The organism is Microcoleus sp. Pol17C6 (assembly GCF_036701145.1).
Lineage (GTDB): Bacteria > Cyanobacteriota > Cyanobacteriia > Cyanobacteriales > Microcoleaceae > Microcoleus.
In genome coordinates this window covers 99806-157476 of record NZ_JAUBQH010000004.1, presented here as the reverse complement: position 1 = coordinate 157476, position 57671 = coordinate 99806, and the positions used below count along the sequence as shown (strand labels likewise).

The 57671-nt window shown below is 47.2% G+C and carries 49 protein-coding genes (1 of these 49 cut by a window edge); 28 read left to right on the top strand and 21 right to left on the bottom strand.

All coding sequences use genetic code 11. From position 1 onward, the window contains the following. On the bottom strand, nt 1-244 hold the 5' portion of the coding sequence (gor, locus tag QUA25_RS03820) for a glutathione-disulfide reductase (RefSeq protein ID WP_333035706.1). Its footprint begins 1100 nt before the window's first position; only the first 244 of its 1344 coding nucleotides appear in the window; the start codon lies at nt 242-244; the stop codon falls past the left edge of the window. Nucleotides 245-766: 522 nt separating this feature from the next. On the opposite strand from gor, the gene QUA25_RS03815 reads away from it, so the two are divergent. Further along, nucleotides 767-4378 carry a HEAT repeat domain-containing protein gene (locus QUA25_RS03815; RefSeq protein WP_333035705.1) on the top strand — a complete coding sequence of 1204 codons (3612 nt, stop codon included), beginning with the start codon at nt 767-769 and terminating at the stop codon, nt 4376-4378. 386 nt (nt 4379-4764) lie between these two features. Further along, on the top strand, nt 4765-5529 hold the full coding sequence (locus QUA25_RS03810; protein WP_333035704.1) for an ABC transporter ATP-binding protein: 765 nt from the start codon (nt 4765-4767) through the stop codon (nt 5527-5529). 181 nt (nt 5530-5710) lie between these two features. Here QUA25_RS03810 and QUA25_RS03805 read toward each other — a convergent pair whose 3' ends face one another. From QUA25_RS03805 to tadA, 3 genes are all read right to left on the bottom strand, one after another. Beyond that, the gene (locus QUA25_RS03805; protein WP_333035703.1) at nt 5711-6079 is read right to left on the bottom strand and encodes a hypothetical protein; all 369 of its coding nucleotides are present in this window, start codon (nt 6077-6079) and stop codon (nt 5711-5713) included. A 163-nt stretch (nt 6080-6242) separates the two neighbouring features. Continuing rightward, a complete protein-coding gene (locus tag QUA25_RS03800) occupies nt 6243-6971 on the bottom strand; it encodes a lysophospholipid acyltransferase family protein (protein WP_333035702.1) in 729 nt (242 codons plus the stop codon). A gap of 283 nt (nt 6972-7254) precedes the next feature. Continuing rightward, nucleotides 7255-7755 (bottom strand): tRNA adenosine(34) deaminase TadA, encoded by a 501-nt coding sequence (gene tadA / locus QUA25_RS03795; RefSeq protein ID WP_333035701.1) that lies wholly within the window; start codon nt 7753-7755, stop codon nt 7255-7257. Nucleotides 7756-7830: 75 nt separating this feature from the next. On the opposite strand from tadA, the gene QUA25_RS03790 reads away from it, so the two are divergent. Further along, a complete protein-coding gene (locus QUA25_RS03790; protein ID WP_333035698.1) occupies nt 7831-8427 on the top strand; it encodes a TerB family tellurite resistance protein in 597 nt (198 codons plus the stop codon). Nucleotides 8428-8735: 308 nt separating this feature from the next. Next, nucleotides 8736-9569: a 1,4-dihydroxy-2-naphthoyl-CoA synthase gene (gene menB / locus QUA25_RS03785; RefSeq protein ID WP_333035757.1), complete on the top strand. Its 834-nt coding sequence runs from the start codon at nt 8736-8738 to the stop codon at nt 9567-9569. Between the two features lie 215 nt (nt 9570-9784). On the opposite strand, the gene QUA25_RS03780 is transcribed toward menB, so the two are convergent. Further along, complete coding sequence (locus tag QUA25_RS03780) at nt 9785-10087, bottom strand: hypothetical protein (RefSeq protein ID WP_333035696.1); 303 nt, start codon at nt 10085-10087, stop codon at nt 9785-9787. 512 nt (nt 10088-10599) lie between these two features. Here QUA25_RS03780 and QUA25_RS03775 point away from each other — a divergent pair. Both QUA25_RS03775 and QUA25_RS03770 read left to right on the top strand, forming a co-directional pair. Beyond that, a complete protein-coding gene (locus QUA25_RS03775) occupies nt 10600-11850 on the top strand; it encodes an SPOR domain-containing protein (RefSeq protein ID WP_333035695.1) in 1251 nt (416 codons plus the stop codon). Nucleotides 11851-12118: 268 nt separating this feature from the next. After that, entirely contained in the window at nt 12119-12823 is a 705-nt protein-coding gene (locus QUA25_RS03770; RefSeq protein ID WP_333035694.1) for a PspA/IM30 family protein, read from the top strand. Between the two features lie 54 nt (nt 12824-12877). Here QUA25_RS03770 and QUA25_RS03765 read toward each other — a convergent pair whose 3' ends face one another. After that, nucleotides 12878-13054: a hypothetical protein gene (locus tag QUA25_RS03765; protein ID WP_333035693.1), complete on the bottom strand. Its 177-nt coding sequence runs from the start codon at nt 13052-13054 to the stop codon at nt 12878-12880. Between the two features lie 70 nt (nt 13055-13124). Between QUA25_RS03765 and QUA25_RS03760 the strand changes: the two genes are divergently transcribed. Then, a complete protein-coding gene (locus tag QUA25_RS03760; RefSeq protein WP_006635936.1) occupies nt 13125-13910 on the top strand; it encodes a PspA/IM30 family protein in 786 nt (261 codons plus the stop codon). A gap of 385 nt (nt 13911-14295) precedes the next feature. Beyond that, complete coding sequence (locus QUA25_RS03755) at nt 14296-14706, top strand: hypothetical protein (RefSeq protein ID WP_333035692.1); 411 nt, start codon at nt 14296-14298, stop codon at nt 14704-14706. Nucleotides 14707-14755: 49 nt separating this feature from the next. Here QUA25_RS03755 and QUA25_RS03750 read toward each other — a convergent pair whose 3' ends face one another. After that, the gene (locus QUA25_RS03750; protein ID WP_333035690.1) at nt 14756-15190 is read right to left on the bottom strand and encodes a hypothetical protein; all 435 of its coding nucleotides are present in this window, start codon (nt 15188-15190) and stop codon (nt 14756-14758) included. Between the two features lie 193 nt (nt 15191-15383). Here QUA25_RS03750 and QUA25_RS03745 point away from each other — a divergent pair, with 193 nt between their 5' ends. After that, nucleotides 15384-15545 (top strand): hypothetical protein, encoded by a 162-nt coding sequence (locus QUA25_RS03745; RefSeq protein WP_333035688.1) that lies wholly within the window; start codon nt 15384-15386, stop codon nt 15543-15545. Between the two features lie 643 nt (nt 15546-16188). On the opposite strand, the gene QUA25_RS03740 is transcribed toward QUA25_RS03745, so the two are convergent. From QUA25_RS03740 to QUA25_RS03725, 4 genes are all read right to left on the bottom strand, one after another. Further along, nucleotides 16189-19002: a chloride channel protein gene (locus QUA25_RS03740; protein WP_333035686.1), complete on the bottom strand. Its 2814-nt coding sequence runs from the start codon at nt 19000-19002 to the stop codon at nt 16189-16191. Between the two features lie 368 nt (nt 19003-19370). Beyond that, nucleotides 19371-20327 carry a GDSL-type esterase/lipase family protein gene (locus QUA25_RS03735; RefSeq protein ID WP_333035684.1) on the bottom strand — a complete coding sequence of 319 codons (957 nt, stop codon included), beginning with the start codon at nt 20325-20327 and terminating at the stop codon, nt 19371-19373. 100 nt (nt 20328-20427) lie between these two features. Further along, the gene (locus QUA25_RS03730; RefSeq protein ID WP_333035683.1) at nt 20428-21723 is read right to left on the bottom strand and encodes a TldD/PmbA family protein; all 1296 of its coding nucleotides are present in this window, start codon (nt 21721-21723) and stop codon (nt 20428-20430) included. A 455-nt stretch (nt 21724-22178) separates the two neighbouring features. Next, nucleotides 22179-23039 carry a Tab2/Atab2 family RNA-binding protein gene (locus QUA25_RS03725; RefSeq protein ID WP_333035682.1) on the bottom strand — a complete coding sequence of 287 codons (861 nt, stop codon included), beginning with the start codon at nt 23037-23039 and terminating at the stop codon, nt 22179-22181. Nucleotides 23040-23310: 271 nt separating this feature from the next. On the opposite strand from QUA25_RS03725, the gene QUA25_RS03720 reads away from it, so the two are divergent. From QUA25_RS03720 to QUA25_RS03710, 3 genes are all read left to right on the top strand, one after another. Beyond that, nucleotides 23311-24096, top strand: a complete 786-nt coding sequence (locus QUA25_RS03720) for a nucleotidyltransferase domain-containing protein (RefSeq protein ID WP_333035681.1) — start codon at nt 23311-23313, stop codon at nt 24094-24096. Between the two features lie 62 nt (nt 24097-24158). Further along, complete coding sequence (locus QUA25_RS03715) at nt 24159-24881, top strand: pyridoxine 5'-phosphate synthase (protein WP_333035680.1); 723 nt, start codon at nt 24159-24161, stop codon at nt 24879-24881. A gap of 575 nt (nt 24882-25456) precedes the next feature. Next, on the top strand, nt 25457-26203 hold the full coding sequence (locus tag QUA25_RS03710; RefSeq protein ID WP_333035678.1) for a hypothetical protein: 747 nt from the start codon (nt 25457-25459) through the stop codon (nt 26201-26203). 89 nt (nt 26204-26292) lie between these two features. On the opposite strand, the gene QUA25_RS03705 is transcribed toward QUA25_RS03710, so the two are convergent. Next, the gene (locus QUA25_RS03705; RefSeq protein ID WP_333035676.1) at nt 26293-27315 is read right to left on the bottom strand and encodes a tetratricopeptide repeat protein; all 1023 of its coding nucleotides are present in this window, start codon (nt 27313-27315) and stop codon (nt 26293-26295) included. A gap of 351 nt (nt 27316-27666) precedes the next feature. Further along, a complete protein-coding gene (locus tag QUA25_RS03700; protein WP_333035674.1) occupies nt 27667-28029 on the bottom strand; it encodes a hypothetical protein in 363 nt (120 codons plus the stop codon). A 421-nt stretch (nt 28030-28450) separates the two neighbouring features. Between QUA25_RS03700 and deoC the strand changes: the two genes are divergently transcribed. The 6 genes from deoC to QUA25_RS03670 all read left to right on the top strand — a co-directional run bounded on the left by deoC (nt 28451) and on the right by QUA25_RS03670 (nt 34856). Next, complete coding sequence (gene deoC, locus QUA25_RS03695; RefSeq protein WP_333035673.1) at nt 28451-29131, top strand: deoxyribose-phosphate aldolase; 681 nt, start codon at nt 28451-28453, stop codon at nt 29129-29131. A gap of 245 nt (nt 29132-29376) precedes the next feature. Further along, nucleotides 29377-30252 carry a DNA repair protein RecO gene (recO, locus tag QUA25_RS03690; RefSeq protein ID WP_333035672.1) on the top strand — a complete coding sequence of 292 codons (876 nt, stop codon included), beginning with the start codon at nt 29377-29379 and terminating at the stop codon, nt 30250-30252. A 231-nt stretch (nt 30253-30483) separates the two neighbouring features. Then, a complete protein-coding gene (locus tag QUA25_RS03685) occupies nt 30484-32055 on the top strand; it encodes an MFS transporter (protein WP_333035670.1) in 1572 nt (523 codons plus the stop codon). Between the two features lie 26 nt (nt 32056-32081). Beyond that, a complete protein-coding gene (locus QUA25_RS03680) occupies nt 32082-33308 on the top strand; it encodes a glycosyltransferase family 4 protein (protein ID WP_333035669.1) in 1227 nt (408 codons plus the stop codon). A gap of 90 nt (nt 33309-33398) precedes the next feature. After that, on the top strand, nt 33399-33827 hold the full coding sequence (locus tag QUA25_RS03675; protein WP_333035667.1) for an NUDIX hydrolase: 429 nt from the start codon (nt 33399-33401) through the stop codon (nt 33825-33827). 111 nt (nt 33828-33938) lie between these two features. Beyond that, nucleotides 33939-34856 (top strand): NAD(P)H-dependent glycerol-3-phosphate dehydrogenase, encoded by a 918-nt coding sequence (locus tag QUA25_RS03670; protein WP_333035665.1) that lies wholly within the window; start codon nt 33939-33941, stop codon nt 34854-34856. Between the two features lie 271 nt (nt 34857-35127). Here QUA25_RS03670 and QUA25_RS03665 read toward each other — a convergent pair whose 3' ends face one another. From QUA25_RS03665 to QUA25_RS03650, 4 genes are all read right to left on the bottom strand, one after another. Then, the gene (locus QUA25_RS03665) at nt 35128-35358 is read right to left on the bottom strand and encodes a hypothetical protein (RefSeq protein ID WP_333035664.1); all 231 of its coding nucleotides are present in this window, start codon (nt 35356-35358) and stop codon (nt 35128-35130) included. A gap of 82 nt (nt 35359-35440) precedes the next feature. Next, the gene (locus QUA25_RS03660; protein WP_333035663.1) at nt 35441-35746 is read right to left on the bottom strand and encodes a small RNA NsiR4-regulated ssr1528 family protein; all 306 of its coding nucleotides are present in this window, start codon (nt 35744-35746) and stop codon (nt 35441-35443) included. A 300-nt stretch (nt 35747-36046) separates the two neighbouring features. Next, the gene (locus QUA25_RS03655) at nt 36047-37033 is read right to left on the bottom strand and encodes a threo-3-hydroxy-L-aspartate ammonia-lyase (protein ID WP_333035662.1); all 987 of its coding nucleotides are present in this window, start codon (nt 37031-37033) and stop codon (nt 36047-36049) included. 535 nt (nt 37034-37568) lie between these two features. Then, the gene (locus QUA25_RS03650) at nt 37569-43610 is read right to left on the bottom strand and encodes a cadherin-like domain-containing protein (RefSeq protein ID WP_333035661.1); all 6042 of its coding nucleotides are present in this window, start codon (nt 43608-43610) and stop codon (nt 37569-37571) included. Between the two features lie 1422 nt (nt 43611-45032). Between QUA25_RS03650 and QUA25_RS03645 the strand changes: the two genes are divergently transcribed. The 4 genes from QUA25_RS03645 (at nt 45033) to QUA25_RS03630 (ending at nt 49467) form a co-directional block, all read left to right on the top strand. After that, nucleotides 45033-45287 carry a hypothetical protein gene (locus QUA25_RS03645; RefSeq protein WP_333035660.1) on the top strand — a complete coding sequence of 85 codons (255 nt, stop codon included), beginning with the start codon at nt 45033-45035 and terminating at the stop codon, nt 45285-45287. A gap of 4 nt (nt 45288-45291) precedes the next feature. Beyond that, on the top strand, nt 45292-46992 hold the full coding sequence (locus QUA25_RS03640; protein ID WP_333035658.1) for a CHAT domain-containing protein: 1701 nt from the start codon (nt 45292-45294) through the stop codon (nt 46990-46992). Nucleotides 46993-48499: 1507 nt separating this feature from the next. Next, nucleotides 48500-48910, top strand: a complete 411-nt coding sequence (locus QUA25_RS03635; protein ID WP_172184952.1) for an AbrB family transcriptional regulator — start codon at nt 48500-48502, stop codon at nt 48908-48910. A gap of 89 nt (nt 48911-48999) precedes the next feature. Continuing rightward, the gene (locus QUA25_RS03630; RefSeq protein WP_006634375.1) at nt 49000-49467 is read left to right on the top strand and encodes a regulatory protein RecX; all 468 of its coding nucleotides are present in this window, start codon (nt 49000-49002) and stop codon (nt 49465-49467) included. A 101-nt stretch (nt 49468-49568) separates the two neighbouring features. On the opposite strand, the gene QUA25_RS03625 is transcribed toward QUA25_RS03630, so the two are convergent. Both QUA25_RS03625 and QUA25_RS03620 read right to left on the bottom strand, forming a co-directional pair. Continuing rightward, nucleotides 49569-50084 (bottom strand): DUF4385 domain-containing protein, encoded by a 516-nt coding sequence (locus QUA25_RS03625; RefSeq protein WP_333035653.1) that lies wholly within the window; start codon nt 50082-50084, stop codon nt 49569-49571. Further along, entirely contained in the window at nt 50081-50506 is a 426-nt protein-coding gene (locus tag QUA25_RS03620; protein ID WP_015177615.1) for a DoxX family protein, read from the bottom strand. Before QUA25_RS03620 ends, QUA25_RS03625 begins: the two co-directional genes overlap by 4 nt. An 870-nt stretch (nt 50507-51376) precedes the next feature. Here QUA25_RS03620 and QUA25_RS03615 point away from each other — a divergent pair. The 4 genes from QUA25_RS03615 to ureG all read left to right on the top strand — a co-directional run bounded on the left by QUA25_RS03615 (nt 51377) and on the right by ureG (nt 54179). Next, nucleotides 51377-51868, top strand: a complete 492-nt coding sequence (locus tag QUA25_RS03615) for a DUF4168 domain-containing protein (RefSeq protein ID WP_333035651.1) — start codon at nt 51377-51379, stop codon at nt 51866-51868. Between the two features lie 430 nt (nt 51869-52298). Beyond that, nucleotides 52299-52736, top strand: coding sequence for an urease accessory protein UreE (gene ureE / locus QUA25_RS03610; protein WP_333035650.1), 438 nt, complete (start codon nt 52299-52301; stop codon nt 52734-52736). Between the two features lie 95 nt (nt 52737-52831). Then, the gene (locus tag QUA25_RS03605; protein ID WP_333035648.1) at nt 52832-53545 is read left to right on the top strand and encodes an urease accessory protein UreF; all 714 of its coding nucleotides are present in this window, start codon (nt 52832-52834) and stop codon (nt 53543-53545) included. Nucleotides 53546-53582: 37 nt separating this feature from the next. After that, entirely contained in the window at nt 53583-54179 is a 597-nt protein-coding gene (gene ureG, locus QUA25_RS03600; protein WP_333035646.1) for an urease accessory protein UreG, read from the top strand. Nucleotides 54180-54239: 60 nt separating this feature from the next. On the opposite strand, the gene murG is transcribed toward ureG, so the two are convergent. Continuing rightward, nucleotides 54240-55340, bottom strand: coding sequence for an undecaprenyldiphospho-muramoylpentapeptide beta-N-acetylglucosaminyltransferase (murG, locus tag QUA25_RS03595; RefSeq protein WP_445304843.1), 1101 nt, complete (start codon nt 55338-55340; stop codon nt 54240-54242). Between the two features lie 206 nt (nt 55341-55546). Here murG and QUA25_RS03590 point away from each other — a divergent pair, with 206 nt between their 5' ends. Then, nucleotides 55547-56431: a nuclear transport factor 2 family protein gene (locus tag QUA25_RS03590; protein WP_333035645.1), complete on the top strand. Its 885-nt coding sequence runs from the start codon at nt 55547-55549 to the stop codon at nt 56429-56431. A gap of 184 nt (nt 56432-56615) precedes the next feature. Continuing rightward, nucleotides 56616-57404: an SDR family oxidoreductase gene (locus QUA25_RS03585; protein ID WP_333035643.1), complete on the top strand. Its 789-nt coding sequence runs from the start codon at nt 56616-56618 to the stop codon at nt 57402-57404. A 72-nt stretch (nt 57405-57476) separates the two neighbouring features. Here QUA25_RS03585 and QUA25_RS03580 read toward each other — a convergent pair. Next, nucleotides 57477-57671 (bottom strand): hypothetical protein (locus QUA25_RS03580; RefSeq protein WP_333035641.1); only part of this gene is annotated, 195 nt, incomplete at its 5' end.

Genomic DNA, 57671 nt, shown 5'->3' with positions numbered 1-57671 from the left:
TTTCCCAATCAAAGCTGCTTTCTACTGGACTCCAACCGTAGCCCACCGCATCTTCATAAAGGTGCGAAAATGTTGAGGCGTACACCATGAGTTTTTTGGGGACACAGCCGCGAATTACGCAGGTTCCGCCTACTAAGTCATTTTCGGCGATCGCCACTTTTGCGCCGTAGGATGCTGCTCGCTTGGAGCTCGCCAATCCGCCGGAACCCGCACCTATCACAAACAAGTCGTAGTCGTATGTCATAATTGTCTGTACCTTTTTATCGCCAACTTACCAATTTTACGCTTTACTTTTCTTAATGATATCTCAAAAATTTTTTGTTTTTTTTGGGGTCAACTACTTTACTTTTTGCCCTTAACCAGGTATTATTAAATAATAGAAATCTGTGCGTTAATATAAAATTGCTTACACTCCCATTATTAGACTATAACACAAGCGAACGACAAGAAACATATAAAAATGTAACTATTTTGCAACCGCCACCAACAAGGAAAGAGCTAATTGTCGATCGCTCGTTATAGCCGAGTCGAACTCCGGTAAATCCCTGTAAAAAAGCGAAACTTTGATGATATTCCCGATTTTTAAGGGGTAGTAGGGGGCAACAATCAGGCGGGCTCAGGGCTAATCGCAGCGCAGCGACAGAAAACTGATACTACCCTAACCTATCGGAGCAATCACGGGAGATTACTCTACTGTTTTTGATAATTTCATAAATCCTTGATAATTGCTATATTATAAACATAAATTTATTCTAGGGCTAGCTGTATGATTGATTGGCTGGTACTCTGGGGAGTGACGCAAGGAGTCGGCATTCTCGTCAAACCCATCTTAGAAGAGTTGGCAGTAGATGGCGCGAAGGAGTTTGCTAAAGATGTTTTTTATTCCGTGAAAAACGTCATATTTAGCGAAAAAGACCCGCGAAAAGTCGCAGCGGGCAAAGCGATCAAAAAGTTTTTGGATTTGGTGGAACAGCAGTTGAAAATTGGCGGACTTTCCCCAGAGAAAAGAAAGCTGTATATTAAAGATGTTAAACAGTTTATCAATAACAAGTCTGTTAAGGAAATTTTGGGCAAGGCTTTTGAGAGCGCTCGCAAATCTCTCGATGCAAAACTTCTCGAACAAACTTGGACTCAACTAAATTTAACTTCTTTGCCGCCAAGATTTAAATGGCAAACCATCGCTAATCAGTATCTCGCAGAAGTTCAAGAAATTCTCTTTGACTCAAAAGAGTTGCGCGATATCTTGAATGCTCAAAATCTCGATAGCATTCAGAAACATACTCAAGAAACGGCGGGGATTATTCCCGATTTTGACTTGAGGCAATATCAAGAAGCTTTGTGCGAGCGTTACAGCAATCTCAATTTAAGCAGCGTCGAGCCCAATACCTACTATTATCGGGAAAAGCTGAAGGTTTGGGAAATCTTTATTTTCCAAGATGTGCGCTCGATTTACGAATCCTTTGTGCCGCAAGCTTACGAAATTCCTAAAGAACATCAACGGCGGCTGCAAGACAGCAATCAATTAGACGCGCTCGATATAGAAAATTTAGAGAAATATCGGCGCGGTTATTTTTCTCAGCCGATCGTATCCGTGTTAGATGTTATCAATAACAAGCAAAAGTATCCCTACATTGTTATTTTAGGCGATCCGGGTTCTGGCAAGTCTACTCTATTACAATATTTAGCCTTAAACTGGGCGATCTCGCCCTTAAATAGCGTGACATCTCTGCCGATTCCGCTGCTAATAGAATTGCGGACTTACATTCGCAGCGGGGAATCAGGACATTGCAAGAATTTCCTGGAATTTTTTCATCAAAGTCCGGGCTCAATTTGTCACTTGAATCAGCATCAATTGCAGGAACAGCTTAAAGCAGGCGACGCTGTGGTGATGTTCGACGGGTTAGATGAAATTTTCGAGACCGGGAAACGAGATGATGTAATTACGGCGATTCATCGGTTTACCAATGAGTATCCCCGCGTGCGAGCGATTGTCACGTCTCGGATTATTGGTTACAAACCTCAACGGTTGCAAGATGCAGGGTTTCATCACTTTATTCTCCAAGATTTGAACGCGGAACAAATTCAGGATTTTCTTCGCCGCTGGCACGAATTAACTTTTACTGATGCTGTGGAAAAAGCGCGAATTCGCGATCGCATGGAAAGAGCATTAGCGTATTCATCAACGATTCGAGATTTAGCGGGTAATCCGTTATTGTTGACGATTATGGTGATTTTAAATCGCGCACAAGAATTGCCTAGAGACAGGGCGGAACTTTACAATCAAGCTTCGCGGGTATTGCTTTATCAATGGGATGTGGAAAGGTCGTTAGTAGAGGATAGCAGGCTCGATCCGAAAACCATTCATGCTAAAGATAAGCAAGAAATGCTGCGGCGAGTCGCTTACAAAATGCAAGCAGCACCTGAAGGGTTGGCTGGCAATATTATTAGTGCGGAAGATTTGGAGGAGATCCTGACAGCATATCTGAAGAATAAAGATTTCGATCGACCGAAAGAGCGGGCAAAGTTGATAATTAACCAACTGCGAACTCGCAACTTTATTTTATGTTATTTGGGTGCGGATAGTTACGGATTTGTCCATCGAAGTTTTTTGGAATATTTCTGTGCGTCGGAGGTTGTCTATCGATTTGAAAAAAAGCGCAAACTTTCTTTAGAAGAGTTAAAAATAGAAATTTTTGGCAAGCACTGGGATGATGAATCTTGGCAGGAAGTTTTATGCTTGATTGCGGGATTGATAGATGGACAGTTTACAGGGAAATTGATTGAGTTTCTGATGCTGCAGGATGGGGAAGCCCAAAAGTTCCGCAATCTGTTTTTGGCGGCGAAGTGTTTGGATGAGGTGAAGGATAGAAAGGTGATTGCTGCGGTTGAGAGTCAATTGCTGGAACGCTTAAAAAAGTTAACAAAGTATGACCTCAATCACTATCGTTTTCGTTATACAAAAAATATCAATCTAGTTAGAAAAATTCGCACTCAAGCAGTAGCAGCAGTAACAGCAACTTGGAAAGATGACCCGGAAACCTTACCTTGGCTCAAACAACGCGCTCAATCAGACCATAATTGCGATGTGCGACGTGCAGCAGTCCAAGAAATAGCACGGGGGTGGAAAGATGACCCCGAAACCTTACCTCTACTCAAACAATTCGCTCAATCACATGATGATTCAGATGTGCGCTCTTCAGTAGTCCAAGAATTAGCACGGGGGTGGAAAGATAACCCCGAAACCTTACCTATCCTCAAACAATGCGCTCAATGTGACGATAATTCGGATGTGCGCTATTCAGCAGTCCAAGAATTAGTACGGGGGTGGAAAGATGATCCCGAAACCTTACCTTGGCTCAAACAACGCGCTCAATCAGACGATAATTGGGATGTGCGACGTGCAGCAGTCGAAGAAATAGCACGGGGGTGGAAAGATGATCCCGAAATCTTACCTTGGCTCAAACAACGCGCTCAATCAGACGATAATTGGCATGTGCGATATGCAGCAGTCCAAGAATTAGCACGGGGGTGGAAAGATGACCCCGAAACCTTACTTATCCTCAAACAACGCGCTCAATCAGACGATAATCGGCCTGTGCGATATGCAGCAGTCCAAGAATTAGTACGAGGGTGGAAAGATGACCCCGAAACCTTACCTCTCCTCAAACAACGCGCTCAATCAGACGATAATCCGCCTGTGCGATATGTAGCAGTCCAAGAATTAGTGCGGGGGTGGAAAGATGACCCCGAAACCTTACTTATCCTCAAACAACGTGCTCAATCTGACGATAATTCAAATGTGCGACGTGCAGCAGTCCAAGAATTAGCACGGGGGTGGAAAGATGACCCCGAAACCTTACCTCTACTTAAACAATTCGCTCAATCAGATGATGATTCAGATGTGCGCTCTTCAGTAGTCCAAGAATTAGCACGGGGGTGGAAAGATAACCCCGAAACCTTACCTATCCTCAAACAATGCGCTCAATCTGACGATAATTCAAATGTGCGACGTGCAGTAGTCCAAGAATTAGCACGGGGGTGGAAAGATGACCCCGAAACCTTACCTATCCTCAAACAATGCGCTCAATCTGACGAGGATTCGGATGTGCGACGTGCAGCATTCCAAGAATTGGCACGGGGGTGGAAAGATGAACCAGAGATATTTGAATGGTTGTGCGATATAGCTATCAATCATCCTTTTGAACGCAAGTCCAAATTCCAAAATAATCCCAGACAAACAGCACTTAAAATTCTGCTCAAGCAATACCCCGAGCGCTCAAAAACTTTAGAAATACTTCGCGATCGATTTGCCAACGCTCCAGATGGACAACTCTCCCTGTTTCCCAAGGAAAAGTTGAGCGAATTAGATAAGCTGTGAGAGAAACACAAAAAGCAGAAAGAAAATATGACTGTAGCTACTAATATCCCCAAAGCTTATGCAGAAATAATTAATTTTTTTTCGACGGCCACACTTCCCACAGCATTATCAACTTTCAACTCTCGGAGGAAGCAAAAGAGCATATCCTCGACCTAATTTATGCCCACAATAATCAAGGCTTGACCCGCGCTGGAAAAAGCAAATTAGATAACTATCTAGTGCTAGAACATCAGATGACTCTCATCAAACAACTCACAAACACGTCCTTAAAGATTTAGTTTTTTTATATCTCGTCAATTAGCGTCCAAACGATCGCCCTCCCACCCGCCAAAACCGATAAGAAGTGTTAAGTTAGTAGTTAGTTGTGTCGATCGCACAGAAAAAAAATGCCTGAACTACAAACCGATACATACCAAGACCTCGACCCGCAAGTCCTCTCAAAGCCCGTTGTTGTCGGTCTGGAAGAGGTAACGAAAGTTTACGGGATTGGCGACCTGGAAGTTCGCGCCTTAAACGGCGTCAGCTTGACGGTAAGACAAGGAGAATATTGCTCGATTATGGGCGCGTCGGGTTCCGGCAAATCTACAGCTATGAATATTATCGGCTGTCTCGATCGACCTACGAGCGGCAGTTACTACTTAGACGGCGTAGATGTCGCCCAAATGCCCGAATCAGAATTAGCCGGAATTCGCAATTTAAAATTAGGTTTTGTCTTCCAACAATTTCACCTATTGCCTCAACTGACAGCATTAGAAAATGTCATGTTACCGATGGTTTATGCCGGCATTCCCGCAGCAGAAAGACGCGAACGGGGAGTAGAGGCTTTAACAAAAGTAGGCCTGGAAAGTCGCCTGCAAAACAGACCGAATCAACTATCAGGAGGACAGCAGCAGCGGGTAGCTATCGCCAGGGCTATTGTCAACCGTCCCGTGTTGTTGCTGGCTGACGAACCTACAGGTGCATTGGATACAAAAACTACTCAAGAAGTAATGGATATTTTTACAGAATTCAATGAAAATGGCATGACTGTTGTTATGGTAACGCACGAACCCGAAGTGGCGCGCCAAACTCGCCGCGTTGTCTGGTTCCGCGACGGTAAAGTTATTCACAACAATCTCAACCCCGAAGAGCTTTCACACGCTGTATTTTAGTATAAGAGTCCGCGAAAAGCGAAAAGAAAATTGGGCGATTGAAATCGCTTCTAGACAAACGAAGTCCGCCTACGCGGACTGAAGAATTAAGAGAGTATCAGTCCTATGCAAGAGGACTTTAGCTATTAGACAGGGGTTTTCAACCCCTGGCGGACTAATAGACAAAACACCCGATATCTGCTTAATGAAAAGCACTCGGAAAAGCTTCCCAAACTCGATCGACAAAATCTCTAAGTTGCCGAGATGCGATCGCACCATCCTTTTTCTCAGCATCCAGAGAGTGCAACTCCGTCAATAGTGAAATTACCTCAGTATCTAAAGCCGCCCGAAACAAGCTCAGCGGCCAAAGCAAATCAGCACCATCTCGCAAATCGGATAAAGTGTATTCTGTCGGTGAATCCTTCCCCGACACCGATACAACTAACATCAAAGGGCGCACCCAACAAACTTGACGTGCCTCAACCACTTGAATTACCTCGGAATGCAGGCACGCATCTCCACATTCTAAACTGACAATTTGACCAGGCTTAAAGTTCAAAGCACAACCCATTAATGCTCACACTTAATACAGACATAACCAAGCAAAATAAGTGGTGCAGCTCTCGACAGCACCATAAAACATTATATCATAATTCCTTCTTCCTTCTTCCGACTGCCCTCGGACTGACATCCGTTACATCCGTTACATAATCCTTTGCCGAACTTCCTTCTTCTCAACTTTCATCAAGCTTTTTAAGATCCATTTCGAGCTGGGCACTCAACAATCGTGCTTCTTTTTTACCACCGCCACCATTGGCATAATCCGCCACGGAAATCGGAGAACCGATCGCAATTTTTACCTGAGCACCCCATTGAGGAATGCGCGGGCGATAGCGGATACTCATCGGTACAATTTTCACCCCCAAACCCGGTTTGCTCAACTCTGCTTGCATTGCCAAACGCGCCAATCCCGGCTTAATCGGATGAACTTCGCCATCCTGAAAAATGCCGCCTTCGGGAAAAATCACCAACATTTCCTTGTCGAGGAGTAGTTCCACCCCATAACGGAGACTGCCAATTGCCGGATGCTTGAGATCTACAGCAAACCCCCCCAAATGTCTGATGAACCAACCTTGCACTCCTTTGACCTCATCAGCAGTAACCATAAACCGCAAATCGCGTCCAGTCACCTTCTGTCCCGTTGAATAGGGCATCATCAGGGCATCCCACCGCGAGCGGTGCGTAGGGGCTAAGATGACAGGCCCGTCTTTCGGCAAGTGCTCCTGTCCGGTTATCTCAATCTTGCCAAAATGAAACGGTAGGACAACATAGTGACCTAGCGGATAGAGCAAGGAGGTTAACCAAGGAGAAACGCGAGAGGTATTAGATGCTACCTTGGCAGGCATTGGCTTCACTAGAGATGATTTACTGGACTCAACGGCGATCGTGGCGGTGTGGGGCATAGCAATTAAGCTGCTCTCTCGAGATCTCAAGTCTAAAGTAAGTGATTGGACAAATCTTTAGTTTTTGGGTCGGGACAGTTTTGCTATTGGCCTTGTACCGATCGAGCGATCGCGCCCGCAAGAGATAATCTCTAACAGATAAAACCTCAGCCAACCGGACAGCACCAATACAAAGTAGTCGGCCGCCTGGAAAGCTCGATCGGGCAATTACGGATCTATTATTCCAGCTAAAGGGTCAAGTTCGATTAAACATCGCCCAGAATAGAGTAAAAAATTTTACCTGTTAATTTTTCCGGCGCGCTTCAAACCAAGAAAGCAACTGATCGCGGCAAACAGACTCCATAATACCGCCGAGTACCTCTAAGCGGTGACACGAATGCGCGCTGTCTGGAATATTAGCCGCAGTCCGAATCGTGCCAGTTTTCGGGTCATCTGCTCCGTATATCAGCAGACCAATCCGAGCTTGGACGATCGCACCCGCGCACATCGGGCAAGGTTCCAGCGTTACGTAGAGCGTGCATTGGTTAAGATGCCAGTCTTGCAAAACTTGGCCGGCCGCCCGCAAAGCTAAGATTTCAGCGTGAGCAGTCGGATCGCAGTCTCGCTCTCGCCGATTTTGCGCTTCGGCAATCAATTTGCCAGTACCGTCAACAATGGCAGCACCCACAGGTACTTCACCTGCATCACCGGCTGCTTGTGCGAGTTCCACAGCTCTAGTCATCCAGCGTTTGTGAATAAAATAAGTAGTATCACTAATAGACAACGGCTCAGCTTTACAATTCACGTCATACCTAAGTAACAGAAAAACTTAAGATCGATAAAGAAAGTTCCATCACAGCTTAATCGAAAGTCTTTAATTATGGACACCACTACGATTACAACTGAAATTGTTGAGCTGTTGTGCCGCATTAGCCGGCAAAAGCTGCGCGAACAAGATATCACTCCTTTGGTAGTGTTTCTGACTGCTCTGATTTCCATCCTGCGCGGAGTGATGATTATTGACAGGACGATCGCAGTTGAAGAAGAAGAACGGCTGCAAAAGACTCTCAAAGCCTTTGCCAGCGGCGACCGCGATCGGGTAGAACTAATTCAGCGCCTTGTCAAAGGAATCTCCAAACAGCAGGTTTACTTCAACCCCACGGAATTGCTAACCCTGACAGCTTTGTTCTCAGAATCTGAAAAACTGTTGCTTATCGGTTCCGGCTACGAAATGTCAGCAGCCGACGGGCACATCGACCTGCGGGAGCAAATGTACTTACAGTCGATCGCAAATCGGCTCGGCCTCGACTCCAGACACATTGCAGTCCTAGACACTTTATTTACTAAAGAAGGAACCCTCGACTCAGAAGCTTTTGGCGAAGTTCAAGCTTTACTCGATCCCAGCGAATTCGAGTCCCGCGATCCAGTATTTGGCAAAGCAGCAAAGCACTTGCTGAGTATTTTACTCCGCAAATAATCCAGCGCATATAAATTTTGGGGCAGTAACAGTAGTGACAGAGGAGTTCGAGGATTTGACGCTGTGTCCATTTGAAATGGGAATTGGGCGCTCTTACCCTCAAAAACCGGGTTGTTTAACCCCTACCAAGAGCGCTGCACGGAGTATGTTGGTGAAAAACCTGGTTTCGGCCTAACTCCCGCTTTATTTTTTGGGCAAGAGTCGATCGACCCTTGTATCCCATTGAACCGAATGCCTCTAAAATCTAAAAGCGACTTGTCGCTGCCTTGATTGACTCAGCTCAATCTCAAATCTCAAATTGATTGATTATGCAAATTGAATGGCAAACCGCCAAAACCTACGAAGACATTCTCTATCACAAAAGTGGCGGCACCGCCAAAATTACCATCAATCGACCTCAGAAACGGAACGCTTTCCGTCCCAAAACCGTGCTGGAACTGTGCGATGCCTTTACTGATGCCCGCGAAGACACCAAAATCGGCGTTGTCCTGTTCACAGGTGCGGGGCCTCATACAGACGGCAAATACGCCTTTTGCGCCGGCGGCGACCAAAGCGTGCGGGGTTCGGCGGGATATGTAGACGAAGGTGGCATACCCCGGTTGAACGTACTCGACTTGCAGAAGTTGATTCGCTCTATGCCCAAAGTTGTAATTGCTTTAGTTGCAGGCTACGCAATAGGAGGCGGTCACGTTCTGCACTTAATTTGCGACTTGACGATCGCTGCTGACAATGCTATTTTCGGACAGACCGGCCCCAAAGTCGGCAGTTTCGACGGTGGTTTCGGAGCTAGCTATCTCGCCAGAGTTGTCGGCCAGAAAAAAGCCCGAGAAATTTGGTTTTTGTGTCGCCAGTACAGCGCGCAGCAAGCCCTAGAAATGGGTTTAGTCAACTGCGTCGTGCCCGTCGAACAACTAGAAATAGAAGGGATTCAGTGGGCTGCGGAAATTCTCGAAAAAAGTCCGATCGCGATTCGCTGCTTGAAATCCGCTTTTAATGCCGACTGCGACGGTCAAGCCGGTTTGCAAGAACTGGCGGGAAATGCCACTTTGCTGTACTATATGACCGAAGAAGGCGCCGAAGGCAAACAAGCCTTTTTAGAAAAACGGCAACCTGATTTTAGTCAATATCCTTGGCTGCCATAGCTGGATGGAGAAATCAGTTTTTTTATGCGCTCATATTAAAGTAGATGCTGCTGATTTTTCTGAGTTAGTAAAGCCAAATGCACCCGATCGTCCAAAAGTGTCAGTAGTGATACCAGTTCCCAAAAAGAATGAAACTGCTTTGTCAGATCCAAACCATGATAATGATCAGTGATTCCCCAATCGAAAATGGTATGACCTATCCTGCTGCCGACTAACTAAACCGAGACTGCTGCTGCCGATTTTTCGGTTAACGTTGTGCCTGTAAGCTGGCAGGCATGGCGATCGGAAAAAGTGACGGTGGCATCCTGCAGCGTCAGAGTCGATTCTTGCCACATTCCAATTTCTTCTATGTTTTCCCAAGATGACCTAAAAGGCGAAACCGCTAAAGCACAAGCTTTCCAGTGACTTTGAACCGGGCCGCCTAGTAAAGCGCAAACACCTCCGCGTCTGCCTTCAGGGGTATAGTGACGGCAGTGACCACAAGCTGAAGTTAAAGGTGAAGTTAAGGAGGTTTGCATAAAAGTTCTTAGGGAAATCATTTTCATCTCTAATTCTCCTTTGTAGAGCTAGCAGGTTTTAGAGCATCCCAACCTTTATGCTGTCTGGGTTGTAGCGATCCCCGAAGTATAATTAAATTTTATAATTTATTTATAATCTCGTTATATATAGAAACAATTAGCTCCGTGCTTGCTCATTGTATAGGTAAAAACACAGGTTAAAAGTTTATAAAGCAGTTAGGGATCAAGAAAAAGTACAAATGCCCAACGAGTATGAGAGGTTACAAATAAGCGGTAGCTTAGAATACAAAAATTGGCTGAGAGTGTCGGTAAGCAGCCTCTGGGAAAGAGGAACAATTCAGTTTTCCAATGAAAATGAAAAATAGCTGCCGGCGATCGACAGCAGGCGATCGAGCCCCTGTTGCATTGACGCCAAAAGTAGCTAATCATAAAATAGGCAAGTTTTCAAGCTTCTTGTTTATATCTACAATCAAAAGATTCAAATTAATTCAGAGGCGGTAGGAGTTGTGCTAATGAGTAAGCGTTCTTCGGTGGAATCCCCAAATCATCAATCCTCTTCAACCCCAATCAAGCCTGCTTTGCAAGCAGTCCTGGGGAGTCTAGATGTAAACCTAGAAGCAGAACTGACAACATACAGAAGGCACAGGCGGCGGGCCGAACAGTGGGTGTCGCCCTCAGTTCGTACCGGCAAGCAAACAGCCACAACCGAGCAACAGCTAGCCCAAAATTTGGCGCCGGAGACTGCGGAAGAAACCCAGCAGCCGCTATCGCTGCCCCTATCCCTTGCCGGCACTCAGGGCGATGCCCCGCTAGCAACTACCAGGGGTGGCACAAAATTATCTAGCAGTGCTTTCGCACCCAACAATTATCTCGAATCAAGCGAAAAACTGATCGAAAGTTTGGACGAGTCAAAAGCTGAGCCTACGGTAGAACGCAGTTTAGCCGCCAGTTTGTTAACTCCCTTGGGACTGAGTTCGATGCTGCTATTTTTGCTGTCGTGCACAGCTTTGGGCTACGCAGTCATGTACCCGTCAAATCTGGTTAAGATGGCAGGCCTGAACCGTTTCCTCGATCGCAATGCACCCTCTTCAAGCGACAGTCCCGCCTCTACTGCCATCTCAGATACCAGCACCAAGGAACTGCCGAAAGCTCCAAATCTGGTATCCAAGGAATTTGTCGAGCTAGATTTGAGCACTCTCAGCAATGTTAAGCCGACAGTCAGCCCGATTCCTTCCCCCTCACCAAAAGCATCAATTCCGCCAACCCCTCCAGCGCCTCCAGGCCCCAGCGGGGTTGTGCCGATTCCTACAGAAGACGGCAACCCCCCCAGAGGCAGGGAACAAGGACTCAACAATCTGAGTACGGCTTTGCTTCCCACTCCCAGCCCTAGCGCTGCCCAGCCTGTGCCGACACTGCCAACACTGCCTCCAACACCATCCCCAGCCCAGCCTGCCGCCACATCCCCGGCGACAGCATCCCCAGCCCAGCCTGCCGCCACATCCCCGGCGACAGCATCCCCAGCCGCCGCATCCCCGCTGGGAAGGCCTGCACGGGCGGCAGACGGTTTCTATTACGTTGTCACCGATTACACCGACGAAAAATCACTGCAGCAAGCCAGAACCGCAGTGCCCGATGCCTACGTGCGGAACTTCTCAAAGGGTGTCAAGATCCAAATGGGGGCTTTGAACGATCCTGCCTCAGCAGAACGTTTGGTGAAAGAACTCCAAGAAAAAGGGGTGAAGCCACAATACTATCAACCATAAATTAGGCAAAGACAATTAAACTAATGATCGGGGAGTAGGTTGGGCCGAGGCACGAACCTTCGGTTTCGCTTAACCCAACATTTGCTCAGTTTTGATGGGTAATGCTCGCGCCCTACCCATCTTAAAAATAATCATGACGACCTAACTTAGAGGAAATTAAAATTTCAAAATTAAAAATTAAAAAGACGATTGAGGAGTTTTCATTTTTAGTTTTTAATTCTGATTTCTCTGTCTTAATTCTAAAGTTGAAAATCGGGAGACTGGCAAAATGGGATTATTCGATCGCCTATGGCGAGTGATTCGAGCCAATATTAACAGTTTGGTCGGGGCAGCAGAAGACCCAGAAAAAATTCTGGAACAGGCTGTAATGGATATGCAGGAAGATTTAGTGCAGCTCAGACAAGCTGTGGCAGGAGCGATTGCAGCTCAAAAACGCACTGAACGCCAGTGCTCTCAAGCTGAGTCTACAGCAGCAGAATGGCATCAGCGGGCGCAGCTAGCTTTGCAAAAAGGCGAGGAAAATTTGGCGCGAGAAGCTCTGACCCGCAAGAAATCTTATCAAGAAACGGCAACGGCGATGAAAGCCAGTCTCGGGCAACAGAACGCTGTTGTGACTAAACTAAAAGAAAATATGCGGGCGCTCGAAAGTAAAATTTCCGAGGCCAAATCTAAAAAAGATATGTACATTGCCCGAGCTCGATCGGCCGCATCCTCGGAAAGACTTCAAGAAATGATGGGCAATCTCAGTACCGGCAGTGCTTTGAGCGCGTTTGAACGGATGGAAGAGAAAGTCATGCAGCTAGAAGCTCGCTCCGAAGCAATCGCAGAACTCGGAACTAATGATTTAGAAAAGAAGTTTCTCTCTCTCGAAGGTGCCGACGATGTGGATACCGAGTTGGCGGCAATGAAAGCACAAATGCTTCCGGGCAACAATACACCCAAATTGCCGTCGAGCGAGCCACCCGCATCCTGAACCCCAGGCAACAGAACAAGAGTCAGAACGAGCAAAAACTTCTCAACAGCCTAGCTAGAGATGGCTCGAAGCCTGTTGGGGAATTCCCGGATCGACGTTAAACTCAATAGATATGTGCATGAATAAGCTTGCCTGCATCACATTACTCGATCGCTTTAAACTGGATTTATCTGTCTGCAAAAATTGCCAAAAACTAAATCGCACTAAAAATCTGACAAGAGTGAATTTCACAACTGCGGGCTAGGGCTATCAAGCCTGCTTTCCGCCTACTTCGTACACCTCACCCAGGAAAAATAGCATTATGGGATTATTTGACCGCATTAGCCGAGTCGTCAAAGCCAATCTTAACGATCTGGTCAACAAAGCTGAAGACCCGGAAAAGATTTTAGAACAGTCTGTTACGGATATGCAGGAAGACTTGGTGCAGTTGCGTCAGGCCGTTGCCAGCGCGATCGCTACTCAAAAGCGCACCCAGACTCAGTACAATCAAGCTGAATCTCAGTCTAACCAGTGGCAGCAGCGCGCTCAGCTAGCCCTGCAAAAAGGAGACGAGACTTTGGCCCGGGAAGCGCTGGTTCGCAAAAAGTCTCACGCTGAAACGGCGGCTACGCTGAAAGCCAGTCTGGATCAGCAATCGGCTCAGGTGGAAAGTCTCAAGCGCAACTTGATCGGTTTGGAGAGCAAAATTTCCGAAGCTAAGACTAAGAAGGATATGCTCAAGGCGAGGATATCCGCTGCTAAAGCTCAGGAACAGCTCAACAATACCATTGGCACATTGAATACTGGCAGTTCAATGGCAGCTTTCGATCGCATGGAAGAAAAAGTTTTGCAGATTGAAGCTCGCGCGGGAGCTTCGGCAGAATTGGCCGCCGGCGGCAGCAATTTAGAGGAACAGTTCCGCTTGCTCGAAAGCGGCGGTGATGTTGACGACGAGTTGGCTCAGATGAAAGCTCAACTGACCGGGGGTTCTGTGTCTCAAGGTCAATTGCCGGCAGCGGGTAAAACGGCAGCAGCTAGTAGCTCGGAGTCGAGCCCGGTGATTGACGCTGAGTTGGAAGAATTGCGATCGCAGCTCAATAAAATGTAGTAATCTGTATCAAAATTTACCTATTTCTCAAATCGCAGGTTTGATAGAATGCTCCGCCGACCTACAGGGCTAGCTTGGGAGGTCGGAGTTTTTTTTAGTCATTTTTGAATACACAAAACATAGTTATTGTCAACCATCTTTATATTGACTTAAGGAATTAAGTGTTTAAAAAGTGATAGAGTAATTTTATTCCTTGCAAGACGGCTAGCTTGGGAGGTCGGAGTGTTGTTAGTTTTATACATAAAATAGGACTGCTGTCAACTATCTTTATATTGACTTAATAAATAAACTTTTTCTAAAGTGATATAGTAATTTTATTCCTTGCAATTGCGCCGGCCGCGCCCGAGCGTAAGTGTAAATAACTATCAAATATGGCTAATCTGTCATGCCCGTGCAATTTTCTAGAGGCTTTTGTAAAATCAAGTTTTTCAAGGCATTAGCACTTGGTTTCTCAATTGCAGCTATTTGCCCCGCACTGCTATCAGCTCTAAGTGTTAGCGAGTCGATGGTTGCTACCGACTCAGGGGTGCAAGCGCCAATTTTGCAGGATAATTTACTGTCTCAATTAAAACTAAATAAAGAAACAGCAGACGATCACGATCGGCTTCGTGATTTATACTCGGGTTCAGAATTAGATAGAGGCAGTAAAGAGCAAGAAAATAGCATCCCGGAGTTCGATCAATTGACCCAAAGCGAGGCGCCAGAAACTCTCCCTCAATTGCCGAATCGAGGAGAAAACAGACACGAATTTCCGATTCCTAACCCGCGGCTGTCAAATCCGGCTCGCCTCCCGTAACCCGCGCCACCACCGCTCTTGCTTTCAGCCGCACAGCTTTTGCCGACTGCTATTCCCGCGCCGGCACAGCCTGCAGAATTCCTAAGATTCCGGCTACGATAAAAGTCGCTCGATTTGAAGTAATTGGCAGTTGACTTACCGCGAGCCGATCGGGCAAAATCCCAGAAGAGAAATCGCGATCGGTATCAGTACCCGCAGGCGAGAAAGCGATACATCTTTGCTGGGAAAAGATTTTCCACTGTCGCCGGCAGCAGATAATCGGGGTAGAACTCGGGTTGCGGCGCTGAGGCTGTTTCAGGATTTTACTCAGAGGGGAGAGAGAGATGTCTTGGCGGCGCGATCGCAGTTCTGTCTGGCAGTGGCAGCATTTGGCGCTACGGTGAGCAGCAGCAGCCCTGACAGTCGATTTTTGACCTGGGGGTGTCAATTGCAGTACGTGCGGTTGCTGGCTCCTGAGAGGCTGCTGGTGGTGCATCGGACTCATAAAATTGAGTCAACAGTCAACAGTCAACAGTCATTCCGGTGCAACTGGAATTGATATGAGAGGCTGCTGGTGGTGCGATCGGATGTGGCATTGGCTGGGGCAGAGCTTTTGGCGATCGAACCATTCGGTATAGGGGGCTCAGACACATTGCGGGGCTAACGTCAGGATGCTTTGCTGACCGATAGCGGGATTTTTGATTCAGCCGAGTTGCGGTATCCGATGCCAGCGCACCCGCGACAACCAAGGAGTTTTGCAGGTGACGCCATTTGTAGATTTTGGCAATGTTTGGAATCCCAGGCAAAGCGCGGTTTTGGAAGCGAATACTTTGCTGTCAGCGGGATTGCGGCTGCGGTGACTCTATGGCGAAAGGTGGAATGCTCGCGGAGGCGGGGGAATTACTTTGATTGATATTAAGTCGAGCAACAGGAGTTTACAAGAGCGCGGGCTGTATTTTTCTCTATAATTCAAACCTTTTTAGGAAAGCAGTCGTTTTGCCCTTGGCGGAACTGAGCAATTCCGCTATATAGTAATAAGTATCATTTGGCACTCCTCTGTAGCTGCCAAGAGTGCATTTTACTGATAATCTTTAAATTAAACTATGTCTAAGGTGCGGTTGCTGCTTTTAAGTTCTTTTGCTTCCGGTTTTGGGCTTTGCTCAATCATTTTGGCGATGTTTACGATGACTTCCAGGCTGTCGTTTACGTCTTTTTTTACATTTGTATTAACTTTGGTGTTTTTTGGAATTAATCTGCTTTTTGCTTTGCATTATTATACATCACTTACTAAGCAATTGAGTGTTAAAAATAAAAGAAAAGCGAGAATTTAGCGGTTGTGAAGCACAAGCGGAAAAAGGCATGGAGACTTCTTTCTGGAATTGGAATGGAATCAAGGAAAACGCCTCGGCGTTAGGAAAAATATCTAGCTGTAACCCATAATTATTTAAAGTCTAATTATTTAGGATGTCTGTCTGGAAACAAGACTAAAATGGTATGAATTTGCTAAGAGGCCGATCGCACTAAAATGACTGTACAGTCGCACCCACGCGCCACAGCTTCCGGGATGTTCCCGTGAATCACCTGCTTCAGCAGCCCTTCGCGGCTCGCTCCCAGGACGATCGCATCGCACTGATCGTTCTGAGCCAAATCAATTAAAGCATCAGAAACCGATTTAGCGCAAACCGAAGTCGCTATTATCGAACAGCTAACCCTGCGCTTAATAAACTCCGCCGCTTGCTTTAATTCGCCGCGATCGGGTTCTGCAACAGAAGGCTGATGAACCTGACACAATTTAATCTCCGGTACAGCACTCGCAGCCACCAAAGCAGGTAGCAGCCGCAAAGCCGCAGCTTGCTGGTAACTGCCCCGAATAGGCACCAACCAGCGCTGCAAACCCATCAGCGTGTGCAGGCCCAATTCTGGCCCTGGAATGTCTGAATTCGGCGGGGAAAGTTCAGTCTCAGGAGTGGCTGAGGAATCTGAGGATCTCGCCAATGTGGGATTATCTGCGCCGTCAACTCCTTCGGGATTTAACTCCCATTCTATAGACGCATATTTGCGCCCGCTGAAAGTGGGAGACAACTCATTTTTCTTGCGGGTTGCTAATAGTTTTTCGCTCCATTTCACCAAAATTACCTCGCAGCCTGCTTGCCGAATTACGGTATCGACCACATCGCCAAAAATGCGTCCTTTTGTGGAAAATTCGCCTTGCCAGCCCATCAAAATTAAATCGATATGGCTCTCCTTAATTGTCTCCAAAATCGCGTTAGGCACGTCATGAGCTACCCGTATTTGGGTGTGTACTGGCAAGTTCCAATTGCGAACAATTCGCTCGGCTTGTTGCAGCAGACGGCGGCTTTTGGTTGTCCGCACTGCGGTTTCAGAAGGGGAACTGTTGCGCGGTACTAAGATGATTTGCAGGCATTCTAATTCGTAATTGCGATCGCGCGCAATCGCCGCCGCCAGCCGCAGCAAAGCGGGTGCTGTTTGGGGGTTGGAAAGCGGCACTAATAACCGACCGTTTCCGACTTGCGGAGCCCTGGTTTGATAGACAATACAAGAAGGTTCTGGATGCGGGCCCTGGGTTGTTTCTCCGCTGAGGCGATCGGATTCAACTCGGATAATGTCGCTGCGGGTAATAATTCCCACCAAACGGCGGCCTTCTATGACTGGCAAACGGCTGATATTGTAGTTGTTGAGCCTGTACAATACCTCGCTTAAAGTATCCTTTGCTTTGACTGCGATCGGGTGTAGAGTCATAAATTCTTTGAGCAGCGAGCTTCCGGACAAATTGCGCTCGGTGGCATTTGCCAAATCGGTTTGACTGACAATTCCGACTAATTTGCCATCTTCAACGACTGGAAATCCTCGGTGGTGCGATCGCGAAAATGCCAGCATCACTTCATCCAAAGTCAGCATACTCGAAAGAGTTTCAACTCGGCGCTGCATCACGTCATCTGCGTGCAAGTCGCTCAAAGTATTGCTGGCAGCTTTTGCCTTCGTCAGTTGAATGCCGTTAAACTCCAAAAGGCGGGTATACAGGGAGCCGTTCTCTACCTTTTCTGCCATTAAATAAGCAACTACAGAACAGATCATTAAAGGCAGCACTAATTTGAAATCCGCCGTAATTTCAAACACAATTACTACCGAAGTAATCGGCGCTCTAGTAACCGCGCAAAAAAACGCTCCCATTCCCGCCAAAGCGTAAGTTACCGGCGAACCAACGCCCAGGAAATCTGCCTGCACAATGCCCACCATGTGACCGAGTGCAGAACCCATGACTAGGGAAGGGGAGAACAATCCTCCCGGAGCTCCAGAAGCAGCGGAAATAATTGTTAGAAAAAAGTGAGCTACAAAAGCAATTAAACTCGTTATGCCACTTGCTTCGCCGGTCAGCAGAAACTCACGCAAACCCGTATTGTTGCGGAAAGTTTCTGGGAGAAAAGCTATTACTGAACCGCAGATTATGCCAGCTAGAGCCACTCGCGCGGGTAAAGCTAATTTGAGCGATCGCCTGTTAAATTGCAAGCTAGCAATAATCCCTTTCGTGAACAAAGCTCCCAGCAATCCAGCTAAAATTCCTAGCACTATGTAGAAGGGAATTTCCTGAGCCTCAAAACTGCTTTGGTACTCGCGAAGGTTCAAATTTAAACTATCACCGCCCAAAAGCTGCGATACAACTGCACCGATAAATGAAGCGATAATTGCAGTCCCTAAAGTCAATCCCGAAACGTCGTGCAGCAGTTCTTCAACTACAAACAAAACTCCTGCAATGGGAGTATTGAAACCAGCAGCCAATCCCGCAGCAGCACCGCAAGCAATCAATTGTCGGCGGTAGTCTGGGGAAGTAGGCATCAAGTGACCGATCCAGCCAGCCAAAGATGCTCCTATTTGCACAGTCGGGCCTTGCCTGCCTAAAGTTAAACCGGAACCAACTGCTAAAATAGTCGTCAGAAGTTTGGCTACAGCTACTCGCAAATCTAAGGAAAGATTGACTCCGCCCAGAGCAGCTTTGACGTGGGGAATGCCACTGCCTGCAGTTTCGGGAGCAAAACGCTCAACCAAGAAACCTGTCAACAACCCGCCGAATAAACCGACGCTGGGCAATAATATCCAAGCTGGAATTACTGTCGAGGTAGCAACTCGCCAACTCCCGAGCCATCCGACTCCTGATTTGAGCAAAACGCCAGCCAGTCCTGAAATTAAACCGATCAGACAAGCTTCAAAAATAGCGAGGCGTTTCGGTCGTAAAAACAGTTGAGATGCGATGACCCTGGAAGGTTCCCTAAACTGTTTAGGGATAGTAATATACGGCATAAATAGCGTAGATGACCTGAGAATTGTCTGCTCGATCGGACTATAGCAAAAATTCCTTCCATACTTACCTGAAATCTGCTGTAATTCCGATGCTACCGGATTTGATCTCAATCTGCGATTTTTTTACCCTATAGCCTCCACCAGTGTTTTCAAATCCGGCACTTCTAAATCAGGCTGGCCGCTGACCGGAAGTGTCGCCACAAATCCTGTTTTCTCGTGTCTGGGATTTACCCAAATCTATCTCGCGCGACTTGACAGCAATTGTTGCAAGGCGGGTAATATCCCCCTTTCCCAATCTATCAGAGTACCGTAGCAGTTAAAATTCACAACTTCAAATTGATTGAATTCAAGCATACTTCGCTCCTAGTTTAGGGTTGATATTCCGCAAAAATTTCAATTTTTCCGACAATGTTTTGATTGAATTGAGCCAATTCTTCTGCGGGAATCCAATATTCTTGGTGAATCGAACTGCCCACATTTTGAACCGGATATTTTTTTAAGAATTCAGCCCCCACTCGAAACCGTGTTACATAGCCGAAATATCCCGATGCTGCATCTCTTGTATTCCAATCTCGCGCTATTTGTATGGCATAGGCTTTGTGAACTACGGGATAAAAAGTAGGCTGAAAGGATAAGCGTGGCGGAAATGCCAGAAAATCGCTTTCTTTAATTAGTTCCATTTCTTTTTTGCCTACGGCTCGGAACAGCGTTACTGTTTCTTGATCTGAGATATTGATATTTTTAAACCAAGCTTTCCAACCATCCCAATTGTGAACTATTTTCGCCAATTCAGCGTAACCGGCGGCCCCGGGATGGGAGCCATCGTTTTCGCTAAGTTCTTTTTGCCAAATTTCCGATTTTTGCAGCGGGGTGCAAACATCTAGATAAGGCACGTTTAACTCGCTGCAAACTTGAGAAAACTGTTCGGATAAGTTGGCAATCCGGCTTGTACGCTCAGCATCGATAACTGGCGGTGGCCCTACCATTAAAACTGGGACTCTTTCTTGGGCAGACTTGAGAATATATCGCGCATTTTCAATTGATTTCTCAACTTCAATGCGAATTTTTTCGTTTTCTAGATAAGTGTCGTTGACGCCAAAGGAAAATACTATTCTGCCGTCGCCGTAGTGAGGTAAGCGGCAAGAAACTTCGCTGAACCAGCGAGTTTCTATATCGGCACTGGTTTCTCCCCTTATTCCTAAATTGTAGTAGGTAATATCGTGTCCTTGTCCGCAAGCGGCCGCGCAAATCCGTCCTGTCCAACCGAGACATTTTGGATCGCAAGTACCATTTACAAAAGAATCACCGATAAAACAAATACGCATATTATGTGTGGGAATTGGGAATTGTTGACTCTTGACTGTTGACTGTTAACTAATGATGGAGGACTACTAACAACTGACTACTGCCAACTGCCAACTAACTTTAATTCTTGCCGATGACGGACAATCCTTCTACAATTACAGATGGTGTGTGGCAAGAACCGTTCCACTCGGAGTCTCCTCCCAATTCTACCAATTGTTTGAGGACGCTGTAGACGTTGCCAGCTACCATTGTGTCTTTGATTCTGCCGACTATTTGACCTTTTTTGACTCGGTAGCCGAGATCGACATTAATTGAAAAATCGCCGGAAATTCCAGCACTGCCGCCAAGCATTTGATCTACTACAATTCCGTCGTCTAATTTAGCGATTAAATCGATTAGCGAAAGCGAACCTGGCTTAATCAAAATATTGAACAAACTCGGCGTGGGATAGCTGCCCAAACCAGGGCGAAATCCGTTGCCGGTGGTGCCACTGCCCAAGGCTCGACCGGTGGTGCGATCGGTATAAAATAGCTGCAACACTCCATTGTTGATAAAGACGATCGCCCGAGTTGGAGTACCTTCGTCGTCAAAAGGACAGCTATAAGGCCCGATATCCGGCTGCTGCGAAAGGGTGACAAGCGGCGATGTCACTTGTTGGCCTAATCGATCGTTCCAAGGCGAAGCGCCTTCGAGTACCTGTTTGCCGTTCAACGCCGCACAGACAGTCCCCCACAGCAAATCGGCGGCTTTGGCTGTAAACAGCACCGGCACGCGGCCCGTGGGGGGGGCTACATTGTCTTTCGCCCATTCTAAACGCTGCAAAACCCGCTTGGCGCTGGTGTTTAAGTCGAGGGTGCCGCGTTCGGTTTCGCCTTCCCAAATGTTGAGGAAATCTTCGCCCCGCACTAATTCTGCTGATAAGTAACCGCTGAGGGTGGTGTCGGTGTGACTCGAATCCAAGCCTTTGGTGTTCACCAAGCGGGTGCTCTCGATTTCGCAGTCGAGTTCGGCGGTGCAGAGGCTTTCTGGATAGGCTTCGCGGACGATCGCGATCGCCTCTTTGCCCCAGTTTACTAGCTGTTCGGCCGACACTGATACTCCGAGATCCGGATAAACAACTTTCTCACCGGTGCCGAGTTCGATGGTTTCCGGTTCGTTAAGTTGCGAAAGCGCGATCGCCCTGTCCACCAAAATTTGTAGTTCCACAGGCCCGTAGGCCACCGCCAAACCCGGCCGCCCATCCCGCCACAGCCGGAGTGCAATGCCTTCTGCTTGGGCGGTTTCTAGCTGTTTGAGGCGGTTTGCTTCAAAAAAGACCGGCCGTGAGATCGATTGCGATTCCAATACCTCAGCAGCTTCTGCACCTGCTTTGGTGGCTAGTTCTAACAGTTGTTCTGCTGATTGCTGGTTGGTCATTGTTCTCGGTGGTTGGTAATGGGCGATCGGTAATACTATTTTCGATTTTCGATTTTCGATTTTCGATTAAAGAATTGGCAAGGACTTACTGGGTATGGGTTTGGATCGCGGGCATACATTTAGATTCTTTGGGGAAACTGCTGGAATGGGCGATCGCAAGATTGTACGCATTTGTGATTGTTTCCATCTTGCCAATCGCGTCACTCGATTTTAGCTTTTAGATTTTAGGTGTTAGATTTACTCCACAGATGAATCTGGGAACTTGAACTATAATCTAAAATTTTGATATCTCCACGACAGGAGTACGTGGCACGGTATCCGTTTTTGGCTGTGGTCAGAAATCGAATTTTTTGCAGCAGGTCAAATCTCAAAGCAGAGATTTTGGGTCAAAAAAAACTGGTTACTTAAATCGGATAGAGAATGCTGCCTGATATCAGTTATTGCCAAGCGATCGACTAAATAGTTAGTTCGTGCAGCAGCCAAAATCCTGCAAAAGATTCCGATTCGGGATTCGACTGAATTGCTAAGAAATGTACTTTTTTTGCTTGCTTTTTAGCTGCTTCAAATCCTTTCGCTTCTCTCTCAGTTGCTGCGTCTCTGAGATTAGCTAAAATCCAGCGATCATTAGCTCCCGTATCTAATACCAGCCTAGCGGGTGGGCCGCTCTCAAATTTCAGAAAAGCCAACTCCAAGCCCGACATCCAACCTGCCAGGGCTGTTGCTCTCGACGAGTAGATAATTAGTCCCGGAATTTGCGTTTCTGGGGCGAGGCGTGTCATCGGCAGTCCGAAAGCTTCGCCAAATCCGATATCCCACTCGGACATTTCGTCAAAAGCTGCGATCGGCAAACTCACAAACGCCCATTTTTCGCCGATTAAAGCATCCGGCAGCGCAACTGGCGTTTCGGGTACAAATTGAACGCTCGGGTTAACAACCGGTTGATAGCCCGGTTCGGCGGGATAAACGTCTTGCATCCGTTCTTCCAGCCACAGGCTGAGGGCGAGGGTGCGGCGGCTGCAGGCGGCGGGAATGTCCAAGTCATCGCAGGCTTTGGTAATCATGTTCGCCATTTGGCGGCGGAAAAAGCGGATTTTTTCGGGGCGTTTCGGTGCTGCGGCGATCGCCTCTTTAATTGCACCCGCCAGCCACAGGGAATTCACGGTAGAACTGGAGCAGAATTGCGAGTAGCGAAACAGAGATTCGGCTTTGTCGCCTACATTCAGCGGGCTTTCGCAGATCAACACTTCCCATTTTTTTTTCTCTCGCTCGTCTATGATTGGACGGCTGTAAAAGTCGAGTTCCCAAATAGTAGCCATGCCGCGCTGTTAAAAATTAATCCTTTCTCATGTTACCGGACAGCGGACAAGTTTCTGATTCTGACAATTTAAGATTGATTTTCAATCGCGGGCGATCGCACTTTCCCAAAGATTGCCACTTTCCCTTGCAGCTTCCCGTGTAATTTTTGGCAGCAGTTCACCACCGGAAGCATTAGCAACTCCTCGGAGAACTGTCGCGGAGCAATCTCAACACGCGATCGTTTGTTAAACTTGTGCAAGCCTGGGAAAACAAACAGTATAGCTTGATTCCATGAGACACATCATTCTCGAAAAGATTGTTTCAACCTTACAACCTTTAGATTTTGTTCTCGCTTTGTGGCAAGGAGGTTCAGCAGCCCACGGATACACCGACGAGTGGTCAGACCTCGATATTGCGGTTGTGGTTGAAGATAACTGCGTGGAAGAAACATTTGAGATTGTTGAAAAAGCCCTCGCAGAAATTGCCGAAATCGAACTAAAATATCGAGTTCCCGAACCCGCTTGGCACAATCAATCGCAGTGCTTCTGGCGGCTGAAAGAAACCCCGCCTTTTTTGCTAATTGATTTTGCGGTTTTCCGGCGCAGCAGCCGCAACGATTTTCTGGAAATAGAGAGACACGGACAAGTCCCGATCGCCTTTGACAAAGTTAATCTAATTGTACCGCCTCCTTTGGATAGAAGCAAACATTTATCTACAATGCAGTTGAGATTCAACGACCTTAAAATCCGTTTCACTTTGCTGCAACCTCTGGTAAAAAAAGAGATTTATCGCGGACATTTAGTAGATGCGATCGGCAACTATCACAAGTGGACGCTTCTACCCTTAGTCGAACTGTTGGGCATGATTTACCGTCCCCACAGATATGACTTTGAACTAAAATATTTCACCCGAGATTTTCCGCCCCAAATAGTCGAGCGCGTCGCACCGCTTTTCTGCATTGCCAACCTTGAAGACTTAGCAGCCAAACAGCAAATAGCTGAGGTTTTTTTTGCAGAAACTTTACCGCTTGCACAAGCTAATTTTTCCTCTGACAATGCCCTAACAGTAGCGCAATAGGCTCAATATTTCGTACCGAAAGCGATTAATATAGTAGCATCTACCTTAAAGATTAACATCCCATGACAAAACTCAGCGTCAACATCAACAGAATTGCCCTCCTCAGAAACTCTCGAAACATCGGTATCCCCAGCGTTACGGAAGCCGCAAAAACAGTAATTGCTGCCGGAGCTCATGGCGTTACAGTCCATCCCCGCCCCGACGAAAGACATATCAAAGCTGCCGATGTTTATGAATTAGCTAAAATGCTAACCGTTGAGTTCAACATCGAAGGAAATCCGTTTCAGCCGCCATTTATGGATATAGTTTGCGACGTAAAACCGGCTCAGTGTACCTTGGTGCCGGACGCTCCCGACGTGCTAACATCCGATAGCGGTTGGAATATTCCCGAAAATCGCGATCGGCTGTTACCAATCATTCAAAAATTAAAAGACAACGGCATCAGAGTTAGCTTGTTTATGGACGCAGATGCTGCTCTCATGCCGCTAGCAAAAGAAGTTGGAGCAGACAGAGTAGAATTGTACACGGAACCCTACGCAACTGCTTTTCGCGAAGGTAGAGTAGAATCTGTTTTTCAACAATATTTCTTAGCAGCTAAAGCCGCTCAATCAGCAGGTTTAGGGGTGAATGCCGGACATGATTTAAATTTGCAAAACTTAGCTAAATTTTGCTCTATTCCTGATATACTCGAAGTATCAATTGGTCATGCTTTAATTGCGGAAGCGCTAGAGATGGGGTTGTCCAACACAGTAGAAGCTTACCTAAAAATTCTGGCAGGTTCGTAGTACAAATTAACCTCTGGTGGCAGGGCGGATTTGGCAGTAATAAACTCGTTTTTATCAAATATAAAAACTAAATCCGCCCTGCCAACATACAGTATCAAAACTTACGCAAAAAATGGTTTGACACCCTACAAATATGGTAAGGTGGGGTTCGTAGCGACCTAGATAATTAGGCGCTCGTCAAAAATGAATTAACACTAGGGGCTGTCACCCCGTGGTGGTGCTAGCCGTTTTCTAGTAGCAAGGCAGAGCCAGAATGCCAGACACCGCGTTTTTTGGGTGTGGGCATTTCTTTAGCAAGAACCTCGGAAAAAGCTTTAATTTTCCTAGACCAAATTACTAATATTCTGTGATGATATTATCCGTAAGGAGTATCATTAAAATGTCCCGACAAACTGAGGCTACTACTTAGCTCCCGCACTGCCAATTTGCTACCAGCAGGTTTTGTGCAAGTACGGGATATTTACGTGTATCCTATCTCCTCCTGTAGCCTCTGTGCGATCGCCCGATTTAATCCGGTGAAAACAGGCAAACACAAGTAACCATATACAATTCCTTACCCCCCTCGGAAGTGCGACATGAAAAAACTAATTTTACTGACTGGAATGCTACTCATGATGACGGCAAAATCAGTATTTGCCAGCCCAGTAGCCCCCAAAATTGCACCGAGCGAGCTGATGGCTGCCTCGGAAATTACAGAAACCCTTAACAAACCCGTTACCTCTGAATCAGTTCCCAACCTCGAACCGATCAAGCGAATGTCAACCTCGGAAATCCGAGAAACCATCAACCAACCCACCACCTATATTTTTGAAGGCGTCAAAGGGCGAGAACTCACTCTCTCCCTGTGGGCGGGACAACTGACAGCCCAACTGTACAGTCCCAATGGTGAAAATATGGGGGTTATTGAAAAAGCAGACAATCAGTGGATGGGCCAGTTGCCAGAGTCCGGCATCTATCGCGTGCGAGTTACCCCGAAAGGTGAAACCACCAGCTTCGTACTCGGACGCGACTTTAACGCTAAGTGGACTTATAGGCCCGATCGCGCAATTCCCATAGCATTCAAGGAAAAACAAGCCACAATCAAACTCAAAATGTCCGGCTACCAAATCCAGCCAATTACGCTTCAAGGCAAGCAGGGACAGACAATTAGGGTGACAGCTAGCAACAAAAATCTAGATCTGGCGATCGAATCTCCGACGGGACAACTCCTGGATCAAGGCGAAGGTCAAACTTTTGCTCAACTCCCCGACTCCGGTATCTATCGGGTAATCGTAGTTGCCAAGAGGCCGGTCAAGTCTTCAATCCGAGTTTCTGTGCAATAGCAAAGATTGCACAAATACTGTCGGGCGATCAAATTTGCGTCGCCAAAAAAAACAGCTCGCCCAATTGGCGAGCTGTTTTTTGCGTAAAATCAACCTTGGATCAGCGCTTCAAAACGTTCTTGTTTCCAAATGCAGCTTAAATCCGAGTCAGCTAAAGCTAGCTCTCGGTATAAATTAGGGATAAACTCAACAGCTCGCTGCAAATTGTCAAGGGCCAAATCAGCAAATCCCAATAGCGCATAACAGCAAGCTTTATTGTAAAAAGCGTTAGCAAAATCAGGATTAATTTCTAAGACTGTTTCGTAGCAAGCAATCGCCTCAGAGTAGCAGCCTTTTCGTGCCAATTCCACACCCCGGTTGTACCAAATTAAATAATCTTCAAAGGGACGCTCAGATGTGGGAGTAAACTTGCCATTTCTTTGGTTTAAACCTACTAATTTCTCCAAAGCAACTCTCCGTTCGCCCACGGCTTCGGCTCTGCCCGGTTGTAGAGCGATCGATCGGCTAAAACTAGCCACTGCTTGTTTGTAAAGTCCCATAGAGTTCGCAGCTATACCGCGATTGTACCAAGCCTTCGCGTCGTCAGGCTTAAACTCGATCGCCCGGTCAAAACTGTTAAGCGCCTGATAGTAAAGCTTGAGTTCCAACAGGGCATTACCTCGGTTGTACCACGCCCAAGCAGCCTCCGGGTACAAATTTAAACAGCGATCAAAACTCAGAACCGCCTTCTCGTACAGCCCCATATCGATCAGCGTCAGTCCCCGGTTGTGCCAAATACTCGCCGAACACGGACTGAACTCCAGAGCCCGGTCAAAACTGTTGAGAGCTTCCAACCAGCGGCCCAACTTTCCTAAAGCAATAGCCCGGTTGTGCCAGCCAAAGCTCGCATTCGGCTCCACCGCCAAGGCTTCATCAAAACTCTTCAGCGCCTCTAAGTGCCGTTCTAATTTCCCCAGAGCCATACCTCGGCCGAACCAAGCCTTATAATGATCTGATTGCAACTTCAAAGCTCTGTTAAAGTTCGCCAGAGCACCATGATCATCGTTAGCTTCGAGGTGGCGCGAACCCAGATGGTAATACCAAGCCGCTTCCAAGTTTTGAAGTAAGTTCATAATATTTTGTATCTATCTTAGGGATGATTCTACATGAAACCCTACCTGGAAGAAAACTGTAATTCCACTAAAAATATGAAAAATTTGATACAGGGGGATCGCCCGTACACACTGCCAGTAACAACCTCAACAATTTGCGATCCAAACTAACTATTTTCCTCTAGTAAAAAGCTCTGTTAGCTAACCGCACTCATCGTTTTTTAGAGCTGCTGCGAATCTTAACTCTCCGTGAATCACGCAACTCTTACCGCATCCCGAATTAGGTTTGCAGTTACACAAAGAGTCCTAGGGCGCCCCAAGTCTAACTGCAAATCTCCTACTGCTAATAGCTTCTACTTCTGGTTGCCCAATTCAAGCAACCACAACCGCTGTTTTAGCATTCTCACTCAATAGCAACTGGCCTGTTGCATCAATACTAAAATCTTTCCCCAGCAGAAAACCCTGGCCCATCAACCGCTGGCAAACAACCAGCGCAGTAATCCGGCGAATTTCTTCCATCACGTCAGCAGGAATCAAATAACTCAAACTCCAGATCACGGACTCGCAGTCATACCAAATCAAACGCTCAATACTGACAATCATCAAAGCAGCTACACTGTCAACTGACAGCCGCCCTCTGAGATCCGCAATCAAATCCTTACCAATTAAGCTATTGCGAGTCATCATCGCTCTAGCCATCTTCCCAATTTCTTGTTCGAGTTCTAAATGATTCATGCTTGGCACTGGCTTTTATGTTTTTAAAGCACTACTAAAAGTAAAAACAGTAGCCGCTACCAGGCTCTGCCCTAGCGTAGCTGACGCAGGCTCTACCGTAACTCCTTTTAACAAAGTATACCTAAAGAAAGATCAAAAATGTATCTAAAGGCAGATACCAAAATATTATTTTCTGAAACAAATTGCTAAACCAATTCCCACAAGAGTTTTTACGAGTCAATTGAGTATTTATACTTGCTAGAACCGGGCGTAAAGTCAATCGATTTTAGATTTTAGATTTTAGATTTTAGATTTTAGATTGAAGAATTGGAGAAAGCGACCTCACGGATGAATCCGGGAGGTTGTACCCGGGCGCTTTCGACCGAAGATTGGTAAATTCGCTACATAATAAGGAAGTAGTTACTTCGGAGAAAAAACAGCAATGGCTGCAAACCAGGCAGACATCGATATTGCCCCCTTGATCGACTACGGCCTGATCGACCCCACCGCCACGCCAGAGCAAGTAGAACACTGTTGCCAACAAGCAGAGAGATTTGGCTTTGTCACAGTTTGCGTGTATCCCGCCTACGTCCGGCAAGCAGTTGAGCTGCTGCACGGCAAACGTCCCAAAGTCTGTACAGTTATAGGTTTTCCCACCGGTGCTTCGACTTCAACGGTGAAAGTTTACGAAGCTCTAGAAGCAGCAGATAATGGAGCCGTAGAGTTAGATGTCTCCGTTAACTTAGGATTGTTGAAAGCTGGAAGAATCGACGAATTCCACCGGGAATTAGCCCAAATTTGCGAAGAAACTAATCTCACCATTAAAGCAATTATCGAAAGTTCGCTGCTTTCCGATGCCGAAAAACAATTAGCGGCGGAGATTTGTATGGAAGCTGGTGCCGCCTACATCAAAACCAACACTGGCTTTTTTGGCCCGGCGAAAGTTGACGATGTGCGACTGCTGAAAGAAGTTACGAAGGGACGGATTGGGATTAAAGCGGCCGGCGGAATTCGTACTCACGAACAAGCTTTAGATTTGGTGGTAGCTGGGGCAACTCGTTTGGGGACTTCTCGTGGCCCGGAATTAATCCGCCAGCGGGATAATTTAGATAAAAGTCATTAGTAATTAGTCATTAGTAATTAGTCATTAGTTATTACCAATGGCTAATTGGGAATTGGTGCGCCCTTACGCACCCTACAACTAAAACTTCTGCGTCCTGGACGGTTTTTGCTACTGTCTAATAACAATACTTCGGACAGTTTTTGATTGCCAACAGTAGAATGAATGTTCCAGGTCGATCAACCAACGAGGACAATGAAACTGTCCGAAGTATTGTAGTAAATCTAAAATCTAAAATCTAAAATCGAGTGACTCGAACTTACAAAGCAACTGGAATCAATCTTAAGAGTGCACCGATCGGCGAATCCGATCGAGTGCTGACAATTTTGACGCGGGAATTCGGCTTAATTCGAGCCGTAGCACCGGGTGTTCGCAAACAGCGATCGACCATTGGCGGTAGAAGCGAATTATTTGTCGTTAACGAATTGCTAATTGCCAAAGGCCGATCGCTCGACAAAATTACCCAAGCCGACACGGTACAATCCCATCCGGGTTTGAGCCGCAACCTCGGAAAACTCTCCGCCGCGCAATATCTGGCCGAATTAGCGATCGCCAGCGCCCTTTCCGATGAGCCCCAAGAAGAACTCTTTTGGTTGCTGGGCGAACACTTAAGCCGTTTGGAGCGTTTGTCCGATCGCACAGAAATCGAATCCGCCGCCGTGCTTGTCGCCCACCTCAGCCACGGCATTTTTCACCTGCTAGCCTTAGCAGGCCTCGCGCCCCAAGTCCAAGTTTGCTGCGCCACCAGAGGGCCGCTCATCCCAAATTTCACCGATCCGAACTGGCAAACCGGGTTTAGTATACCCTCTGGGGGAACCTTCAGCTTGCCCGAGCTAGCTAACCTAGAGGCAGAACTCTCTTCAGAAATCGGTAGCTTGTACAAATCCGCCTCCCGTTCCCGCCAAACGAATGGCAGCAAGCACTTGACAAATTTTGAGATCAATGCTAAGGAATTAGCAGCGCTGCAACAGTTGGCTAGTCCAGAACTAGAAGAGGGGATTGCCGATCGAACAACTTGGGTATCAGTAGAAAATATTTTGCGACAATATGCCCAGTATCATTTAGGTTGCACGATTAGATCGGGAAGCTCGATCGACACCTACCTAGAGAGTTTTGAGTTTTAAACTTTGAGTGTTGATTTAAATAGGTGAACGGGCGATCGTACATCGCACCCCCAACCTGCCGGATACCCGAACCAGCCGACCATTTCAGGTAAATTCTCAAGGTTGTTGCAACATCAGATAATAGATAGAGATAAAGTTACGAGATTATTAATAAACTTAGGGGTTAACACCTCAATTTCAAATTCCCATCCCCCCAACCTCCACCATCCCAGGCCATCCACCCCAAATCCTATGATGCGACTGTCCGATTCTGATTTGAGAATATCTGTGTTAGCTGTGACCCACCACAAGATGGAAGAACGAGAAAATTTTCCAGATTTTGACTCTTATCCCGTCTCCGCCGATCGACAATGGAGCAACGTCCCAGACCCAGAAATGGATAAATACCCCACAACTCCCAAAACAGAGTCAACCAACGGCAATAGCCCACAACCCGAAGCAATCCCCCTGGTTCCCACACCAGAGCCAGCAGCAGAAGTCTCGGAAGCAGTAGCCGAAACTCCCGAAAAAGAAACGGGATTTCTGCCAGTGCTTAAAAACCCAAATTTTCTAGCATTGTGGAGTGGGCAAGTTTTTTCCCAACTAGCAGATAAAGTTTATCTCGTACTGACGATCGCCCTCGTGGCCAGCCGCTTTCAAGCGCCCGATCAAACCATCAGCAGGTGGGTATCGGCAATCATGATCGCCTTTACCATTCCCGCAGTGCTGTTCGGGGCTGCAGCAGGCGTGTATGTCGATCGCTGGTCGAAAAAAGCAGTGCTGGTAGCCACAAACCTCCTGCGGGGAGGCTTTGTTTTAACATTGCCAGTGCTGCTGTGGCTCTCTGACGGGTGGGAACTCGGTCAACTGCCACTCGGATTCTGCTTGCTGCTGCTAGTGACATTCCTCGTTTCGACTCTAACTCAATTTTTCGCCCCAGCAGAACAGTCAGTGATTCCCCTAATTGTGGAACGCCGCCACCTGCTATCAGCAAACTCGCTCTACACCACAACCATGATGGGGTCGGTGATTATTGGCTTTGCAGTCGGAGAACCCTTACTAGCTTTAGCCGACACCCTATTTTCCAACCTCGGTGGCGGACTCGGCATCGGCAAAGAATTAGTAGTAGGGGGAAGTTACGCCTTCGCCGGAGTGCTGTTGCTGTCGATGAAAACAGGCGAAAAAAACGAAGTCGAACACGAACCGCCGCACCCCTTAGCAGATTTGCGAGATGGCCTGCGTTACATCAACGATCAACCAAAAGTCCGCAATGCTTTAATTCAACTAATTATTCTATTTTCCATTTTTGCAGCCTTGGCAGTTCTAGCAGTTCGGCTGGCAGAAATCCTCCCCGGTATGAAAGCATCACAATTTGGCTTTTTGCTGGCGGCGGTGGGCGTCGGAATGGCGGGTGGGGCGACGACAGTCGGCTATCTCGGCCATAAATTTTCTCACTCCCAACTGAGTTTAATCGGATCGATCGGCATGGCACTTGCTTTGATGGGCCTTTCTGCATTTACACACCATTTGTGGCTCTCGGTGCTGTTCATTACTCTGTTGGGTTTATTTGCTTCATTGGTGGGAGTGCCGATGCAGACTACAATTCAAGCAGAAACCCCAGAAGAAATGCGGGGAAAAGTCTTCGGGCTGCAAAACAATGCCACTAATATCGCTTTGAGTTTACCGTTGGCTTTGGCCGGGGTAGCGGAAACATTTCTAGGTTTGCCGACAGTATTTTTGGGTTTAGCAGGATTAGCGATGGCTGGGGGTGTCTTAACCTGGTATATTTTCCGTAGCAGTAATAGCAAAGTCGATCGAATCTAAAAAATAACAAACTCTGATTTACTGGAATGCACATCGCTTGGCTAGGAAAAAAATCACCTTTTTGCGGTAACGTCACTTACTCCAGGGAAGTCACCAACGCACTATTAGACCGGGGATACCAGGTCAGTTTCCTGCACTTCGCCCAAGAAGCGGGCCCACTAGACAGGAACAATACGGGGTGGAACATGGCAAATGGTTCGTGGGGCAAGGGAATTGCTCAAACCTCATATACCAATTCGCTCTCGCCCGCTAGTTGCAACGAAGTTTCTTTACCCTGTCACTACAAGTCGCAAATTTATACGATTCCCACTCTCAAGTCCCGCACAGTGCTGATGAAATCTCTGCGGCGGCTCAAACCCGATGTGGTTCACGCTTCCCTGACGCTTTCGCCTCTGGACTTTCTGCTGCCGGAAATTTGTCAAGAATTGAATTTGCCTCTGGTGGCGACTTTTCACCCGCCGTTCGATCGCAAATTGCGGAATTTGACATCAGGAACCCAACACCTGATGTATCAACTTTACGCTCCGTTTTTGGCAAACTACGACTCGACGATCGTATTTTCTTACATTCAGCGGGATATTTTGGTGCGTTTGGGAGTGCCGGAAGAACGGGTGGCAGTGATTCCCAACGGCGTGGATGCTGTTAAATATTCTCCAGGCCCTTCGGGGTTGAAGTCGGAATTAAAGGCCGATCGAATTTTTGTTTACCAAGGCCGCATTGCCCAGGAGAAAAATGTCGAGGCTTTGCTCAAGGCATGGAAACAGTGCAATTTTGGCCCGGGTAACGTATTGGCGATCGTAGGCGACGGGCCCCTAGCAGCCTCGCTGCAACTGTTTTACGGCGAAGAGGATGGCATTGTGTGGCTCGGATTTGTTGCGGAGGAGGAACGCCGGATCGAAATTCTGCGGGGTGCAGACGTATTTATTTTGCCTTCTTTGGTGGAGGGACTGTCGCTGTCGCTGCTGGAAGCGATGGCCTGCGGTTTAGCTTGTTTGGCAACGGATGCCGGTGCTGACGGCGAGGCATTGGAGGAAGGCGCGGGGATAGTTTTGAACACTCAGCGGGTACGGAGTCAGTTGCAAACCTTGCTGCCGCTGTTTTGCGATCATCCTGAGTTGGGAATGCTGCTTGGTCAAAAAGCACGCCAACGAGCGCTCGATCGCTACACTCTCAGTCAGAATATTACTGAGTTGGAAAAGCTGTACTCTGAGGTTTTGCAAAAGCAGCGCGTACTAATTCGCGGTTTAGCATGATTCAGCAGGAAGAAGGAACTCCGAACCAGTTGAAATTAAGCCGTTTATCCGTGTCAAAATTCTTGTCGTGCCTTCCTTCTTCCTTTGCAAATGACATACAAAAATCCCGCTCCTACAGTTGATATTATCATCGAATTAGCCGATCGCCCCCATCGGCCGATCATACTCATCGAACGCCGCAATATTCCCTACGGCTGGGCAATTCCCGGAGGTTTTGTCGATTACGGAGAATCGGTAGAAACGGCGGCAAAACGCGAAGCTTTAGAAGAAACGAGTTTGAATGTAGAATTAATTGAGCAATTTTACGTTTATTCCGACCCAAATCGCGACGCCCGCGAACACACTATCAGTATTGTATTTTTGGCTTCTGCAACGGGCGAACCTCAAGCCGCCGACGATGCTAAAAATTTACAGATTTTTGAATCTTGGCAGATTCCCCACCAATTATGTTTTGATCACGATCGCATTTTACGAGATTATTGGCGTTACCGTCATTATGGATTGCGGCCGCGTTTGTAGGGTGAGGATTTGTTAACCGCAGATGCACGCGGATTAAACCAGATTAATTGCTATGATTTATCGATGATTTATCTGTGTTAATCTGCGGTTAAATTCATTAAACTAAATTCTATGGCAAGCTTGACAATATTAGGCGGAGGTGCTTGGGGTTCGGCACTGGCCAATCTGGGAGGCAAAAAAGGATCTCGAGTTAATTTGTGGTCGCGCAGCAGTTCTGTTAATCTAGAATCAGTTATCACAGGTGCGGATGTTGTTGTTTCGGCAGTTTCGATGAAAGGAGTTGGAGCAACAGTCGATCGACTTTTGGCGTTAGAGTTAAGTCCCAGTACAATTATAGTTACTGTCACCAAAGGTTTAGACCCCGCGAGCACGCGCACTCCGTCTCAAATTTGGCAAAATGCTTTTCCTAACAATTCAATTGTGGTACTTTCGGGCCCCAATCTTTCCGAGGAAATTCAGCAGGGATTGCCGGCGGCAACGGTAGCCGCGAGTTCGGATTTAGCGGCGGCAAAGCAAGTGCAAAATATTTACAGTTCCGATATTTTTCGGGTTTATGTGAATGAAGACCCGCTGGGGACTGAGTTAGGTGGAACTTTGAAAAATGTATTTGCGATCGCCGCTGGTGTTTGCGACGGTTTACAATTAGGAACTAATGCTAAATCGGCTCTGCTGACTCGCGCTTTGCCGGAAATGATTCGGGTGGGAGTTCGTTTGGGAGCTCGCGCAGAAACTTTTTACGGTTTGTCTGGTTTGGGAGATTTGCTCGCTACTTGCAACAGTCCTTTATCGCGCAATTATCGGGTTGGTTTCGGATTAGCTGAAGGCAAATCTTTGGAGCAAATTTTGCAGGAATTGCAGAGCACTGCTGAGGGTGTTAATACTACTAATGTGTTGATTGATTTGGCTAATCAACGCGGCATAGAAGTTCCTGTTTCTCGTCAAGTTTATCGCTTATTAAATAGTGAAATTACTCCAGAACAAGCCGTTTTATCGTTGATGGAACGAGCTTTAAAACCTGAGATTTTATAACCTATACGACTAGATAGGTAAGGACTTAAGCAAAGCCTAAGTCCCTAGCCGTAGCTGAAGTTTTAAGAAGCGGTGTCACCAGTTGCTAGTTATGAATTAAGAGTTATCAGCGACATTGGTTGAGCGGTCAGATTGACTTTTCCATCGCTCGGTAGATACAGAGTTTAAGGAATTGAAGAGGAGTTGTGAATCCCCAACTCTTTAACTGAGCGCTGCTACTACTTAAGTCATAACTTATAACTCATAGCTGGGCGAGCTAGTTGCACCAGCTTTACATCTTGCCGTGCTGCATTACCTGTTGAAGGTGCTGCCGAATTTCCTGCGCGTGTTCCATGTCAGTTTGCTGCAATTTTTGAAACAGTTCAGCACAAGGCTGAGAACCCATTTCTTGAGCATCTTTCATGTAAGTGTCGTAGGCTTTCAAAGCTTCAGACTTGTTTTGCAAAACTGTTAACAAATCGTACTCGAGGTTGCTGATGACTTTACTACCGTTAGTGTTCATAAACTTACCCTCTGCTAGGATTTGTCCCCAGTTTGACCGATTTGGGGATGACTGTTCATCTGTCTAAAAGGGTAGATAATTTTTACTTGCCGCCGTAATAAAACGCAACTTCTTTATCTTTCAGTGGCGCGAAGTCAGCAGCAACGAGCATTTTATCGAGCTCGCTTTGAGGCAGATGTTTGACACCGATTCGGACAATGCGCGATCGCATTGTATTTGACACGCCACTGCGCTGTCTGCCGGCTTCTAATCCCATCACTTGCTTGTAGAGGTCTAATTTTGCTTGCGGAATCGGAGTACCGTCAAAGTCGATTCCAGAGGCGATCGCAACATCGATCGCATCTGCACCAGTTGTAGATTGAGCCGTTGAGTTTGTTTCTGAAGACATTGTGCTATTAAATGGAAGTTTGTTGTGGAAGCATTTTATCAGATCACTCTTTAATTTGGTAAAATTTGTCCATATTTTGCGCTTGCATGAATATTTGACGTTTGCATGAATAATTGGCGTTTGCCCGAAAGTCCGCCGGGGGTTTTAACCCCCGTCTCACAGAGCAAGTCCACTTCAGTGGACTAAAGATAAAAATAAAAAATGCTTTCCAGTCCTTTTTCGAGGACTTTTGCTATTAGACACGGGTTTAAACGCCCGGCGGACTTTCGGACTGACGAACCAACAAAGTGACAGACTTAATTATAGTGAAAAAAACCGATCAAGTTCGCTCAAATCCACATTTCCTCCACTCACAATCACGCCAATACTCGCATTTTTAGCCTTCACAACACCTGACAACAAAGCCGCCGCTGCTAACACTCCCGTCGGTTCCCCAACTATCTTCATGCGTTCCCACATAAAAAACATTGTGCTGCGAATTGCGTGTTCTGAAACTGTTGCCATATCATCAACATAATGCAGCACCAAAGGAAAGGTTAATTTCCCCAAAGATGGCGTGCGCGCACCGTCAGCAATCGTATCCGGGTTAGTAACAGTTTGTAGCGTTTTCGTGCGGAATGATCGCGCAGCATCGTCTGCTTGCTCGGGTTCTACTCCTATTACTTTACACTGCGGAGACAAAGTTTTTGCTGCGAGCGCGCATCCCGACAGCAAACCCCCGCCGCCGCAGCAAACCAGCAGCAAATCCAACTCCCCAACTTCTGCGATTAATTCCAGCGCGGCCGTACCTTGTCCCGCAATCACCCGCGCGTCATCATAAGGAGGAATAATTGTCAAGTGTCGCTCCTCGGCAATTTTGGCAGTGAGCTCTTCCCGCGCAACTTGAGTGCGATCGTACAAAATAATTTCCGCACCATAGCCGCGAGTCGCCTCTTGCTTGACTTTGGGCGCATCTGTCGGCATGACAACAGTAGCAGGAATTTCTAGCAACCGCGCCGCCAGGGCGATCGCCTGCGCGTGATTTCCCGAAGAAAAAGTCAACACTCCCCGCTGTTTTTCGGCTTCAGATAGCTGCATCAAAGCATTGCAAGCACCCCGAAATTTAAACGAACCCGTGCGCTGAAAGTTTTCGCATTTTAAAAATACCTGAGAATTTGTGCGTTTGTTGAAAGTTTCCGAAGTCAGCACCGGCGTCTTGAAAGCTTTGCCCTGCAAGCGCTTTGCCGCCGCCTCCACATCGACGAAAGAGACTGACAAGGGATTTTGGGTACTCAATGGGGCACTCATAGATTTTAGATGGGGGCGATCGAGGACTTTATTTGTAGGAGGGGCATGGCCCGCTTCACTCCTACGATTAAATTATAAATTTTTATTATATTTTGGAGGACAAGAATTATTAGGTGTCGCACTTAATGGTTAAAAAAGCTGTTGACTAAAATCAAAGTTATGACAATTTACTCTCAAAAATTAAAGTGGCGTTTTTACTTGCATAGGAGAGGGATTAATGAATACAAATTTAACCACATCCCGATTAATTGTATGGAAATGGCACGGCGCTGTATCCAGATTTCGGGTAACGGGTAAAATAAACCGGATGGGATGGTGAAATTGCCCTCGCGAGTGCGATCGACTCCAACCATCGACAACAACGCAAAAGAGGACACGGCAATGCCATTTCCCTACCCAAAAAATAGCAACTAAATTGTTTAACAATTACAAAAAAAAAGGACACAGTATTACTATGTCCTTACCTCTGTATTGTAGGGACACAGCAATGCTGTGTCCCTAACCGTACCGATATCCCGATTAGAATTCTTGCCGTTTAGAACAAGAACAATTCAGAATTACCGGAAACTCCCAAATTGACATCGACAGTGGCAAACAAACTGTTACCACCAACCGTAGAACCGTTGCTATCGTAATACAGTTTAGTAGACAAACCGTCGTAGATAGCCATGATGGACGGCCCGGTTAAAGTTCCTTCAAACACAGTTACATCAGAAACTGTACTGCTGTAAGCGTAGAAACTCGAACCCAAAGGCCCAGATCCGGTGGTAAAGGCTGCAAAACCAGTGCTGTCGAGGTTAATTAGATCGTCAGCAGTGCTGTAATTGGTAATTACATCCCCGCCGTCAGCAGTAGTTCCGCTGAACACAAACACATCCAAACCAGCACCGCCGTTGAGAACATTGGTTCCCACACCACCGATTAAAGTGTCATTCCCCTCGCCGCCGTTGAGAGTATCGCTACCCGCGCCGCCGAAGATGCTGTCGTTACCTGCACCGCCGTCGAAAATATCAGCACTCGATCCGCCGTTCAAGATGTCAGCAAACTCAGTGCCGGTGACGTTATTAGCTGTCGCACTTCCTGTAAATAAGACAGGAGTGGTGAAGTTGTAACCGCCAACACCAGAACCGAAATTGTTAACTCCGTTTGTCGGGAAAGTACCGGGATTAGTGATTAAATCCACAACGCTGCCTGAGTTGGTAGTAGTACCAGCAGGAGAAGATGCGATCGTACCTGTAAATACAAAGTCCGCCGTTCCCAGATTGCTAGCAGCAGTACCCAGATTCGCAATCAAGCTAGAACCAGCCGCTACGGTACCGTTCGAGTCAAAATACAACACAGTCTCGTTCGACGCATTCGTAAAGGCGAAGAAACCAGCAGCCGTAGAATTGCCCAGAACCTTAGTTTGTGCATCTTCCAAAGAGGCATAACTGCCGCCTGTGAAAATCACGAACTCTTTGCCAGTAATGTCAGGAGTTGAACCGCTCACACCGTCAAAGTTAGTCGTAGTCAAATTGCCGAAAGCGCTCGCGCTAAACTCGAATTTGTCTACCCCAGAGGTAAAGTCAGTAATCGTATCACCGCCTTCGCCTGTTGCTTTGTAAACAAACAGATCCGCACCAGAACCGCCAGTCAGAATATCTGCACCGCTGCCGCCGCTGAGGATGTCAGCAAACTCAGTACCAGTGACGCTGTTAGCATCAGCATTTCCGGTAAATAACACAGGAGTGGTGAAGTTGTAACCGCCAGCACCAGAACCGAAATTGTTAACTCCGGTCGGGAAAGTACCGGGATTAGTGATTAAATCGACAGCGCTGCCGGAGCTGGTAGTAGTACCAGTGGGAGAAGTACCAGTGTCAGAAGACGTGATCGTACCTGTGAATACAAAGTCCGCCGTGCCCAGATTGCTAGCAGCAGTACCCAGATTCGCAATCAAGGTAGAACCACCTGTCACCGTACCGTTCGAGTCAAAATACAACACAGTCTCGTTCGCAGCATTCGTAAAGGCGAAGAAACCAGCAGTTGTAGAATTGCCCAGAACCTTAGTTTGTGCATCTTCCAAAGAGGCATAACTGCCGCCTGTGAAAATCACGAACTCTTTGCCAGTAATGTCAGGAGTTGAACCGCTCACACCGTCAAAGTTAGTCGTAGTCAAATTGCCGAAAGCGCTCGCGCTAAACTCGAATTTGTCTACCCCAGAGGTAAAGTCAGTAATCGTATCACCGCCTTCGCCTGTTGCTTTGTAAACAAACAGATCCGCACCAGAACCGCCAGTCAGAATATCTGCACCGCTGCCGCCGCTGAGGATGTCAGCAAACTCAGTACCAGTGACGCTGTTAGCACTCGCATCTCCGGTAAATAACACAGGAGTGGTGAAGTTGTAACCGCCAGCACCAGAACCGAAATTGTTAACTCCGGTCGGGAAAGTACCGGGATTAGTGATTAAATCGACAGCGCTGCCGGAGCTGGTAGTAGTACCAGTGGGAGAAGTACCAGTGTCAGAAGACGTGATCGTACCTGTGAATACAAAGTCCGCCGTGCCCAGATTGCTAGCAGCAGTACCCAGATTCGCAATCAAGGTAGAACCACCTGTCACCGTACCGTTCGAGTCAAAATACAACACCGTTTCGTTCGCAGCATTCGTAAAGGCGAAGAAACCAGCAGTTGTAGAATTGCCCAGGACCTTAGTTTGTGCATCTTCCAAAGAGGCATAACTGCCACCTGTGAAAATCACGAACTCTTTGCCAGTAATGTCAGGAGTTGAACCGCTCACACCGTCAAAGTTAGTCGTAGTCAAATTGCCGAAAGCGCTCGCGCTAAACTCGAATTTGTCTACCCCAGAGGTAAAGTCAGTAATCGTATCACCGCCTTCGCCTGTTGCTTTGTAAACAAACAGATCCGCACCAGAACCGCCAGTCAGAATATCTGCACCGCTGCCGCCGCTGAGGATGTCAGCAAACTCAGTACCAGTGACGCTGTTAGCATCAGCATTTCCGGTAAACAAGACAGGAGTGGTGAAATTGTAACCGCCAGCACCAGAACCGAAATTGTTAACTCCGGTCGGGTAAGTGTTCCCAGCAGCAGTTAAATCAACAACGCTGCCTGAGTTGGTAGTAGTACCAGCAGGAGAGGCGATCGTACCTGTAAATACAAAGTCCGCCGTTCCCAGATTGCTAGCAGCCGTACCCAAAGAAGCAATAAGCGTCGAACCACCGGCCACGGTACCGTTCGAGTCAAAATACAACACAGTCTCGTTCGACGCATTCGTAAAGGCGAAGAAACCAGCAGTTGTAGAATTGCCCACGGCCTTAGCTTGTGCAGCTTCCAAAGAGGCATAACTGCCGCCGGTGAAAATCACTAACTCTTTGCCAGTAATGTCAGGAGAAACCCCGCTAACACCGTCAAAGTTAGTCGTAGTCAAATTGCCGAAAGCGCTCGCGCTAAACTCGAATTTGTCTACCCCAACAGTAAAGTCGGAAATTTTATCGCCGCCTTCTTTAGTTGTCCTGTAAACAAACAGATCCGAACCAGTGCCACCGCTTATGACATCCAAACCGACGCCGCCGGTGATGGTATCGTTGCCGTCGCCGCCCTTGAGGCTATCGTTAAAGTTGCTGCCGACAATCTTGTCATCGCCTGCTAAACCATCGTAATTAACTGGGGCCGGAGAAGTGGTGAAATCCACATTGTCAGCACCAGCAGTACCGACAGGAATATTTAGTGGCGGGCCCGTGAAGACAAAGTTACTGAGTTGCAGGCGAATGCTCGCCGAGAAACTGGTGACAACTTCAAAGCGCCCCTCAACAGAAAATACCAGTACGGAACGGCCGGTCTCGGCATCTATAAACTGACAGAAAGTAGGCACGTCTCCGTTGCCACCCAAAGCTACAAACCGCGCTTGCAAAGACGCGATGCTGGTAACAGTGATATCCGTGGTGAAGTCGAGCAAATTAGCGCTGCCGATCGACCCAACAGCAGTAGTAGCAGTAATATCCAGTCGGGTCAAGCTAGAAACGGTGAGATTACCAAAAGCTGCCGTAGAAAGCTCTAAAAGATCGCCATCGACCTTAAAGTCAGTAATTAAGTCAGCTTCTGCAACTGTTTGAATCTGTTGGCGGGAAGTGCGGTAAACATAGCGATTGTTTCCATCACCCCCACTTAGAACATTGGTTCCTAGGCCGCCTTCGATCGTGTCATTTCCCTCATTTCCACTTAATGTGTCATTCCCAGCACCGCCTATTACTGTGTCATCGCCGATGCCAGCTTCGATATTGTCATCGTCATCGCCGCCGTCGATATCGTCAGCGTCATTGCCGCCTTTAATTGTGTCCTTGCCCAAGCCTCCTTTTAGTGTGTTTTTGCCTAGGCTAACTTCGATATAATCATCGTCATCGCCGCCGTCGATATCGTCATCGCCATCGCCGCCGATGATTGTGTCCTTGCCTTTGCCGCCGATGATTGTGTCTTTGCCTTTACCGGCTGTAATGTTATCGTTACCATCGCTGCCTACGATGTTGTTAGGGAGCGTCGCAGAACCGGCAATAGCTTGACCTTCTGGATTGCCAGCAAAATTAAAGGAATTTTGCTCGATTTTCAAGCTAAAACGCTTGCCGGTGAGAGCTCTTTGGCCGTTGGTAGCTTCAAAACCAAAAGTAGCCGCACCGACAAAACCTACTGCCGCTCTGAAAGTTACCCTGCCTGCGTTAATGTCTTCTTGAGTGAAGGTAACGCCCGTTTGTGTTACGGCGACTCCCTTAACAAATAGTTGCCCGGTTGTAGCAGGGGGCAGCTCGGTTAGCGTGAAGGTTATGCCGCCAGGACCTTGCCCGGTATCGGAAACACGCAACAAATCAGGAGTAATAGTTTGCTCCTGGCCGCTGGAACCAGCAATCAGGGTCTCACTAACTTCCAGTTGCGGAGGGTTAAAAATCGGAGTTTGAGGTTGAGTTGGAGTTTGAGGTTGAGTTGGAGTTGGAGTTTGAGGATTAACTCCCAAAAAGTCGGCCGCAGTGATAAGCGTTGCGTTGACATTCAACAATAGCGCGATCGCGAAGTTATTGACCCGAATTTCGGTATTGACACCGATTTGTATAAAGGTCAAGCTGCTAAAGTTCAAGTCGCCAAACAGCAGAAACTGGTCGCTGCCGTCCTCGAAGTCAGCGATGACTGCAGTTACCCCAGCGTTACCGTTACTCAGGACATAGTCGTCATCTCCAACACCGCCTATACAGGTATGGTTGCCAGTACCGCCCATCAGCGTATCGTTGCCGTTGCCGCCCATCAGCGTATCGTCGCCGTTGCCGCCGCCGCTAACGCTGTCGTCGCCGTCGCCGCCGCCTGCCACGTCATTGCCGTCGCCAGTAACGAGGGTATCGTTGCCGCCACCGCCCATCACACTGTCGTCGCCGGCACCGCCCATCACGCTGTCGTCGCCGTCGTCGCCTTCACACAGGTCGTTGCCTGCGTCGCCGCTCACGGTATCGTCGCCGGCACCGCCCATCACGCTGTCGTCGCCGTCGTCGCCACTGCAAACGTCGCTGTCGCCACCGCCGCTCACGGTATCGTTACCGGTGCCGCCGCTAACGCTGTCGTCGCCGTCGTCGCCACTGCAAACGTCGCTGTCGCCACCGCCGTTCACGGTATCGTTACCGGTGCCGCCGCTAACGCTGTCGTCGCCGTCGTCGCCTTCACACTTGTCGCTGCCTGCACCGCCCTTCACGGTATCGTTATCTTTACCGCCGTTAACGGTATCGTTGCCGTCGCCGCCCTCACAATCGTCGTTGCCTCGATCGCCCCTGACGACATCGTTGCCTTCGTCGCCCTCACAATCGTCGTTGCCTTTGCCGCCATAGACGGTATCACTGCCGGCGCCACCCTTAACGTCATCATCTCCTTCGTTGCCGTTGGCCCAGTCATCGCCGTCATCGCCTTCGCAGGTGTCATTGCCGGTACCGCCAAAAAGGCTGTCGTTCTCTTTACCGCCATTAACCTTGTCGTTGCCTTTGTCGCCCTTAACCTTGTCGTTTCCTTTGTCGCCCTTTATTACATCGTCGTCCTCGCCGCCCTCGCAATCGTCGTTACCTTTACCCCCGAAGATTGTATTTTTTCTGCCACGGTTTCCTTTGATTGTGTCTTCGCCTTGATTGCCGAATATCTCCTCGTTTTCGTCGGTGGCGACAATTAAGTCATCGTCATCGCTACCGAGGACGGTTCGGCGGCGGGGAGGGATGTCGCTGCCATCGTCGAAGTCATCGTCATCTATGTCGCCCACACCTTCTTCTAGTACGCCGGTAGATTCCGCCATTTGGCTGTCATCAGCAGCACCTGTTTCGGGTGTACCGTTAGACTGATCCGGAATTAAGGCGTTAATGTCGGCGGTGTTTTCGCTCAGCGCTGCGTCAATTAAGTCCTTTAACTTCTCATCGGAAGGAGGGCTGTTGTTGCCTAAATCCACCCCGTCACCGATGGGGATCGGTGTAGTAAACAACTTGGGATCTGTCTCTGTCATCTCAGGAATTCCTGTTTCATCTTGTTGAAAGGCAAAAAGTGTTCCCTGTTCTTCTTCAAGTAGTTCCATCGTTGATATTTCCAAAAAAATGGTAAGCTTCTTAGAATCAATTTATCAGCAAACAGGACGCTGCAGAAGATTGTTTTTTTAACTTCATGCTTTCGCCTGCTAGAGGAGCTGGTTTCCTCATCTTTACTATTATAGATGCCACTTAAACGGCAAGGTTTTTTTCGCTCTGTTGCGAGTTTTATATTCTGCAATTGCCTACCAAAATTAATTGATCCGCAACCTACACTGTAATTACTGCGCCGAAGCGCCGAGCATTTGAGATGTTCTCGGTAATTTCTACAGTAAGCTGGACCGAAGGGCCCCTGATTGTAGATTATCTACGTAATTTCTACAGTGAATTAGCTGAACTTAAACTCGCAACTGACAACTCCTAAATAACTACCCAAAACCTGTATCCCCCCAAATTTTTCCCTTGCATTTTTTCCGAGCTTGGCTGGGTGTATGGAAGTTTTGTAACACTCCCAGCTTTGACAAATCCTTCCCTGACTTAGGATTTGAATCTCTTGACTAAACGACTGCACGCTTCTAATTTTAGTTCCCGATGATTAATTAGAAATTTAGATAATTCGCCCGGGCAAATATTTGTTCTAATTTTTAGTTGCACAATTTTTTCTCGATTCTAGGAAACCTCGCGAACTGAGAAAAATTTTTTTTCGGATCGATACTAAGAATTCTGCCAAAATATATCAATCTCAAGACAGATTGCAAAAAGTGCCAAAAAGTAGTAAAGGGGCAGAATTCGTTTTTGGTGACAGTTGCAAGCTCGATCGGCATTTTGAGCGGGCACGACCCACGGCGAGGCTGCCCAACCCTGTTGTTTTGTAGAGGCTTTGCTACCAAATCCAATAATTTTCCGAGAAACCGGCCTGATGAGGCTTAATCCTCTAGATGCCAAAAATTATGGTTGCTGAAGAGTACCGGAATAATTTGATTGCCATTGTATTGTTGAGAGTTCTTGGCTGCTTACGTTTATTTTTGCTGCTTAACTTTAACTAGATTAAGAGAGTTAAATTAAAAGTTTTATACTATATCATAGAAGCGGAAAATTAGCAATAAGTTATTGGCAATTATGGATTGTCAACTATCAATTACCGATCGCCACTGAGGTCTTAAGGATGAGGGCGGAGGGCTTACGGATGAGAACCCAGGGCTGACCAATTAATTAATTGACACAAAATCAAGATTACACATGGGGGGTTGGTGGTAGAGGATAAGCGGTAAAGACCGATCGACCGATCGCCAAAAAAAATAAAATACTCAACTTTCCCTGCGATATTACCCTGAAACCGGTTGACGAGAGCCGAAGTAATTTTAATAAGAACTAGAGATCCGCCTGGTAAAGTGCCTCCAATTTAACTTTACTCAGCAATGAGAAACTCAAGTTCACGACGAATCTAAAGGGGTCTGCGGTAGAGGTGCAAAATGTTAAAGATACAAAGATTGCAGAAAATTCGGCTTTCACCGAGCCACAGGGCAATCAAAACTAATAAACTGTTATTAAAGTACAACTTTTATATCCTCAAAGTGTTTGAACAAATATATATGACCCTAGCGATCGCCCGATCGGGGGAAGCGCATTCAGAAACTTTGATTGAAAAAGTAAAAATTATTTTGCCGATCGCTATTGCTAGCCGCAAAAACGCAGGCAAATTCAGAATTAAGGCGGGAGGGCGCTAAATCCGTGAGCCAGGAATTTCAACTCTCAGTCACTCCAGTTGGAGACGACGAATATCTAGTGCGGACAGAAAGGGTTGCACCCGGTGTACCCTTAGCCGAACAACAAGTCCGCTGGCCGATCAATGAATGGCTTGCACTCTCTGCTCAACTGATGAACGACCCGCTGGTGGGCTTGCTCCAAGGAAAAGCAGTACAGGGAAGCAGTTTTGCTGGTCGCGGGATCTCCCGTTCGGGACACAACTCAGCGCCGAATTTAGTAGCGCTCGGACAACAATTATACAGCGGGCTGTTTCAAGGAAACTTGCGCGATAGCTGGACTTGCGCTCAAGGCATCGCCCAGCACCGCCGAGAAGTGCTGCAACTGCGACTCGGACTCAAAGGCCGGCGCTTGCCGCGGCTGCCGTGGGAAGTTCTGCACGCCGGCGATCGCCCTTTGGCAACCGGCACCGATGTCGTGTTTTCACGCTACCAACCAGGTACAAGTTTGTTCAAACAAACCCGGATACTGCCTAGTAGCGGGCCGCTAAAAATTTTAATGGCGATCGCCTCTCCGAGCGATCGAGACAGCTTGCAGCTCAAGCGAGAAGTGCTCCACCTGCAACAAGAACTCCAAAACCGCACGGGTAATCCTCTCAAAAACAGCCCCCATTCCCCGGAAATTCAACTGACGATTCTCGAACAGCCCGATCGAGAACAACTTACCCAAGCCCTAGAACAAGGACACTACCAAGTCCTGCACTACGCAGGCCACAGCAACTTAGGTTCCAGAGGTGGCGAACTCTACCTAGTCAGCAGCCGCACCGGCTTAACCGAAACCTTGAGTGGCGACGACTTAGCTGGATTGCTTGTTAACAACGGTATTCAGATGGCCGTGTTCAACTCCTGCCGCGGCGCCTACGGCGACCCCTCCGATCTCGCGGACGACAGCCCGGAACGGAACTTAACCGAAGCTCTAGTGAAGCGGGGCATTCCGGCAGTGCTAGCAATGGCAGAAAGCATCCCCGACGATGTAGCCCTAACTCTGACGCGGTTGTTTTACCGCAACCTCAATCAAGGCTATCCAGTTGATCTGAGCCTGAGCCGGGCCAGAGCTGGGCTAATTTCTGCCTACGGTTCTCACCAGCTATACTGGGCTTTGCCTATTCTCTACCAGCACCCGGACTTTGACGGCTATTTGATCGGCGCCCCAGCCCACAGCGCGACATCCGGTTCTATGGTGCACATAATCGCGTCGGGAACGCAACCGGCGCTCGCGGGTACAGAATGGAAGGCTCCGTCTTCGGTTTCGGCGATCGCCCCATACCCCCCAATCCCAGCCAATCGATCGCATGAGTCAGACAATTCTGACGGCGAAGTCTGGGAATATTTTCCCGACCCATTAAAAGATCGCAGGGATTGGGTTCACCAGAACGATCGACCCGATGCTACTAATTCACCAAACTCACCGACGGCTTCGCCGTCCTCTATTCCTAATTCTGAGTGTTCGGCGATCCAAGCAACTCGCGCCGCTGCAGCGACTCAGAAACCGTTAAAAAAACCGGGGTTGAAAAAATCTGTCGCCCTGATGCTTTGCTTGTTCCCCGTTGCTTTGAGTGCTGGCTTTTTTGGGTGGCGGTACTCGAACCAGCGAAGCACGAAACCAGAAGAGTTACTGCCGGCGGTACGGACTCCCCTGTCGCAAAATTACCTGCAACAACGTCACTAAAAGCGATCGCCCACTGCAATGCTGAATTTAGACCCTCTTAGCCTGGCTCCAAACTGGGTGGGGTTTTTGCTGGCCATTCGTTATAGGTTCCCGCTGGAAAAGTGATCAAAAGTATGCTGCTCGATTGAATCTCGGACTTACCTTCATCAAGCCGGTTTTTACCGAAAATAAGCAGCAGCGCAACCAAGCATCTAGGAAGAAACCGGGTTTCTCGTCGAGAGAGTAAGTCCGGGACTGCTTGATATGAAATTCGTCAGTCGATTGTAGATTTTAGACTTCGGCTTGAACCCTGAGTCGAAGGATTTGAGATTTTAAATTTACTCGACAGACAAATCTGGGAACTGGAACAAGACTCTAAAATTTTGATCTCACCACGACAAGAGTCGGTGGCTTGTATGTGTTTTTGCGCGGGCTGATTCGGCAGCAGGAGCATTCGTCATTCGGCACAAGACAATAAAAGCCACAGTTGCAACCATTAAGAAGGTCCTCACCGTCAGCGCGCTTGCTATATTTCACAATAATTAATTATGGAAGTGGCTGTGAGTTTGACGCGCCCCTCCAGTTGGTACATAAATTTTGAGAGTATGGCAGTTTACAGGCCACGAGTCGAAACCAATACATTTCCATCGAAACTCCATGCCGGGAACCGCCGCTAATTTGTAGTGCATCAAACATTTAAGCAGTTGTGCATTTAACTCGGTCTTTTTCAATTCCCCTGTGGAAATAACCTCAAATTTTCTGGATTGGGGCCGGAGGAGGAGGATTTTCCCGAGTTCCCCCTAGAAATCTACAGAGTCCTGGCGAAGTGTTAAGAGTCGCGAAGCAATCTCACCCGATCAAAACTATTCCCCTCTTAGTGGCTGCCCGATGTTTCTGCCGCGCCCATTGACTCGGGTTTTAGCTTAAACCCGTTCAAAGAAGAGGTGAAATTTCCTTCAATTTTTACCTAATTGCCTTCCCCACACTGCGTTCTGTGGAAGTTATATGCTCAACACCTTAATAGAAGATTGCTCGTTGGTATTTGGGGTTTTGAGGGGATTTCCAGCCCGAAAAATAGAATTTACAAGTAGCTGGCAGTGACATTGAGAACAAGTGCTGCCTCGTCTTGTTGAGGTAAAAGTTAACCCCGCGCCGGTAAATGCTTTCGGCAGATTTGCAGTGACCGCGTTCTAGGTATTTCCATTCAGGGCTGTCTTATTTTGACCTTGACCGCAGACACAATCGCGGATTGGTGAATGCAGGGAACAGACTTTAGTGTAAAAAAGTAAAGCATTTAATTTGCGACAATAATTCCCCGCGCGATCTGTCCGAGGCTTACACAAGCATTTGGGCCGCGAGGTGCAAATTGATCGGCCTTCGAGCATCCTTACTTGCACCCCCGGTCTTGAGACCACAGAAATTTATCCAGAATCTTAATATTCAGAATTCTTAGTATTGACAGTGAAACAAAGTTAATCTAATGTGTTGTAATTGATATAAGTAAAGTCCAATAAGCGAGGTACGGTCAATGGCAGAAACAGCTACAGCACCCTTAACAGGAAAAGGTCTGCTTCAAAAAATCAAAGGCAGTGATTTGCCACGCAGAGAACTTGCAAAGCTTTGCGGCTACTTCACGGTCAGCAAAAGTGGAGAAACCCGGATTAATCTGGCTGAGTTTTACGATGCAGTGTTAGCTGCTAAGGGCATTGAGCTAGAGAAGTCTAAAGCAGACGGACGCGGGCGAGAAGCGAGTTATCGAGCTAGCGTTCACAAGAATGGTTCGATCGTGATCGGGGCAAATTATACCCAAGAAATGGGATTAAAGCCGGGAGACGAGTTTGAAATTAAGCTCGGATACAAGCACATTCGCTTGATTCAGATCGATGTGGACAGACCGGATGTGGATGTGGATGATGAAGAGGAGGATACAGAAGAATAGAGGCGATCTCGATGCAGTCAGCCGATAGCAAGGCGACTGGATTTGGCTTCGCTACACGAGTATTTGCGCGCCACCCTTCGATTTAACTGATGAGCTGTCTTGACTATTTCTATTTTCTCTTGTCCCGCAAAGACTACAGTGCCTCTGAACTTCGCAAAAAGGGGCAAGAGAAAGGTTTTGGCAATGAGGAAATATTGGAGGCGATCGCGCAAATTCAAGACCGCGGCTATCAGTCCGACACTCGCTTGGTGGCAAACTCGATCGCCTCTGCAGCAGGCAAATACGGGAAGTCGGCCATCAAGCGCAAGTGCCTGCAAAAAGGAATTACCAACGATTTGTTCGAGCAAGTCTGGGAAGAAGAAATTGCCGAAAATCAGGACTCCGAAGCAGAAAAACTGGCCGAATTAAAAGCCAAAGTCATGCGGAAATACAAGATCGATACTTGGGGTAAAGCAGATCCGAAAACCAAGGGCAAAGTCTTGAATTACCTGCAATACAGGGGCTTTAATGCCTTTGAAATTTGGCGACAGTGGCAAACAGAAGAAGATGACGAGTAAATAGTAGGGCCACGCAAATAGGTGCGGCCCAGATAGGCAAGCACAACTACACCGCTGCCGACGGGGCTAAAGTGTAAGTTCTGAGTTTTTGTAAATGTATGTCAATCCTCAGCGTTGACTAAATAAGATTCGTACATCTGCCGGTGTCTGGCTAAAAGCTCGAGATATTTCTCGTTGATTTTAGCCAGCATCCATTTTTCTTTAAAAATGGCGGCAGATTCTGCTTTCACCGGATCTGCTTGTAGGGGCAAAATATCTTTTCGAGCTGCGGTTTGCTCTGCAACAGACTTCAGCTTCTGAGGGTTTTGCGGGTATTTTCGACCGCTTTTGTGGTTGGCGTAGCGACGCGATCGAGTATACCCCATCTGCAAGAACTTGCGGGCCATATCGGCTCCCACAAAATCTTCGCGATCGAGATACTCTAAAAACAAGGAGTAAATTTTGCTGCTGGACTCCCTGGCAATTTCAGGAGTCTTAAACCTCCAGAAAGGCAGAATTTCTCCTTTGTAGGGTTCCACCAACAGCACTCCCTGTTCTCCTTTCCCTACCCGATAAAGTTCCGGGTGCTGTCGAAAGTCGATGTTCTTAAAATCCAAAGAGTAGTCGAACTGCTTCATCGGGCATTTTCTGTTCTATCGGGAACTATAGAAGCCCGGGGTTTCCCTTCGTCTGGTTGGGTATAAACCCAGGCCCAAGCAATCAAGACGGCTTGAAAAGGCAGCCTGAACCAATACAGTAATTGGTTGTGGGGAATCCCTTCAATGGGAATGTTGTTGACGGCTTGATTGATATTAGCTGGAAACACGGCAATAAACAAGGCAATTAATCCCCACGCCGCCGCCCTGCTCACAGGAGGAACTAACAGCCCAATTCCCCCCAAAATCTCGAAAAAACCGCTGATATAAACCAAGGCTTCCGGGTAAGGAAGCTGGGGTGGCACAATTCTGATAAAAGGTGCGGGTACTGCAAAGTGCAGCACGCCTACAATACTGATAGCTACTGCGAGAATAACTCGCCAAATTTCTTTTTGACTTTTCATGGGCAAGGGGAAATTAATAACTGTTAAAGTGCTGCGATAATGCTTGCCAAAATTCGCTATCTGCGAGCGATATGACAATAAAACTGAGGCCCAAAAATTCCAGCTTTCCGGCTTTGTCTGCTCTTGCTGATGGCTGTAACGATTTTATTTCGTATAAACACCAGGTTTCTGGGTAACTCCCAGACAATTTTTCACCCCCCCAAACTGGAGGAAGTGAGAAATGGAATCGAAGGCCTGGGCGTTGACTGCCAAAAACAGATAGCGCACATTTTGATAACAAGATTTTAATGTCTAGTGCCCTGTTGCTGTCTCTATCTTCGGGTAGTGAAACATGATTTTTGTTCCGGCTTTGGCTTCGTCACCAGCCAAACCAGTGGGGGATTTTCTTCATCGACAAATGCACCATCGCTTAACATTAAATAAATCATCGCCGCAATTGATGAGTGCGATTGCTGCTAAATTTGACCTAGCCTTCCAGGCGCTTCCCTAACCTTCGGGAACCCTAGGGGGAAGATAGCTTTGCTAGCCCGTACCTTGAGTAGCCCAATTAAGGCGAGTAATTTGTCAAGAACTTTTAGAATTATTTAATATTTGCGCTTTTAGAATTATTGGGAGAGGCAATTTGGGAACGCTCTGTAATTAAAATTTCTATCTAAAGTTTGAATTTTGTCAACTTCCGACAGATGTTATAATGAATGAAATTATTGAATTTGCTAAAAAGTCGATCGTCGTAGCAACTCCCCAACCATCCTGCTGCAATTCAAAATAGTCACCAACGGCAGGAACTTTTTACCCACCACATTATTCAAAAAGATTGAGCCTCCAAGCGCTGTGTCATTTTTATCTACACGCAATCAATCACCGACGACCATGAACACCTCACTAAACACCTCTAAATTTGGCATAAACCGGATGCTGCGACAATCGCTGTTGCTTGGCATCTTTTCTGCTGCAGCTTTAGCTAGCGGATGGGCGCCCGGTTTGTACACACAATCCCCAAACCTCGTTTTCGGAGCTGCAGCCCAAGCTCAAGAAATTAGCAGCGAAGAAATTACTAGCTACGCTCGCGCTGTGTTGGCAATAGAACCCAGACGGGTGGAAGCTTATAACGAAATTAAAGGAATCGCTGGGGGCTCGGTTCCCAGAGTAGTGTGCAACGAAACTCAGGAAATAAATAGGTTGTCTGGAGGTGTTCGCGGCATCGCGGTGAATTACTGCCAACAAGCTAAAAAAGTTATCGAAACCAATGGTTTGACAGTTAGTCGCTTCAACCAGCTTACTTTGCTCCAGCAAGCGGATCCGGCAGTCAAACAGCGAATTCAAGCCGAGCTCCTGCGACTGCAACAAGCGGGCAATCAATAAGCTTGATGGTTTGAGTCTTTCTTCCTCTCCCGTTCTCTTAGACTTCTCCATAAAAGCTTGTTAAGGGCAGGCAGGATGCCTAACCGCTACCTCCCCCCAACAATATATTGGAGATTTAAATTGTTCGAGTTCCTAGACGGTAGGCAAAATTTTTTCAAAAAAAAGCGATCGTCTGCGATTAAGTGCTTGACAAAATAACATAAATTTGGTAATAAAACCAGAACGGGAGCGGTCAGAGAGATGACTATTTTTCAACTTGCTGTAAATCGGAATGAGATATAGCGATCGCCAACACGATTAAGACGTTTTTAATTTCTGAAACATGAGCTGAAGATTGGAAGTTCAGTCTTCCTTATTCCTTCGGCTATAAAAAAGATATTCCTCAAAAACTCAAGTTCAAGTGAATTGCTCTGAGGAATAGAATATAAAAATGCTAACCTTCACAAAACATTTACCTGCAAATCCCGATGCTATTGTCAGCTTTACTTTACAAATGACAGCAGACGATCGCACTCGCAGCCGCCACCGATTCGAGACAGAAACGGGGGAAAGGCTGCACCTGAGTTTGCCCAGAGGTACGGTACTGCGCGATCGAGATTTATTGCAGTCGGAAGACGGTAGCTGTTTGGTACTGGTAAGTGCAAAACCCGAACCGGTGCTGACAGCCCGCGCATCAAGTCCGCTGCTACTGATGCGGGCGGCTTATCATTTAGGAAACCGTCACGTAGCTTTAGAAATTGCCGATAATTATTTAAGGCTTTCTCCCGACTCTGTATTGCAGGGAATGCTGGAAAAAATGGGTTTGGAAGTAACAGAGGAAATTGTGCCGTTTCAGCCAGAAATTGGCGCTTACGGGCACAGCCATTAGATTTTAGATTTTAGATTTTAGATTTACTCCCACCTTGGAATCCGAGGGCTTATAACCAAATTAGTTTCGGTCATTCAAGAAGGAAGAAGTCAACAGTGAACAATCAACTTTTATGTTTGTTACAGCTAGCTTTTGCACCTGTGGGAGCTTATAGTTATTCTGAGGGAATCGAAAGTCTGGTAGAAACCGGTGCGATCGACAGCGAGATTACTTTGAGGAATTGGTTAGAAAATTCGCTGCAATGCGGGGCTGTTCGAGTAGAAGCCGCTGTGGTGGTAAGGGCTTTGAGGGCGGCAAAGATAGGGGATTTGATGGCTTTGAATTACTGGAATGCTTGGGCGACTGCTACTAAGGAAACAGAAGAGTTGCGCTTGCAAAGTTGGCAAATGGGGCGGACTTTGGTCAGGTTGCTGCTGGATTTGCGTGAAGCGAAGCTATCCCGCAGGGAATCGCCCGTTGCTTCTGGGTTAACAACAAGTGTAAAAGATTTGGTGGAATTTTGTGGCAATCCGTGCAATTTTGCGATCGGCTTTGGCATTGCCGCCGCCAACTGGCAGATAGAAGAGGAAGCCGCCGTGTTAGGATATTTGTACAGTTGGGCTGCCAATTTGGCGAGTGCGGGCGTGAAACTGATTCCCCTCGGTCAAACAGCGGGTCAACAGTTACTGTTAGATTTGCAGTCTCAAATTAGCTGTACGGCGCAAGAAGTTTTAAAATTAGAAGATGATGATATTGCTAGTTGCAGTTGGGGGTTAGCCCTAGCTAGTATGGCGCACGAAACTCAGTACACTCGGCTATTTCGGAGTTGAAAATCAGAAAATCTAAAATCTAAAATCTAAAATCGCTATGGGTGCTTTTCGTCTAGGAATTGCTGGGCCGGTTGGTTCGGGAAAAACTGCTTTACTTGATGCTTTGTGCAAGGCGCTGCGGCAGCAATACCAGATTGCTGTAGTTACTAATGATATCTATACTCAGGAAGATGCCCAGTTTTTGGTTCGGAGTCAAGCTTTGGAGAGCGATCGAATTTTGGGCGTAGAAACGGGAGGCTGTCCCCACACAGCCATCCGCGAAGATGCTTCCATTAACTTAGTAGCTATAGAAGAGTTAGAGCACAAATTCTCTGATTTAGATTTAGTCTTTGTAGAAAGCGGCGGCGATAACTTGGCGGCCACTTTTAGCCCGGAGTTAGTAGATTTAACAATTTACGTAATCGATGTTGCAGCAGGCGATAAAATTCCGCGCAAAGGCGGGCCGGGAATTACTAAGTCGGATTTATTAGTAATTAATAAAACAGACCTCGCACCTTATGTAGGAGCAGATTTAGGCGTGATGGAACGGGATACGAAAAAAATGCGAGGCGATAAACCTTTTGTTTTTACTAACTTGAAGACTAAAGAAGGATTAGAATCAGTAGTTAATTTCATCCGCTCCCATATCGCGTAAAACATCAGTCTTCATCTGCGTTCATCTGCGTTCATCTGCGGTTAAAAATCCTAAAAAATATCACCTCACCACCAATTGTTTGACCAAATTAGCCAAACGTTCTGTACTGTCTCTCACTGCTAGTTCAGAAGCTGCTTGAGACATTTTTTCCAAATATTGGGAATCTCTTAACAAATACAACACTTTGCTTTCCAACACATCTGCGGTTAATTCGCTTTGACGGAATACCACGGCGGCCCCGGCTTTAGCAAATACTTCCGCATTAAATCTTTGGTGGTCGTCAGCGGCGTGAGGAAAAGGAATTAAAATAGAAGGTACTCCTGTCACTGCTAATTCTGTCAGAGCACTCGCGCCCGATCGACTAATGGCTAAATTTGCTCGCTGCAACAAACTCGCCACATTGTCGTAAAATGGCATCGACAAATATTGCTCGTGTTTCAAACTCTCAGCATCCGGGTCATTATTTCCTGTCAGGTGAACCACCCAAGCACCGGCATCAAACCAAGCCGGAGCACACTGGCGCACTAACTTATTGACTGCCACAGCACCTTGAGAGCCGCCCATGACTAAAATTACAGGTACACTGTCAGGAATTGGCAAATTTAGAGGTTGGCGAGTCAGGAATTGCGATCGCACCGGCGTACCAGCAACAACGGTTTTCGCGCGGGGTAAATGCTGGGCTGCTGCTTCAAATCCGATCGCCACAGCAGTGCACAAAGGACTAAACCAGCGCGTCACCTTCCCCGGAATTGCATTAGATTCGTGGAGAATTACCGGCAAACCTAAAGAACGGGCCGCCAGAATTGCCGGTGCTGCGATGTAACCGCCAGTAGTAAACACTCCCTGAAAATTTCCCGCTTTGAGCAACTTCCGCACCTGAAGGACCGAGCCGGCGAGTCCGCCCAAAATTCGCAGTGTACCGAGTCCAAATCGCTGCTGAAAGCCTTCAACGGCGATCGTGTGGAGGGGGTAAAGGGATGAAACTAACTCGGTTTCCATGCGGTCTGGGACTCCTAGCCATTCGATCTGACAGTCGTTCAACTGACTAGCGGTGGCGATCGCGGGAAATAAATGTCCACCAGTGCCGCTAGCTGCAACCAACAACCGGAGGGGGGCTTTTGTCAAGGTATTTGTTTCTTTTTTTACAAGTACAAGTTCCACAGGTCGATCAATTTTATATTTGAGGTTTTAGATTATTATGCTTATTATTCCGGCAGTTTCAGCCAATTTTGAATCAGCCATCTAAAATTAGATTGTGCCGTGTCCCTGCTTCCGTTGTCAGTTTTCGTTGCAGGCGAACAGTTGCCCGCGCCACGACTCCTGACAAATAACCAAATTATCATCTAATGCGTAATTTTTTGAATTTAATGCCAAGTGTATCTCAGTATTTTTCCAGCCGTCGGAACCAAAAAGCCGATCGGGCGCTCGTTTTTGGCTTTAACTGCGGGCAGTCGATCGCTCAAATGTTGTTATGTTTAACAGTGGTAAGTGCTGGCGTGCTGCATCCTAGTGCGGCAAGAGCGATTGGTGCGATCGCGGCGACTCCCCGAACGATCGCCCAAACCCCTGCAAATGCGCCTGCGCCACTCACAAAAGTGCTAACAGAAATTGACGCAGCGGCCAACCGGCGCGATGTCAAAGCAGTTATGGCATTTTACAGCCCGAATTTCACTCATTCTGACGGCTTAAACAGCCAAAGCATGGAAAAAGCCCTCACCCAACTCTGGAATCGATATCCGAGTTTAAATTACCGCACCGAGATCAAATCTTGGAAAACCGAAGGTAGCGCGATTCTCGCAGAAACCATAACTACAATAGCCGGCACTCAAAAAAAGGATGGCAGAGAATTAACTCTCAAAGCTACCATCCGTTCCCAGCAGCGCTTTGAAGGTGAAAAAATAGTTAGTCAAGAGATTTTAGCAGAACAAACTCAGCTTAGTTCTGGGCAAAATCCTCCCACAATTCAAGTGAATTTTCCGGATCAAGTTAAGGTGGGCGAAGAGTACCATTTTGATGCCATTGTGCGAGAGCCGATCGGCGATGATATTTTAATAGGGACTGTTTTGGAGGAACCCATTACCGAAAAAACCTTGTTTAATCCCTCAGAAGTCGAGCTGGAATTGCTAAATTCCGGGGGAATTTTTAAAGTAGGTAAAGCTCCGGCTACGCCCGAAAATCGATGGGTTTCAGCAGTTTTGATGCGACAAGGCGGGATTGCAACAGTTAGTGTGCGATTGCGGGTTGTCAAATAATAAAATAGGTGTTATGGGTTATTTGGGTAATTTCTGTAGTGGCGGTTTAAGTAAAATTTCTAACACCAATGAGAGAACAAGTTAAACCTGCCTCTACAATAATGATGGTTAATTGACCAGACTTAATCTTATACCAACTAAAATTTTTTCCCTCTTCCCTCTTCCTTCTGATTATTAATTAAAAATGATTTCTATCCAAAACCAAATTGTTTTCATTACAGGTGCGAGTAGCGGTATCGGAGCAGCCTGTGCCAAGATATTCGCCAAAGGGGGAGCCAAACTAATTTTAGCAGCCCGCCGTCTTGAAAAGCTCGATCTACTGGCAAACGAACTTGTAGAAACAAAATTGATTGCGTCGGCGAACGAGATTTATTTGCTAGAATTGGACGTGCGCGATCGCCCGCAAGTGGAATCGGCGATAGCTGCGCTTCCCGATGCCTGGAAAAGCATCGATATTCTGATTAACAATGCGGGATTGAGCCGTGGTTTAGACAAACTGCACGAAGGCAACTTCCAAGATTGGGAAGAAATGATTGATACCAATGTTAAAGGCTTGCTTTACATGACTCGCGCGATCGTGCCGGGAATGGTAAGCCGAGGCCGCGGCCACGTAGTGAATATCGGCTCAATAGCAGGCCGCCAAACTTATCCGAAAGGCAATGTTTATTGCGCTTCCAAAGCAGCAGTGAGAGCTATTTCTGAAGGGTTGAAACAAGACCTTTTGGGAACACCAGTGCGAGTGACGGAAATAGAGCCTGGTTTGGTGGAAACAGAATTTAGCAATGTCCGGTTTCACGGCGATTCAGAAAAAGCAAAAAATGTCTATCAAGGATTGACACCGCTGACTGCAGACGATGTGGCCGATGTCGTGTATTTTTGCGCGACGCGATCGCCCCACGTCAATATTAGCGAAGTCTTGCTAGTTCCGACAGACCAAGCTAGTGCTACTCTGGTGCACCGAAAAGAGTTTTGAGTTTTTAGTGGTAATTGTCCGGATTGCGCTCGAATTCTCAGGAAGCTTAATTGGTAGATGCACCCTGATTAATTAACTCCCGACCAATTTTGGCCGGGTTTTTTTTGGCGATCGCACGCTGAGCAAAAAATTATCCCACATTCTGCCAAAGTGTCCTGAAAGAGGTGCTGTGAGGCGGGAGATTAAATTAGTAGATGCACCCTGATTAATTAACTCCCGACCAATTTTGGCCGGGTTTTTTTTGGCGATCGCACGCTGAGCAAAAAA

What these genes read in the sequence shown, in the direction of transcription:
- QUA25_RS03685 (WP_333035670.1), top strand. Translation starts at nt 30,484, where the DNA reads ATGATGCGACTGTCCGATTCTGATTTGAGAATATCTGTGTTAGCTGTG.
- QUA25_RS03705 (WP_333035676.1), bottom strand. Translation starts at nt 27,315, where the DNA reads ATGAACTTACTTCAAAACTTGGAAGCGGCTTGGTATTACCATCTGGGT.
- QUA25_RS03790 (WP_333035698.1), top strand. Translation starts at nt 7,831, where the DNA reads ATGGACACCACTACGATTACAACTGAAATTGTTGAGCTGTTGTGCCGC.
- QUA25_RS03635 (WP_172184952.1), top strand. Translation starts at nt 48,500, where the DNA reads ATGGCAGAAACAGCTACAGCACCCTTAACAGGAAAAGGTCTGCTTCAA.
- ureE (WP_333035650.1), top strand. Translation starts at nt 52,299, where the DNA reads ATGCTAACCTTCACAAAACATTTACCTGCAAATCCCGATGCTATTGTC.
- QUA25_RS03710 (WP_333035678.1), top strand. Translation starts at nt 25,457, where the DNA reads ATGAAAAAACTAATTTTACTGACTGGAATGCTACTCATGATGACGGCA.
- QUA25_RS03810 (WP_333035704.1), top strand. Translation starts at nt 4,765, where the DNA reads ATGCCTGAACTACAAACCGATACATACCAAGACCTCGACCCGCAAGTC.
- QUA25_RS03625 (WP_333035653.1), bottom strand. Translation starts at nt 50,084, where the DNA reads ATGAAGCAGTTCGACTACTCTTTGGATTTTAAGAACATCGACTTTCGA.
- QUA25_RS03620 (WP_015177615.1), bottom strand. Translation starts at nt 50,506, where the DNA reads ATGAAAAGTCAAAAAGAAATTTGGCGAGTTATTCTCGCAGTAGCTATC.
- QUA25_RS03630 (WP_006634375.1), top strand. Translation starts at nt 49,000, where the DNA reads ATGAGCTGTCTTGACTATTTCTATTTTCTCTTGTCCCGCAAAGACTAC.
- QUA25_RS03665 (WP_333035664.1), bottom strand. Translation starts at nt 35,358, where the DNA reads ATGAACACTAACGGTAGTAAAGTCATCAGCAACCTCGAGTACGATTTG.
- QUA25_RS03660 (WP_333035663.1), bottom strand. Translation starts at nt 35,746, where the DNA reads ATGTCTTCAGAAACAAACTCAACGGCTCAATCTACAACTGGTGCAGAT.
- QUA25_RS03725 (WP_333035682.1), bottom strand. Translation starts at nt 23,039, where the DNA reads ATGGCTACTATTTGGGAACTCGACTTTTACAGCCGTCCAATCATAGAC.
- QUA25_RS03720 (WP_333035681.1), top strand. Translation starts at nt 23,311, where the DNA reads ATGAGACACATCATTCTCGAAAAGATTGTTTCAACCTTACAACCTTTA.
- QUA25_RS03740 (WP_333035686.1), bottom strand. Translation starts at nt 19,002, where the DNA reads ATGCCGTATATTACTATCCCTAAACAGTTTAGGGAACCTTCCAGGGTC.
- QUA25_RS03805 (WP_333035703.1), bottom strand. Translation starts at nt 6,079, where the DNA reads ATGGGTTGTGCTTTGAACTTTAAGCCTGGTCAAATTGTCAGTTTAGAA.
- QUA25_RS03735 (WP_333035684.1), bottom strand. Translation starts at nt 20,327, where the DNA reads ATGCGTATTTGTTTTATCGGTGATTCTTTTGTAAATGGTACTTGCGAT.
- QUA25_RS03780 (WP_333035696.1), bottom strand. Translation starts at nt 10,087, where the DNA reads ATGCAAACCTCCTTAACTTCACCTTTAACTTCAGCTTGTGGTCACTGC.
- QUA25_RS03715 (WP_333035680.1), top strand. Translation starts at nt 24,159, where the DNA reads ATGACAAAACTCAGCGTCAACATCAACAGAATTGCCCTCCTCAGAAAC.
- deoC (WP_333035673.1), top strand. Translation starts at nt 28,451, where the DNA reads ATGGCTGCAAACCAGGCAGACATCGATATTGCCCCCTTGATCGACTAC.
- QUA25_RS03775 (WP_333035695.1), top strand. Translation starts at nt 10,600, where the DNA reads ATGAGTAAGCGTTCTTCGGTGGAATCCCCAAATCATCAATCCTCTTCA.
- QUA25_RS03700 (WP_333035674.1), bottom strand. Translation starts at nt 28,029, where the DNA reads ATGAATCATTTAGAACTCGAACAAGAAATTGGGAAGATGGCTAGAGCG.
- QUA25_RS03770 (WP_333035694.1), top strand. Translation starts at nt 12,119, where the DNA reads ATGGGATTATTCGATCGCCTATGGCGAGTGATTCGAGCCAATATTAAC.
- QUA25_RS03590 (WP_333035645.1), top strand. Translation starts at nt 55,547, where the DNA reads ATGCCAAGTGTATCTCAGTATTTTTCCAGCCGTCGGAACCAAAAAGCC.
- menB (WP_333035757.1), top strand. Translation starts at nt 8,736, where the DNA reads ATGCAAATTGAATGGCAAACCGCCAAAACCTACGAAGACATTCTCTAT.
- QUA25_RS03680 (WP_333035669.1), top strand. Translation starts at nt 32,082, where the DNA reads ATGCACATCGCTTGGCTAGGAAAAAAATCACCTTTTTGCGGTAACGTC.
- QUA25_RS03675 (WP_333035667.1), top strand. Translation starts at nt 33,399, where the DNA reads ATGACATACAAAAATCCCGCTCCTACAGTTGATATTATCATCGAATTA.
- QUA25_RS03655 (WP_333035662.1), bottom strand. Translation starts at nt 37,033, where the DNA reads ATGAGTGCCCCATTGAGTACCCAAAATCCCTTGTCAGTCTCTTTCGTC.
- QUA25_RS03585 (WP_333035643.1), top strand. Translation starts at nt 56,616, where the DNA reads ATGATTTCTATCCAAAACCAAATTGTTTTCATTACAGGTGCGAGTAGC.
- QUA25_RS03730 (WP_333035683.1), bottom strand. Translation starts at nt 21,723, where the DNA reads ATGACCAACCAGCAATCAGCAGAACAACTGTTAGAACTAGCCACCAAA.
- QUA25_RS03815 (WP_333035705.1), top strand. Translation starts at nt 767, where the DNA reads ATGATTGATTGGCTGGTACTCTGGGGAGTGACGCAAGGAGTCGGCATT.
- QUA25_RS03800 (WP_333035702.1), bottom strand. Translation starts at nt 6,971, where the DNA reads ATGCCCCACACCGCCACGATCGCCGTTGAGTCCAGTAAATCATCTCTA.
- QUA25_RS03750 (WP_333035690.1), bottom strand. Translation starts at nt 15,190, where the DNA reads ATGAGTCCGATGCACCACCAGCAGCCTCTCAGGAGCCAGCAACCGCAC.
- QUA25_RS03650 (WP_333035661.1), bottom strand. Translation starts at nt 43,610, where the DNA reads ATGGAACTACTTGAAGAAGAACAGGGAACACTTTTTGCCTTTCAACAA.
- QUA25_RS03615 (WP_333035651.1), top strand. Translation starts at nt 51,377, where the DNA reads ATGAACACCTCACTAAACACCTCTAAATTTGGCATAAACCGGATGCTG.
- QUA25_RS03755 (WP_333035692.1), top strand. Translation starts at nt 14,296, where the DNA reads ATGCCCGTGCAATTTTCTAGAGGCTTTTGTAAAATCAAGTTTTTCAAG.
- ureG (WP_333035646.1), top strand. Translation starts at nt 53,583, where the DNA reads ATGGGTGCTTTTCGTCTAGGAATTGCTGGGCCGGTTGGTTCGGGAAAA.
- QUA25_RS03670 (WP_333035665.1), top strand. Translation starts at nt 33,939, where the DNA reads ATGGCAAGCTTGACAATATTAGGCGGAGGTGCTTGGGGTTCGGCACTG.
- QUA25_RS03760 (WP_006635936.1), top strand. Translation starts at nt 13,125, where the DNA reads ATGGGATTATTTGACCGCATTAGCCGAGTCGTCAAAGCCAATCTTAAC.
- QUA25_RS03645 (WP_333035660.1), top strand. Translation starts at nt 45,033, where the DNA reads ATGTTAAAGATACAAAGATTGCAGAAAATTCGGCTTTCACCGAGCCAC.